This window comes from Variovorax sp. OV329, from assembly GCF_900114785.1.
Taxonomy (GTDB): domain Bacteria; phylum Pseudomonadota; class Gammaproteobacteria; order Burkholderiales; family Burkholderiaceae_C; genus Variovorax.
This window is the reverse complement of the sequence record NZ_FOUG01000010.1, coordinates 111,743-165,628: the sequence shown is the minus strand read 5'-3', so window position 1 is coordinate 165,628 and position 53,886 is coordinate 111,743. Positions and strand designations below refer to the sequence as shown.

At 68.2% G+C, this 53,886-nt stretch carries 56 protein-coding genes, 1 tRNA gene and 1 riboswitch (2 of these 58 only partly in view); of the genes, 40 read left to right on the top strand and 17 right to left on the bottom strand.

The annotated features are described in order from the left end of the window. Positions 1-210: the 5' end (the start) of a D-amino acid dehydrogenase gene (locus BM345_RS18115; protein WP_093381701.1), read on the bottom strand. It extends 1,065 nt beyond the left edge of the window; the window shows 210 of its 1,275 coding nt (coding positions 1-210); it begins with the start codon at positions 208-210; its stop codon lies beyond the left edge, outside the window. A gap of 114 nt (positions 211-324) precedes the next feature. After that, positions 325-433: riboswitch (glycine riboswitch) on the bottom strand. A gap of 152 nt (positions 434-585) precedes the next feature. Here BM345_RS18115 and greB point away from each other — a divergent pair. Beyond that, on the top strand, positions 586-1,143 hold the full coding sequence (gene greB, locus BM345_RS18110; protein WP_093381699.1) for a transcription elongation factor GreB: 558 nt from the start codon (positions 586-588) through the stop codon (positions 1,141-1,143). Between the two features lie 8 nt (positions 1,144-1,151). Here greB and BM345_RS18105 read toward each other — a convergent pair whose 3' ends face one another. The 4 genes from BM345_RS18105 to BM345_RS18090 form a co-directional block, all read right to left on the bottom strand. Next, positions 1,152-3,407, bottom strand: a complete 2,256-nt coding sequence (locus BM345_RS18105) for a RelA/SpoT family protein (protein ID WP_093381698.1) — start codon at positions 3,405-3,407, stop codon at positions 1,152-1,154. 95 nt (positions 3,408-3,502) lie between these two features. Beyond that, positions 3,503-3,706 (bottom strand): DNA-directed RNA polymerase subunit omega, encoded by a 204-nt coding sequence (rpoZ, locus tag BM345_RS18100; RefSeq protein ID WP_093381697.1) that lies wholly within the window; start codon positions 3,704-3,706, stop codon positions 3,503-3,505. Between the two features lie 25 nt (positions 3,707-3,731). Next, positions 3,732-4,352: a guanylate kinase gene (gene gmk / locus BM345_RS18095; protein WP_093381695.1), complete on the bottom strand. Its 621-nt coding sequence runs from the start codon at positions 4,350-4,352 to the stop codon at positions 3,732-3,734. Between the two features lie 8 nt (positions 4,353-4,360). Next, entirely contained in the window at positions 4,361-5,278 is a 918-nt protein-coding gene (locus tag BM345_RS18090; protein WP_093381694.1) for a YicC/YloC family endoribonuclease, read from the bottom strand. Between the two features lie 89 nt (positions 5,279-5,367). Here BM345_RS18090 and BM345_RS18085 point away from each other — a divergent pair, with 89 nt between their 5' ends. The 9 genes from BM345_RS18085 (at position 5,368) to BM345_RS18045 (ending at position 13,059) form a co-directional block, all read left to right on the top strand. After that, complete coding sequence (locus BM345_RS18085) at positions 5,368-6,375, top strand: serine/threonine protein kinase (protein ID WP_093381692.1); 1,008 nt, start codon at positions 5,368-5,370, stop codon at positions 6,373-6,375. Continuing rightward, positions 6,372-7,277, top strand: coding sequence for a PP2C family protein-serine/threonine phosphatase (locus tag BM345_RS18080; RefSeq protein ID WP_093381691.1), 906 nt, complete (start codon positions 6,372-6,374; stop codon positions 7,275-7,277). The genes BM345_RS18085 and BM345_RS18080 overlap by 4 nt, the downstream gene beginning before the upstream one ends. Before the next feature lie 29 nt (positions 7,278-7,306). Further along, entirely contained in the window at positions 7,307-8,047 is a 741-nt protein-coding gene (rph, locus tag BM345_RS18075) for a ribonuclease PH (RefSeq protein WP_093381690.1), read from the top strand. Beyond that, positions 8,044-8,676, top strand: coding sequence for an RdgB/HAM1 family non-canonical purine NTP pyrophosphatase (gene rdgB, locus BM345_RS18070; RefSeq protein WP_093381689.1), 633 nt, complete (start codon positions 8,044-8,046; stop codon positions 8,674-8,676). The genes rph and rdgB overlap by 4 nt, the downstream gene beginning before the upstream one ends. A 41-nt stretch (positions 8,677-8,717) precedes the next feature. Beyond that, the gene (gene hemW / locus BM345_RS18065) at positions 8,718-9,995 is read left to right on the top strand and encodes a radical SAM family heme chaperone HemW (protein ID WP_093381787.1); all 1,278 of its coding nucleotides are present in this window, start codon (positions 8,718-8,720) and stop codon (positions 9,993-9,995) included. Between the two features lie 120 nt (positions 9,996-10,115). Beyond that, positions 10,116-10,649 carry a hypothetical protein gene (locus BM345_RS18060; RefSeq protein WP_139237546.1) on the top strand — a complete coding sequence of 178 codons (534 nt, stop codon included), beginning with the start codon at positions 10,116-10,118 and terminating at the stop codon, positions 10,647-10,649. A gap of 180 nt (positions 10,650-10,829) precedes the next feature. Further along, a complete protein-coding gene (locus BM345_RS18055) occupies positions 10,830-12,524 on the top strand; it encodes a M30 family zinc metallopeptidase (protein WP_093381686.1) in 1,695 nt (564 codons plus the stop codon). A gap of 51 nt (positions 12,525-12,575) precedes the next feature. Further along, positions 12,576-12,665, top strand: a tRNA-Ser gene (locus tag BM345_RS18050). A gap of 124 nt (positions 12,666-12,789) precedes the next feature. After that, positions 12,790-13,059 (top strand): hypothetical protein, encoded by a 270-nt coding sequence (locus BM345_RS18045; RefSeq protein WP_093381684.1) that lies wholly within the window; start codon positions 12,790-12,792, stop codon positions 13,057-13,059. Positions 13,060-13,091: 32 nt separating this feature from the next. On the opposite strand, the gene BM345_RS18040 is transcribed toward BM345_RS18045, so the two are convergent. Beyond that, positions 13,092-14,063, bottom strand: a complete 972-nt coding sequence (locus BM345_RS18040; protein ID WP_093381682.1) for a Bug family tripartite tricarboxylate transporter substrate binding protein — start codon at positions 14,061-14,063, stop codon at positions 13,092-13,094. Positions 14,064-14,173: 110 nt separating this feature from the next. On the opposite strand from BM345_RS18040, the gene BM345_RS18035 reads away from it, so the two are divergent. Continuing rightward, positions 14,174-14,932, top strand: a complete 759-nt coding sequence (locus BM345_RS18035) for an IclR family transcriptional regulator (protein ID WP_093381680.1) — start codon at positions 14,174-14,176, stop codon at positions 14,930-14,932. 7 nt (positions 14,933-14,939) lie between these two features. Here the strand turns inward: BM345_RS18035 and BM345_RS18030 are convergent, their stop codons facing one another. The 4 genes from BM345_RS18030 to BM345_RS18015 all read right to left on the bottom strand — a co-directional run bounded on the left by BM345_RS18030 (position 14,940) and on the right by BM345_RS18015 (position 18,553). After that, entirely contained in the window at positions 14,940-15,854 is a 915-nt protein-coding gene (locus BM345_RS18030; RefSeq protein WP_093381679.1) for an SMP-30/gluconolactonase/LRE family protein, read from the bottom strand. Between the two features lie 19 nt (positions 15,855-15,873). Beyond that, positions 15,874-16,815 carry a Bug family tripartite tricarboxylate transporter substrate binding protein gene (locus BM345_RS18025; RefSeq protein ID WP_093381779.1) on the bottom strand — a complete coding sequence of 314 codons (942 nt, stop codon included), beginning with the start codon at positions 16,813-16,815 and terminating at the stop codon, positions 15,874-15,876. Between the two features lie 128 nt (positions 16,816-16,943). Next, entirely contained in the window at positions 16,944-17,870 is a 927-nt protein-coding gene (locus tag BM345_RS18020) for a hydroxyacid dehydrogenase (RefSeq protein WP_093381677.1), read from the bottom strand. Continuing rightward, the gene (locus tag BM345_RS18015) at positions 17,867-18,553 is read right to left on the bottom strand and encodes an RraA family protein (RefSeq protein WP_093381676.1); all 687 of its coding nucleotides are present in this window, start codon (positions 18,551-18,553) and stop codon (positions 17,867-17,869) included. The genes BM345_RS18020 and BM345_RS18015 overlap by 4 nt, the downstream gene beginning before the upstream one ends. A 404-nt stretch (positions 18,554-18,957) precedes the next feature. On the opposite strand from BM345_RS18015, the gene BM345_RS30565 reads away from it, so the two are divergent. Continuing rightward, positions 18,958-19,890, top strand: coding sequence for a hypothetical protein (locus BM345_RS30565; RefSeq protein ID WP_254789794.1), 933 nt, complete (start codon positions 18,958-18,960; stop codon positions 19,888-19,890). 46 nt (positions 19,891-19,936) lie between these two features. On the opposite strand, the gene BM345_RS18005 is transcribed toward BM345_RS30565, so the two are convergent. Next, on the bottom strand, positions 19,937-21,475 hold the full coding sequence (locus BM345_RS18005) for a DUF1254 domain-containing protein (protein WP_254789793.1): 1,539 nt from the start codon (positions 21,473-21,475) through the stop codon (positions 19,937-19,939). Between the two features lie 165 nt (positions 21,476-21,640). Between BM345_RS18005 and BM345_RS18000 the strand changes: the two genes are divergently transcribed. Then, positions 21,641-22,690, top strand: coding sequence for a DUF1214 domain-containing protein (locus BM345_RS18000; RefSeq protein WP_093381674.1), 1,050 nt, complete (start codon positions 21,641-21,643; stop codon positions 22,688-22,690). A gap of 4 nt (positions 22,691-22,694) precedes the next feature. Here BM345_RS18000 and BM345_RS17995 read toward each other — a convergent pair whose 3' ends face one another. Next, positions 22,695-24,395: a mechanosensitive ion channel family protein gene (locus BM345_RS17995; RefSeq protein ID WP_093381673.1), complete on the bottom strand. Its 1,701-nt coding sequence runs from the start codon at positions 24,393-24,395 to the stop codon at positions 22,695-22,697. Positions 24,396-24,496: 101 nt separating this feature from the next. Beyond that, positions 24,497-25,423 carry a carbohydrate kinase family protein gene (locus tag BM345_RS17990; protein WP_093381671.1) on the bottom strand — a complete coding sequence of 309 codons (927 nt, stop codon included), beginning with the start codon at positions 25,421-25,423 and terminating at the stop codon, positions 24,497-24,499. Positions 25,424-25,647: 224 nt separating this feature from the next. Between BM345_RS17990 and BM345_RS17985 the strand changes: the two genes are divergently transcribed. From BM345_RS17985 to BM345_RS17950, 8 genes are all read left to right on the top strand, one after another. Further along, positions 25,648-26,658, top strand: coding sequence for a sugar ABC transporter substrate-binding protein (locus BM345_RS17985; protein ID WP_093381670.1), 1,011 nt, complete (start codon positions 25,648-25,650; stop codon positions 26,656-26,658). A 35-nt stretch (positions 26,659-26,693) separates the two neighbouring features. Then, entirely contained in the window at positions 26,694-27,677 is a 984-nt protein-coding gene (locus BM345_RS17980; protein WP_093381668.1) for an ABC transporter permease, read from the top strand. 89 nt (positions 27,678-27,766) lie between these two features. After that, positions 27,767-28,570: an ATP-binding cassette domain-containing protein gene (locus BM345_RS17975; RefSeq protein WP_093381667.1), complete on the top strand. Its 804-nt coding sequence runs from the start codon at positions 27,767-27,769 to the stop codon at positions 28,568-28,570. A 91-nt stretch (positions 28,571-28,661) separates the two neighbouring features. After that, entirely contained in the window at positions 28,662-29,906 is a 1,245-nt protein-coding gene (locus tag BM345_RS17970; RefSeq protein ID WP_093381775.1) for an ROK family transcriptional regulator, read from the top strand. A 64-nt stretch (positions 29,907-29,970) separates the two neighbouring features. Next, positions 29,971-30,693: a glutathione S-transferase N-terminal domain-containing protein gene (locus tag BM345_RS17965; RefSeq protein WP_093381665.1), complete on the top strand. Its 723-nt coding sequence runs from the start codon at positions 29,971-29,973 to the stop codon at positions 30,691-30,693. Then, the gene (locus tag BM345_RS17960; RefSeq protein WP_093381664.1) at positions 30,693-31,337 is read left to right on the top strand and encodes a nucleoside/nucleotide kinase family protein; all 645 of its coding nucleotides are present in this window, start codon (positions 30,693-30,695) and stop codon (positions 31,335-31,337) included. The genes BM345_RS17965 and BM345_RS17960 overlap by 1 nt, the downstream gene beginning before the upstream one ends. Beyond that, positions 31,334-32,374 carry a nucleoside hydrolase gene (locus BM345_RS17955; RefSeq protein WP_175545043.1) on the top strand — a complete coding sequence of 347 codons (1,041 nt, stop codon included), beginning with the start codon at positions 31,334-31,336 and terminating at the stop codon, positions 32,372-32,374. The genes BM345_RS17960 and BM345_RS17955 overlap by 4 nt, the downstream gene beginning before the upstream one ends. 31 nt (positions 32,375-32,405) lie before the next feature. Further along, entirely contained in the window at positions 32,406-32,828 is a 423-nt protein-coding gene (locus BM345_RS17950; protein WP_093381661.1) for a hypothetical protein, read from the top strand. 16 nt (positions 32,829-32,844) lie between these two features. On the opposite strand, the gene BM345_RS17945 is transcribed toward BM345_RS17950, so the two are convergent. Both BM345_RS17945 and BM345_RS17940 read right to left on the bottom strand, forming a co-directional pair. Continuing rightward, complete coding sequence (locus BM345_RS17945) at positions 32,845-33,459, bottom strand: TetR/AcrR family transcriptional regulator (RefSeq protein ID WP_093381659.1); 615 nt, start codon at positions 33,457-33,459, stop codon at positions 32,845-32,847. Between the two features lie 53 nt (positions 33,460-33,512). Further along, positions 33,513-34,118 carry an acyltransferase gene (locus BM345_RS17940; protein WP_093381658.1) on the bottom strand — a complete coding sequence of 202 codons (606 nt, stop codon included), beginning with the start codon at positions 34,116-34,118 and terminating at the stop codon, positions 33,513-33,515. A 191-nt stretch (positions 34,119-34,309) separates the two neighbouring features. Between BM345_RS17940 and BM345_RS17935 the strand changes: the two genes are divergently transcribed. The 15 genes from BM345_RS17935 (at position 34,310) to BM345_RS17865 (ending at position 48,534) form a co-directional block, all read left to right on the top strand. Continuing rightward, entirely contained in the window at positions 34,310-35,095 is a 786-nt protein-coding gene (locus tag BM345_RS17935; RefSeq protein WP_093381656.1) for an enoyl-CoA hydratase-related protein, read from the top strand. 16 nt (positions 35,096-35,111) lie between these two features. Continuing rightward, positions 35,112-35,558, top strand: coding sequence for a hydroxyphenylacetyl-CoA thioesterase PaaI (gene paaI / locus BM345_RS17930; protein WP_175545042.1), 447 nt, complete (start codon positions 35,112-35,114; stop codon positions 35,556-35,558). 19 nt (positions 35,559-35,577) lie between these two features. Then, positions 35,578-36,894, top strand: coding sequence for a phenylacetate--CoA ligase PaaK (paaK, locus tag BM345_RS17925; RefSeq protein ID WP_093381655.1), 1,317 nt, complete (start codon positions 35,578-35,580; stop codon positions 36,892-36,894). A 26-nt stretch (positions 36,895-36,920) separates the two neighbouring features. Next, the gene (gene paaA, locus BM345_RS17920) at positions 36,921-37,937 is read left to right on the top strand and encodes a 1,2-phenylacetyl-CoA epoxidase subunit PaaA (protein ID WP_093381653.1); all 1,017 of its coding nucleotides are present in this window, start codon (positions 36,921-36,923) and stop codon (positions 37,935-37,937) included. Continuing rightward, on the top strand, positions 37,934-38,227 hold the full coding sequence (gene paaB, locus BM345_RS17915; protein ID WP_093381652.1) for a 1,2-phenylacetyl-CoA epoxidase subunit PaaB: 294 nt from the start codon (positions 37,934-37,936) through the stop codon (positions 38,225-38,227). The genes paaA and paaB overlap by 4 nt, the downstream gene beginning before the upstream one ends. 19 nt (positions 38,228-38,246) lie before the next feature. Continuing rightward, positions 38,247-39,026 (top strand): 1,2-phenylacetyl-CoA epoxidase subunit PaaC, encoded by a 780-nt coding sequence (gene paaC, locus BM345_RS17910; RefSeq protein ID WP_093381650.1) that lies wholly within the window; start codon positions 38,247-38,249, stop codon positions 39,024-39,026. Continuing rightward, a complete protein-coding gene (paaD, locus tag BM345_RS17905) occupies positions 39,026-39,565 on the top strand; it encodes a 1,2-phenylacetyl-CoA epoxidase subunit PaaD (RefSeq protein WP_093381771.1) in 540 nt (179 codons plus the stop codon). The genes paaC and paaD overlap by 1 nt, the downstream gene beginning before the upstream one ends. A 12-nt stretch (positions 39,566-39,577) precedes the next feature. Next, positions 39,578-40,672, top strand: coding sequence for a 1,2-phenylacetyl-CoA epoxidase subunit PaaE (gene paaE, locus BM345_RS17900; protein WP_093381649.1), 1,095 nt, complete (start codon positions 39,578-39,580; stop codon positions 40,670-40,672). Between the two features lie 106 nt (positions 40,673-40,778). Then, entirely contained in the window at positions 40,779-41,930 is a 1,152-nt protein-coding gene (locus tag BM345_RS17895) for an ABC transporter substrate-binding protein (protein WP_093381647.1), read from the top strand. A 68-nt stretch (positions 41,931-41,998) separates the two neighbouring features. Continuing rightward, a complete protein-coding gene (locus BM345_RS17890) occupies positions 41,999-43,027 on the top strand; it encodes a branched-chain amino acid ABC transporter permease (protein ID WP_093381646.1) in 1,029 nt (342 codons plus the stop codon). An 8-nt stretch (positions 43,028-43,035) separates the two neighbouring features. Further along, positions 43,036-44,916 (top strand): branched-chain amino acid ABC transporter ATP-binding protein/permease, encoded by a 1,881-nt coding sequence (locus tag BM345_RS17885; RefSeq protein ID WP_093381644.1) that lies wholly within the window; start codon positions 43,036-43,038, stop codon positions 44,914-44,916. Beyond that, on the top strand, positions 44,913-45,650 hold the full coding sequence (locus BM345_RS17880) for an ABC transporter ATP-binding protein (protein WP_093381643.1): 738 nt from the start codon (positions 44,913-44,915) through the stop codon (positions 45,648-45,650). Before BM345_RS17885 ends, BM345_RS17880 begins: the two co-directional genes overlap by 4 nt. 28 nt (positions 45,651-45,678) lie before the next feature. Further along, positions 45,679-47,751, top strand: coding sequence for a phenylacetic acid degradation bifunctional protein PaaZ (gene paaZ, locus BM345_RS17875; RefSeq protein WP_093381641.1), 2,073 nt, complete (start codon positions 45,679-45,681; stop codon positions 47,749-47,751). Next, on the top strand, positions 47,748-48,056 hold the full coding sequence (locus BM345_RS17870) for an EthD family reductase (protein WP_093381640.1): 309 nt from the start codon (positions 47,748-47,750) through the stop codon (positions 48,054-48,056). Before paaZ ends, BM345_RS17870 begins: the two co-directional genes overlap by 4 nt. A gap of 100 nt (positions 48,057-48,156) precedes the next feature. Continuing rightward, the gene (locus BM345_RS17865) at positions 48,157-48,534 is read left to right on the top strand and encodes a VOC family protein (protein WP_175545041.1); all 378 of its coding nucleotides are present in this window, start codon (positions 48,157-48,159) and stop codon (positions 48,532-48,534) included. 12 nt (positions 48,535-48,546) lie between these two features. On the opposite strand, the gene BM345_RS17860 is transcribed toward BM345_RS17865, so the two are convergent. After that, the gene (locus BM345_RS17860) at positions 48,547-49,374 is read right to left on the bottom strand and encodes a thioesterase family protein (RefSeq protein WP_093381637.1); all 828 of its coding nucleotides are present in this window, start codon (positions 49,372-49,374) and stop codon (positions 48,547-48,549) included. Between the two features lie 129 nt (positions 49,375-49,503). Here BM345_RS17860 and BM345_RS17855 point away from each other — a divergent pair, with 129 nt between their 5' ends. Together BM345_RS17855 and BM345_RS17850 are read left to right on the top strand one after the other, a co-directional pair. Beyond that, a complete protein-coding gene (locus BM345_RS17855; RefSeq protein WP_254789792.1) occupies positions 49,504-50,145 on the top strand; it encodes a TetR/AcrR family transcriptional regulator in 642 nt (213 codons plus the stop codon). A gap of 70 nt (positions 50,146-50,215) precedes the next feature. Continuing rightward, positions 50,216-50,650 (top strand): surface-adhesin E family protein, encoded by a 435-nt coding sequence (locus BM345_RS17850; RefSeq protein WP_139237545.1) that lies wholly within the window; start codon positions 50,216-50,218, stop codon positions 50,648-50,650. An 18-nt stretch (positions 50,651-50,668) separates the two neighbouring features. On the opposite strand, the gene BM345_RS17845 is transcribed toward BM345_RS17850, so the two are convergent. Beyond that, positions 50,669-51,760 (bottom strand): porin, encoded by a 1,092-nt coding sequence (locus BM345_RS17845; protein ID WP_093381632.1) that lies wholly within the window; start codon positions 51,758-51,760, stop codon positions 50,669-50,671. 175 nt (positions 51,761-51,935) lie between these two features. Here BM345_RS17845 and BM345_RS17840 point away from each other — a divergent pair, with 175 nt between their 5' ends. Together BM345_RS17840 and BM345_RS17835 are read left to right on the top strand one after the other, a co-directional pair. Further along, complete coding sequence (locus tag BM345_RS17840; RefSeq protein WP_093381631.1) at positions 51,936-53,639, top strand: efflux RND transporter periplasmic adaptor subunit; 1,704 nt, start codon at positions 51,936-51,938, stop codon at positions 53,637-53,639. Beyond that, positions 53,636-53,886, top strand: the beginning of a protein-coding gene (locus BM345_RS17835) for an efflux RND transporter permease subunit (RefSeq protein ID WP_093381629.1). It continues 2,944 nt past the right edge of the window; the window shows 251 of its 3,195 coding nt (coding positions 1-251); its start codon is at positions 53,636-53,638; its stop codon lies off the right edge, out of view. The genes BM345_RS17840 and BM345_RS17835 overlap by 4 nt, the downstream gene beginning before the upstream one ends.

Genomic DNA, 53,886 nt, shown 5'->3' with positions numbered 1-53,886 from the left:
CTTGCCCAGCCATTGCAGCAGCTTCAGCGGAGCACTGGGGTTGGCCCAGGGCTCGGCATGGCTCACCGAGATCTGGCCGCCATTGGCGAAGCTGGTTTCGGCGCCCGGGGTGGCTTGCCGGTCGATCACGGTCACCTGGTGACCGAGTTGCTGGAGGTAGTAGGCCGAGGTGGTGCCGAGCAGGCCGGCACCGAGGACGATCACGCGCATGGAGAACCCTTTCGAGGTTGCAGCGCTTGAACGGGCGGGGGATGCGCGACGACGAATGCCACCGGGGAAAATCGATGGGCAACCGGGCCGCGTGCATGCTCGCACGTCCAAGTTGCCGCTCCCCCTGTCCTTGGTACCTGAGAGATTCATCCGCTGCACCCGCAACGGACTTGCTCCTTCGGTGCATCGCAATGGCTTGCGATGGCTCTCCAGACGGCACTGACAGTATCTGCAGTACAGGCCCTGGCTGGGCCGACCTGAGCGTTTATGGGAGTTTGCGCCTTCGGTGGGGCAAATGGCTTTGCCCGCTCTCCTGCAGAGCCGCGATTGTAGTTCAGGCCTATCATTTCCTTGAAGAGAAAACACGCAAGGACGATGAGCAAGGCATTCACCAAGGAAAGCGACGCCGGCGACGACGAGGAAGACGGCGCGCTGCCTTCCATTCCCGCCGGTACCCGCAACTACATGACGCCGGGCGGCTTCGAGCGCCTGCGCGGCGAGCTGCTCCAGCTGATGGACGACGAGCGGCCCAAGGTGGTCGAGGCGGTGCACTGGGCCGCCAAGAACGGCGATCGCTCGGAGAACGGCGACTACCTCTACGGCAAGAAGCGCCTGCGCGAGATCGACCGGCGCATCCGCTTCCTCACCAAGCGGCTGGAGATCGCCGAAGTGACCGACCCCTCGGTGCACCACGGCAGCGACCAGGTCTACTTCGGCGCCACCGTCACCTACGCCGACGAAAGCGGCGAGGAGCGCAGCGTCACCATCCTGGGCATCGACGAGGCAGAAAGCAGCCAGCAGCAGGTGAGCTGGATCTCGCCCATCGCGCGGGCGCTGCTGAAGTCACGCGAAGGCGACGTGGTGAAGCTGGTCACGCCCGGCGGCGTGCACGAGGTCGAGGTGCTGGAGGTCCGCTACCCGACGCCCCACTGATCAAAGGGTCAGGGCGCAGGCACGGTGCGCACCGCGCTGAGCACGGAGGGCGTGCGGCGCACCGCGCGCAGCACGTGGTCCAGGTGCGTGCGGTCGCGCACGGCAATCACGAAGCGCAGGTCGGTGGAGTCCTGCGGCACTTCTTCCGACATTTCCACGTGTGTGATGTCGGCCTCGGCGGCCGACAGCGATGCGGCCACGCGGGCCAGCACGCCCTTGTCGTTGCGCACGGTGATGACGATGCCGGTCTCGAAGGTGCGGACCGGCTCGTCCGACCATTCCACCGCGAAGAATCGCTCGCTGTCGCGATAGCGCAGGCGCTGGCCCACGCCGCATTCGTCGGTATGCACCACCAGGCCTTCGCCATGGCCCAGGTAGCCGACGATCGCGTCGCCCGGAATGGGGCGGCAGCACAGGGCGAAGCGCACCGACGAGTTCTCGCTGCCGTCCAGCGTGACGGCGCCTTGCGAGACCGTCTCGTGCGCGGTGAAGCGCTCGCGGCTGAGCATGAGCGCGTCGGGCCGCTCGCCGCGCTCGGCCAGCAGGGCCATGAGCCGCTTGGCCACGATGGTGGCGATGCGCTTGCCCAGTCCGATGTCGGTGACCAGTTCGACGCGGGTGCGGTTGCCGGTGAAGCGCAGCAGCTTTTCCCACACGCCCTGGTGCTCGTCGTCGTCGGCCGGCAGGCTGCCCAGGCCCTCGGCGCGCAGTGCCTGGGCCAGCAGGCGCTCGCCCAGCTGTTCGGACTCGGCCTGCGCCAGGGTCTTGAGATAGTGGCGGATCTTGGAGCGCGCGCGGCCGGTGCGCACGAAGCCCAGCCAGGCCGGATTCGGGTTGGAGGTGGGCGCGGTGACCACCTCCACCACGTCGCCGTTCTTGAGCTCGGTGCGAAGCGGCACCTGGTCGCCGTTGATGCGCGCGGCCGAGGTGTGGTCGCCCACGTTGCTGTGGATGGCGTAGGCGAAGTCGATCACCGTGGCGCCGCGCGGCAGCGCCAGGATCTGGCTCTTGGGCGTGAACACGTAGACCGCGTCGGGGAACAGGTCCACCTTGACGTGGTCCCAGAACTCGGCCGCATCGCGGGTCTCGTCCTGGATGTCGAGCAGGGACTGCAGCCACTTGGTGCCCAGCCGCTCGTTGCTGGCCGGCGCCGGGTCGGAAGCCTTGTAGAGCCAGTGCGCCGCCACGCCCGATTCGGCCACCACGTGCATGGCCTCGGTGCGCAGCTGGAACTCGACGTTCACGCTCGAAGGGCCCACCAGCGTGGTGTGCAGCGACTGGTAGCCGTTGACCTTCGGGATGGCGATGTGATCCTTGAACTTGCCAGGCAGCGGCTTGTACATCTGGTGCAGGATGCCCAGGCCGGTGTAGCAGCTCACCACCGTCGGCATGATCAGCCGGAAGCCGTAGATGTCGGTCACCTGGGCAAAGCTCAGGTGCTTGTCCTGCATCTTGCAGTAAATGGAGTAGAGCGTCTTCTCGCGCCCGGCGATCCGCACTGGGATGCTGGCTGCGGCGAAGGCGCCCTCCAGCTCCTTCTGCACCTTCTGGATCAGGTCGCGGCGCCGGCTGCGGGCCTTGGTGACCGCCTTCGACAGCACGGTGTAGCGCCACGGCAACAGGTGCTTGAAGGACTCTTCCTGCAGCTCGCGGTAGGTCTGGTTCAGGCCCAGCCGGTGCGCGATGGGCGCGTAGATGTCCAGCGTTTCCTTGGAGATGCGGCCCCACTTCTCGCGCGGCGCATCGTCCAGCGTGCGCATGTTGTGGGTGCGGTCGGCCAGCTTGATGAGGATGACGCGCACGTCGCGCGCCATGGCCAGCAGCATCTTGCGGAAGGACTCGGCCTGGTTCTCTTCACGGGTGTTGAACTGCAGCTTGTCCAGCTTGGTCAGGCCGTCCACCAGTTCGGCGACCGGAGCGCCGAAGCGCTCGATCAGCTCGGCCTTGGTGACCCCGCAGTCCTCGATGGCGTCGTGCAGCAGGGCGGCCATCAGGGCCTGGGCGTCCAGCTTCCATTCGGCGCACTGGGCGGCGACGGCGATCGGGTGGGTGATGTAGGGCTCACCGCTGTTGCGCAGCTGGCCCAGGTGGGCCTCGTCCGCGAAGCGGTAGGCGCGGCGCACCATCTCGGTGTCTTCCGCGTCCAGGTAGTCGAGCTTGGCCGTCAGTGCGGCGAAGCTGGCGGCCGCGGCATTCAGCGACGCCGGCGTCGGGCGGTGGGCTCCGGCGGGGGCGTTCTGCTTGGGTTTGGCGACCGCACTCATACCCTCACTTTAGCGTGGCCGGTGCCCAAGCGTGCCCAGACGTAAAAAAAGGCACCACAAAGGGTGCCTTTCTCGGTGAAAGTGACTGGCCGCTATCAGCCCGGCACCTTCTTGAGCATCTCGATGCCGACCTTGCCTTCGGCCACTTCGCGCAGGGCGGTCACGCCCGGCTTGTTCTTGCTCTCGATCTTGGGCGCGTGGCCCTGGCTGAGCATGCGGGCACGGTAGGTGGCCACCAGCACGAGCTGAAAGCGGTTGGGAATCTGTTGCAGGCAATCTTCGACAGTGATGCGGGCCATCGTTGAGCTTTCGGGTGGTGGTCTGTCAGGAAATGTTCAGCGCGGCGAAGGTCTCGGCTCGCAGGCGGCGCTGGGCGGTGTAGCGCAGCCGCTGCGCATGCACGATCGCTTTGAGGTCGAAAAGCGCGCGTTCAAATATCTCGTTGATTATAACGAAATCGAACTCGCTGGCCTGGGCCATCTCCTCGGCGGCGTTCTTCAGCCGCAGTTCGATGACTTCGTCGCTGTCCTCGCCCCGGCGTTCCAGGCGCGAGCGCAGCTCTTCCCAGCTGGGCGGCAGGATGAAGATCAGCACCGCGTTGGCAAAGGCCTTGCGGATCTGCAGCGCGCCCTGGAAGTCGATTTCCAGCACCACGTCGGCGCCCTGGGCGATGCGCTCCTCGATGGCCCGCTTGGAGGTGCCGTAGCGCTGGCCATGCACGTGCGCCCATTCGACAAAGGCCTCGCCTTCGACCATGGCGTCGAACTCGGCATGCGAGGCGAAGAAGTATTCGCGGCCATGCTTTTCCTGCCCGCGCGGGGGGCGCGTGGTGTGCGAGACCGAGGGCTGGACGGCCGAGTCCAGTTCCATCAGGGCCTTGACCAGGCTCGACTTGCCGGCACCGCTGGGCGCCGCGACCACGAAGATGTTTCCGGGATAGTCCATGTCCGGTTCTACTCGATGTTCTGGACCTGCTCGCGCATCTGCTCGATCAGCACCTTCATGTCCACGCCGATGCGCGACAGTTCCAGGGTGGCCGACTTGGAGCCCAGCGTGTTGGCCTCGCGGTGCAACTCCTGAATCAGGAAATCGAGACGCTTGCCGATGTCGCCGCCCTTCTTGAGCAGGCGCTCGATTTCGTCCAGGTGCGAGGCCAGGCGGGTGAGCTCCTCGGCCACGTCGATGCGGATGGCGAAGGCGGTGGCTTCCGACAGGGCGCGGTCCTGGGCGGCTTCGGGCAGGGTGCTGCCGGCCGCCAGGCCCATGGCCTCCTGCCAGCGCTCGAGGAAGCGCTGGCGCTGCTGCTCGACCAGCTGAGGCACCAGGGGCGTGGCCTGCTCGGCCAGCTTGCGCAATTGCGAGACGCGGTCCTTGAGCATGGTGGCCAGGCGGGCGCCTTCGCGCTCGCGGGCACCCAGCAGGTCTTCCACCACGCGCGCCGCCAGCTCGGCCAGGGCCGGGCCCCAGTCGCCCTGCGCGGCGCTTTCGCCGCCGGCCAGGCGCAGCACGTCGGCCACGCTCAGTTCGCGCGCGCCGGGCAGCCAGGCTCGGATGCTGTCCTGCACGCCGTTGATGCGCTGCAGAAAGCGCGTCGAGGGCTCGGCCACGCCGCCGGGTGCGGTGCTTTCGATGCTGCCGCGCACCTCGACCTTGCCGCGTTTGAGGCGTTCTCCCAACAGTTCGCGCAGGGCCGCTTCATGCTGGCGGAGCTCTTCCGGCAGCTTGAAAGTGAGGTCCAGGAAGCGGCTGTTGACGGAGCGGATCTCGATGCCCAGACGGCCCGTTGCCGAGGGGCGGGCGTCGCTCTCCGAGGTACCGGCGGGGGCGCCGGTCTGGCCACTTGCGTAGCCGGTCATGCTGTAAACTGGCATTGCGCCTCGCTGTGTTCGATTGCTGCACGAGGGGCGCCGGCATGTTGTTCGCTTGCCGCACTGCCGCCTTCGGGCGAAACTCCCGGATTATGTCAAAGGTCAAACCTTCACCCCTGATGCCGGACACGGTCATCGGCGGTTACCGTGTCGTGCGCCGGCTTTCCGCGGGCGGTTTCGGCGTGGTGTACCTGGCCCTGGACAACGCGGGCCAGCAGGTGGCCATCAAGGAATACCTTCCTTCCTCGCTGGCCTCGCGCGGCGTGGGCGAACTGCTGCCGGTGGTGTCGCCGGAAAAGCTGTCGCTCTACCGCCTGGGCCTCAAGAGCTTCTTCGAAGAAGGCCGCTCCCTCGCGCAGATCTCGCATGCCTCCGTGGTAAGCGTGCTCAACTTCTTTCGCGAAAACGAGACGGTCTACATGGTGATGAACTACCTGGAGGGTGCGACCCTGCAGGACTTCATCGTCACCGCCCGCGATTTGAAGAAGCAGAAGGTGTTCCGCGAGTCCACCATCCGCTCTCTCTTCGACGAGATCTTGCGCGGCCTGCGCATCGTGCACCAGCACAAGATGCTGCACCTGGACATCAAGCCGGCCAACATCTTCGTCACCGACGACGACCGCGCGGTGATGATCGACTTCGGCGCCGCGCGCGAAGTGCTTTCCAAGGAAGGCAACTTCATCCGCCCCATGTACACCCCCGGCTTCGCCGCCCCCGAGATGTACAGGCGCGACTCCTCCATGGGCCCGTGGACCGACATCTACGCCATCGGCGCCTGCATCTATGCCTGCATGCAGGGCTACCCGCCGGCGGATGCGCCGCAGCGCATCGAGAAGGACCGCCTCTCGCTGTCGCTCTCGCGCCTGCGCGGCGTCTACTCCGACAACCTGATCGAGGTGGTCGAGTGGTGCATGTCGCTGGACCCGCTCTCGCGGCCGCAATCGGTGTTCGCGCTGCAGAAGGAGCTCAGCCGCGAGGGTGAGCGCCGCTACACCAAGCTGAGCGTGGGCGAGAAGGTGCGCCTGTCCATCGACAACATCCGTTCGCCAGAAAAGAAATCGCTGCCCAAGGCCGCTGCCCCCACCACAAGGCCTGCATGAAATTTTCCGTATTCCAGGTCAGCCGAAAAGGCGGCCGTCTCAAGAACGAAGACCGCATGGGCTACTGCTACACGCGGGAGTCCGGCCTGTTCGTGCTGGCCGATGGCATGGGCGGCCACCCCGAGGGCGAGGTGGCGGCGCAGATGGCGCTGCAGACCATCGCGGCGCTCTACCAGCGCGAGGCCCGCCCCCTGCTGAAGGACGTGAAGGCCTTCCTGACCTCGGCCGTGATGGCGGCCCACCAGCAGATCATGCGCTACGCCGGCAACAAGGGCATGCTCGATACGCCCCGCACCACCGTCGTGGCCGCGGTGCTGCAGGGCAGCACCGCGACCTGGGTGCACTGCGGCGATTCGCGCCTGTACGTGGTGCGCGACGGCGAACTGCTCACCCGCACGCTGGACCACTCGCATGCCGAGCGCCCGCGTCCCTCGTCCGGCCCCGAGATCACCAACCGCAACCTGCTGTTGACCTGCCTGGGCTCCCCAACGACGCCCATGTTCGACATCTCCGAGCCGGTGCCGCTGCAGCAGGGCGACCGCATCATGCTGTGCTCCGACGGCCTGTGGGGCGTCATGGACGAGATGCAGATCGTGCGCATCCTCGCCACCCGCCCGGTGGCCGATGCGGCGCCCGAGCTGGTCGAGATGGCGCTTCGCCGCGGCGGCGCCAACGGCGACAACGTGACCATGATCGCGCTCGAATGGCAGACCCCCGACGCGCCTGGCGCCGACCCCGGCGTGTCCACCGACAGCATCAGTGAAGGCGTTTTCGCCTCCACCATCCAGGCCGGCATGCCCTCGGAATCCGAGGCGGCCGATCTCGACGAGGACGCCATCGAGCGCTCCATCGCCGAGATCAACGAGGCCATCCGACGCTCGGCCGCCAAGACCAAGGCCTGAGCGCTTCCCCCTTTTTCCTTTTCACTGCAATGACCGATTTCATCCGCAGCGGCGGCCGTGCCGCCGACCAGCTTCGTCCCATCCGCATCACACGCGGCTTCACCATCCATGCCGAGGGCTCGGTGCTGATCGAGTTCGGCCAGACCCGCGTGCTGTGCACTGCCTCGGTGGAAGAGCGCGTGCCGCCGCACAAGCGCGGCAGCGGCGAGGGCTGGGTCACGGCCGAGTACGGCATGCTGCCGCGCTCCACCCACACCCGCAGCGACCGCGAGGCCGCACGCGGCAAGCAGAGTGGCCGCACGCAAGAAATCCAGCGCCTCATCGGCCGCTCGATGCGCGCGGTCTTCGACCTCAAGGCCCTGGGCGAGCGCACCATCCAGCTGGACTGCGACGTGCTGCAGGCCGACGGCGGCACGCGCACCGCGGCCATCACCGGCGCCTTCGTGGCCGCACAGGACGCCGTCAACAAGCTGCTGGCCAAGGGCACGCTGGCGGCCTCGCCGATCCGAGGCTCGGTCGCGGCCGTGTCGGTGGGCATCGTGGAAGGCACCCCGCTGCTGGACCTGGAATACGTGGAAGACTCGGCTTGCGACACCGACATGAACGTGGTCATGACCGGCGCGGGCCACTTCATCGAAGTGCAGGGCACCGCCGAAGGTGCTGCCTTCTCGCGCGACGAGATGAACAAGCTGCTGGCGCTGGCCGAGAAGGGCATCGCCGAGCTGGGCGCGCTGCAGCAGAAGGCCCTGGCCGAATCGACGCAGGCATGAAGCTGGTCCTGGCCTCCAACAACGCCGGCAAGCTGGCCGAGCTGCAGCAGCTCTTCGCACCGCTGGGCATTGCCCTGGTGCGCCAGTCCGAGCTGGGCGTCGGGGAGGCCGAGGAACCGCACCGCACCTTCGTCGAGAACGCGCTGGCCAAGGCGCGCCATGCCAGCGCTGCCACCGGCCTGCCCGCCATTGCCGACGACGCCGGCCTGTGCGTGGATGCCTTCGGCGGCCTGCCGGGCGTGGACACGGCCTTCTATGCCACGCAGTTCGGCTACCCCAAGGGCGACGCCAACAACGTGCGCGCACTGCTGGAGCAGATGCAGGGGCTGGCCAACCGCCGTGCCGCGCTGGTCAGCACGCTGGTCGCGCTGCGCAGCCATGACGACCCCGAGCCGCTCATCGCCGCCGGCCGCGCCGTGGGCGAGATCACCCGCGAGCCCATCGGCGAGAACGGCTTCGGCTTCGACCCGGTGATGTTCCTGCCGCAGTTCGGCAAGACCTTTGCCCAGCTGCCGCCCGAGGTCAAGAACGCCAACAGCCACCGCGGGCAGGCCGCCCGTGCCATGCTGGCGCTGATGCGCGAGCGCTGGCAGTCGCTGTGGCAGGCGGACGCACCCTCCGCATCCTGAAGAATTCCCCGCGGCGCCTCACTGGCCGCATCGTTTCCGCCATGAGCATTCCGATCGTTCCGCACGCAGCCGACCCCTCTTCCGAAGCGGGCGGCAGCGGCGCGCTGCACGCCAACGACGTCATGCACCACATGCGGCCCGGGCCGCTGCAGCTGGCTGCGCTGCCGCCCCTGTCGGTCTACGTGCACCTGCCCTGGTGCCTGCGCAAGTGCCCGTACTGCGACTTCAACTCGCACGAATGGCAGGCGCGGCAAGGCGAAGGCGATGCATTGCCGCAGGACCGCTACATCGACGCCGTGCTCGCCGACCTGGACGCGTCGCTGCCGCTGGTGTGGGGCCGCACGGTGCACAGCGTGTTCATCGGCGGCGGCACGCCCAGCCTGTTCTCGCCCGAAGGCATCGACCGGCTCATCGGCGAGATGCGCGCGCGCCTGAAGTTCACGCCCGACTGCGAGATCACGCTGGAGGCCAACCCCGGCACCTTCGAGCGCGAACGCTTCCGCGCCTTCCGCGGCGCGGGCGTCACGCGGCTGTCGGTGGGCGTGCAGAGCTTCAACGATGCGCACCTGAAGGCCCTGGGCCGGGTGCATGACCGGGCGCAGGCCATCGCCGCGGTGGAAGAAGCACAGGACGCCTTCGACACCTTCAACATCGACCTGATGTATGCGCTGCCCGGGCAGACGCCGGCGCAGCTGCAGGCCGACCTGGACCAGGCGCTGTCGCTTCGGCCGCCGCACCTGTCGGTCTACCACCTCACGCTGGAGCCCAACACCTACTTCGCCAAGTACCCGCCCAAGAACCTGCCGCCGGACGACGAGGCCTACGCCATGCTCGACGCGATCACCGCCGCCACCGGCGAGGCAGGGCTCGCGCGCTACGAGATATCGGCCTATGCGCGCGAAGGGCATCGCTGCTGGCACAACCTCAACTACTGGCAGTTCGGCGACTACCTGGGGCTGGGGGCGGGCGCGCACGGCAAGCTGAGCTTCGCGCACCGCGTCCTTCGGCAGGTGCGCTTCCGCGATCCGCGCATGTACATGGACAAGGCCCTGGCCGGACAGGCCGCGGCGCAGAGCGAGGACGTGGCTCTTTCGGACCTGCCCTTCGAATTCATGCTCAATGCGCTGCGGCTCAAGGAAGGCTTCTCCTTCGCCAACTTCGGCGAGCGCACCGGCCTGGCGATCACCGCCATCCAGCGCGCGATGGAAGAGGCCGAGTCCAAGGGCCTGCTGGCACGCGACCTCTGGCATGCCTGGCCCACCGAGAAGGGCTTCGACTTCCTGAGCAACCTGCAGGAACTCTTCCTGCCCGAAGGCTGAGCACGCGCGCCGCCCGTCGGCGGCCGACTACAGCGTGTCTGCGGCTTCGCTGACGAGGGCCCGCTGCTCGGCGCGCGGAGACTCGAAGCGAACTCCTCAAGAAGAGAAAAGGAGACGCCCATGCGCCGCCCTCGTACTTTTGTTCTAGCTTCCGCCATCCTGTTTGCCTGTTCCAGCCTCGTCGTCGTCTTCGCCACCGGCGTGCATGACGACGCCCATGAGGCCCGTGTCGTGCGCGCACAGGGGCTGCTGGTGGACCTGGCAGGCCAGGATGCCGATGGCAACGGCATCCGCGATGACGTCGACGCCTTCATCCTGCGCAGCTATGGCCAGAGCGGCGCGATGCGCGGCGCGGCCGAGATGATCGCGCGCTCCATCCAGCCCGCGCTCGCCGTGGACCTCGACCAGGTACAGGACACGGCCGCGCTCGCCGAGCGTGAGGTGGAGGTGATGTCCTGCGTGTCCGATGCACTGGGCCCCGACCGCCGGGGCGACTTCGAGCAGATGATCAATGTCATCACCGACAAGACCTACGACACCAGCGCCCGCTTCGAGAAGCGCGAGGCCTTCAGGCGCCACGCCAGCCGCGCCGACTTCAGCAAGCCCAGCCGCTGCGACGCCCAGCAGCAGCGCGTGTTGAGCGCTTCGCTCTAGGCGCGACAAGCGCCGCGCGACGCACCCGCTGCGTCGTCGCTCCAACTGCGCGCATCCCTAAAGATTCCGCCGATCCTGCCGATACCCGGGGGGAGCTTCCACAAGGTCAGTGCCACGGCGATTCGCCGGGGCCCTTTCCGGCCGGTTGCTCGACGTTCAGAACCCACCCGGATCGTTGGCATGGAATCGCATCTCTACCCGCACAAGAATCTCCTCCTGAAAGCGGCCGCCGCCCTGGCTGCAGCCCTGGCGCTATCGTCTTGCGGAGGAGGCGGCGGTGGCGGCGGCAACAGCGATGCCCAAGCGAGCGCCAAGCCCGACGTCGCGACGTCGCTTTCAGTGGCCTGCTCAGGCTGCTCCGCCGTCGACCCGAACACCTACGCCGGCAGCGGCACGGGTGTCTGGCAGGCCTCGAACAACGCCACGGAGGCGGCTGACCTGCCGGTCCAACTCAAGGGCCTGACGGGCCAATCGGTCACGCTGGTCTTCACGAATGAATCCGCCGCTCCGGTGGCGCTGCCGGCGTTGCGCATCGACACCCCACAGCAGTACGCTTCGGCGCAGTTGAGCAAGTCGGGCACCGAGACTGCCGTCGATGCGGCGGTTCATGACAACGCGGAAGTCTCCGAGTTCAACCGCTCCGGCTTCGCCAGGTTCCTTGGCTCGCAGGGCGAGCCTGCGGCTTCCCGGAAGTCGGTCGTTCCGGCCGCCCCGCTGGCCTCTAGCGTGGGCTACGCGGTGGGCGACCAGCGTTCCATCTACCTGACCGGTGGCCGACAGCGCACCGTTCAACTCCAGGCCACGAAGGCCACGGGCGACGGCAGGACGGTGAACCTGTGGGTCGAGCCGAGCGAAATGACACCGAGTCGCGTGACCGCCGACATGGTGGCCCGGCTGCGCGACGCATTCGCTGGTGCGGGTGGCGTCTACGACATGCTCGTGAAGGTCGGCGGCCCTCTGTGGGGACCGCACTCGGCGCCGAACTATCTCATCTCCGGCGCGGGACAGCCGATCGACATCTTCTTTGTCAACCTCGATCAGAACAGCACGCCCTACGGCGTGGTGGGCTACTTCTGGTCGTTGAACAACTTCAGGGCCGACGTGCTCCCGCAGAGCAACCAGTCGCTGAGCATGTACATGGACACCGAAACGCTTTACCTGGACGGCGAGCGCGGCTTCATGCAAATCGTCTCCACGCTGGCGCACGAGGGCATGCACATGCAGAACTTCTATCGCCGGGGCGTGCTGATGGGTGCGGCCTTCACCTTCGACACCTGGCTGGAAGAAATGTCGGCAATGATGATGGAAGACTGGGCCGGCAACTCGCTGAACCCAGGCTTCAACGCCATTCGCGACACACGCTTTCCTTCGTACCTTGGCTACGGCGGCAAGGGGAGCTACAACTGCAGCGTGACCGACTGGACGCCCATGGGAGCCAGTTGCGAGAGCTACGCCGTGAACGGGTCCTTCGGTGCGTACCTGAATCGGCAGTTCGGCCTGGACCTCTTCACATCTCTGCTCAACAGCAGCGGAATGGAAAACTCACAAGCGCTCTTGGATGCAGCCATCAAGTCCAGGCGGCCGGAGTCGAGCGTCGGCCATGAGCTGCGCTACTTTTCCGCCGCGGCGGCTGCACTGGTGCCCCTGGGCGCCGGCATTGCCGGATACAGCATGCCCGGTCGCACAGACAGCGGCCTGAGCCTGGCCGGCATCGACCCGGCAGCGTTCGGCGAATCGCGACGCCTGCCCACCGCGCTGCCTGCCATGCTGCAGCCCCTGGCAAGCTTCCCGGTGTCGCGCGCTCGCGTGCAAGGCACCTTCGACGAGACCATCCGCGTGCCTGCCGGCACCACCCTGACGGTGGTGGTCAACTAGGGCCCTGGCTTCGAAAAGGAAGTGGGGTCTCGCTTACACTCTCAGGCTGCAGGAAGGCTGGCCGAGCGGTTGAAGGCACCGGTCTTGAAAACCGGCGAGGGTGTGAGCCCTCCGTGGGTTCGAATCCCACGCCTTCCGCCAGCAACAGCACAACGGGCCTCTCGGCCCGTTGTTCGTTCTGGCCTCCACAGTGGGTATCGCTCACTGTCTAGTGCGGCAACTCCGGCCGCGCGGTGTGGCAGGGACGCCCGACAATTCCAGCGCCATGTCATTCGACCTCTTCCCCGATCCCGCCAACGATGACCTGCTGGACCCCGGCTTGTCTGCACGTGCGCAGCGCGTGGGCAAGGCACTGGCGAAGCTCGACGAAGTGGAGTTGCTGGCCGTGCTGGGCATCGAGTTGCAGCGGCGCGGGCTTCAGCAGCTCGGCGCGCTGCCCAAGCCCCGGGCGAGGAGCCCGCGGCGCAAGGCGCCGCCCGAGCGCGAGCAGATGCTGCTCGCGCTGCCCGTTCACGACGACATGGCCGACCGGTAGCGGGCCCGCGCGGAATCGCCGAGCGGCGCCGCTCAGTCGACCTTCGCGCCCGATTCCTTCACCAGCTTGCCCCAGCGCGGGATGTCGTCGCGGATCAGCGCGGCGAACTGCTCGGAGGTGCCGGTGGCCACGTCCGCGCCCTGGTCGCTCAGCTGCTTTTCCAGCTGCGGATCCTTCAGCGCCTTGTTGATGTCGGCGTTGAGCTTGGCCACGATCTCCTTGGGCAGCTTGGCCGGGCCCAGGATGCCGAACCAGGTGACCGATTCGAAGCCCTTGTAGCCGGACTCCGCGATGGTCGGCACGTCCTTGAGGTCGTCCACCCGCTTGAGCGAGGTGACGGCGATCGGGCGCATCTTGCCGGACTTGATGTGGCCCAGCAGCGTGGGAATGGTCGACACGTACAGCTGCACCTGCCCGCTCATCACGTCTGTGGCACCCTGGGCCGCACCCTTGTAGGGAATGTGCGTGAGGGTGATGCCGGCAGCGCGCTGGAAGGACTCGGCGGCCAGGTGCGACACGGTGCCGTTGCCCGAAGTCGCGTAGTTGATGCTGCCGGGCTTTTCCTTGGCGACCTTGACCACGTCGGCCAGCGTCTTGTAGGGGGATGCCGTGGCAGTCACGATGACCAGGGGCGAGTCGGCCACGCGTGCAACGGGCGTGAGGTCCTTGAGCGGGTCGTAGGGCAGCTTGGCGTACAGGGTCGGGTTGATGGCCAGGTTGCTGGTCTGGCCCATGACCAGCGTGTAGCCGTCCGCTGGCGCCTTGGCCACGGCGTCCACGCCCAGGTTGCCGCCCGAACCCGGCTTGTTCTCCACCACGAAGGTGTAGCCCGAGCTCACAAGCTTGTTGGTCAGCTCGCGCGTGATCATGTCCGTGCCGCCGCCGGCGGGGAAGGGAACGATCATGCGGATGGGCTTGCTGGGCCAGTTCTGCGCATGGGCCGTGGCCGCGAAGAAGGCGGCGCCGACGGCAAGCGCCACGGCGGCGTGACGGGAAATCTGCATGTCTTGTCTCCTTGGAATGATGACGGGCGCATTCGCGCCTCTGGAAACGGACTGTAGATTCGGGTTGCGTTGCGTACAATGGCGTTGCGTACAGTGAAAAGAGGTGCAGCATGCGCAACAAGCGGGAAGACGCTTCCGAGGAGGGCCAGGCCGGCGGCGTCATTGCCGTCACGCGCGCCCTGTCGCTGATGGAGGCATTCGAGGTAGGCGAGTCGTCGCTGTCGCTGGCCGAGCTCAGCCGGCGCAGCAGCATGCACAAGACCACGGTGCTGCGGCTTGCGCGCACGCTGGCGCTGTCCAGCTACATGGTGCAGATGGAAGACGGCCAGTGGCGCCTGGGCCCGGCGGCCGGCTGGCTGGGCGCCCGCTACCAGGCGGGCTTCGACGTCAACAACGTGGTCGAGCCTGCGCTGCACGAGCTGGTCAAGCTCAGCGGCGAAAGCGCCTCCTTCTACGTGCGCGAGGGCGACATCCGATCGTGCGTGGCGCGCGTGGAGGGTCCGCATTCGGTGCGGCACAACGTGCGCATCGGCGAGCGGCTGCCGCTGGACCGCGGCGCGCCGGGGCGGGTCATCCTGGCCTTCAGCGGTGCGAAGGGCGAGTTGTACGAAGGCATCCGCTCGCGCGGTTTCCACATCTCGACGGGCGAGCGGGAAGCCGAGGTGTCGAGCGTGGCGGCCCCGGTGTTCCGCACCAATTGGAGCCTGCTGGGCTCCATGTGCATCTCGGGGCCGAGTTCACGGCTGACCAAGGCCAAGCTGGAAAAGCTCGCCAAGACCGTGGTGCATGCGGCCAACCAGCTGTCGTATGCGCTGGCGGGCGGTCGCACTCAGGCGACACCGGCGGTGGTGTCGCGCTGGCATCCCTAAGGAGAATTCAGCGACTGGCCAGCGGCAGGCCGGGCTCGTTCATGTCGGCGCGCAGCACCTGGCCATGCGTGGAGTCGGTCACGTACAAGGTCCGCCGCTGCGCGCCGCCGAAGGCCAGGTTGGTGATCGATGCGCCGGCCGGACCGCGCAGAACCTCCACCGGCTCGGCCCGCGCGTTGAGCACCCACACATAGCCCAGGCCGGGGTTGGCCACCAGCAGCCGGCCCTGCGCATCCACGGCCAGGCCATCGGGGCCGCTGGGCCCATAGGACGTGAAGAACTGGCTCACCTTGGCCACGCTGCCGTCCGGCAGCAAGGGCACCCGCCACACGCAGTTGCCGCGGGTCACCGCCAGGTACAGCACCTTCTGGTCGGGCGAGAGCGCGACGCCGTTGGGGCTGGGGATGTTGTCCAGCAGCAGGTCCAGCCGGCCATCGCGGCCGAGGCGGTAGAGCCGGCCCGTGGGGTCGTGCAGGCCGGTCTGGCCCTGGTCGGTGAAGTAGATGTTGCCGGTGGCGTCAAAGACCAGGTCGTTCACGCCCTTGAAGCGCTCGCTGTTGCGCCGTTGCAGGAATGGGGCGACGCGGCCGGTGGCCATGTCCAGTTGCATCAGGCCGTTCTTGTAGTCGGTGATGAGCAGCGTATTCGCGTTCAGGAACTTCATGCCGTTGGGCTCGCCGTCGTACTCGGCGACCAGCGTCCACGCGCCCTGGGCATCGATGCGGAAGATGCGGCCCCACGGGATGTCGCTCACGTACAGGTTGCCGGCGCCGTCGAAGACCGGCCCTTCGAGGAAGGAGTCGGTGATGGCGCCGCCGCGGTTGGCGTCGGCCCAGGCGCTGCGCTCGGAGCGGCGCAGGGCATCGGGCATGGCGCTGAAGAGGGTGAGTTCGCGGACGGCGGGGGGCTGGAGCAGGAACATGGCGAGTCGAAGGATGCGCTCAGTCGGCCTTGATGTCACCCTTGCGCACCACCTCGCCCCACTTCGCGTCTTCCTTCTTCAGGAAGGCGGCGAATTCGGCGGGCGTGGAGCCCACGGGTTGAGCGCCCAGGTCCTTCAGGCGCTGCTGCACTTCGTCTTCCTTGAGCACTTCGACCACCGCGTTCTGCAGCTTGTCGGCGATGTCCTTGGGCGTCCTGGCCGGCAGCAGCATGCCGTTCCATTCGAAGGCCTCGTAGCCGGGGACCACGGTCTCGGCCACGGTGGGCACGTCCGGCAGGCGCGGCGAGCGCTGCGGCGAGGACACGGCCAGCGCGCGCAGCTTGCCGGAGGTGATCAGCGGGTAGGTCGCCGCCACCGTGCCGAACATGAAGTCGACCTGGCCGCCCATCACGTCGGAGATGGCCGGGCCGCCGCTCTTGTAGGGCACGTGCACCATGTCCAGCTGAAGGCGTTGGCGCATCAGTTCGGCCGCGAGGCGCTGCACTGTGCCGCTGCCGCCCGAGGCGAAGTTGATCTTGCCCGGCTGCGCCTTGGCCTTGGCCACCAGGTCGTTCACCGTCTTGAACGGCGAGTCGGCCTTGACGATGAGCGCGTTGGGCGCGAGCAGCACCAGCGACAGCGGTTGCAGCGCGTCGGCCGCGTAGGGCATCCTGGGAAAGAGGTGAGGGTTGATGGAATAGGGCGTGGCGTCGTAGAGCACCGTGTAGCCGTCTGGCGCGGCCTTGGCCACGTAGGCGGCGCCGATGGTGCCGCTGGCGCCGGCGCGGTTGTCCACGATCACGCTGGTGCCCAGCCTGGTGCCCATGCGGGCTGCCACGACGCGTGCCACGGCATCCGCCGCGCCGCCGGGCGCATAAGGCACGACGATGGTGATGGGCCGATCCGGCCAGGCGGCGTGCGCTGAGCCCATGGCCGTGAAGGCGCAGGCCGCGACGGCCATGCAGCGAGCGAGGAGCTTGGGAAGGAAGGTCATGATCGGTTTGCCTCGATGTCTTTTGGGTGTTCTGGATTGCGTGGCCGCGGCCGCGTGCGGCCGGGCGATATGCGGTGCGGTGTGGCGTCGCGCGATCAGGCCGCGACGGCGCGGCGATCGAGCACGGCCAGCAGGTTGCGTGCGGCCGCCGTGCCCATGTTCACGTAGGCATCGCTGGTGACGCCGCCGATGTGCGGGCTCAGCAGGATGCGCGGGTCCTGCTGGAAGGGATGGCCTGCGGTCATGGGCTCCACCGCGAAGCTGTCCAGGCCGGCGCTGCGCACCTGTCCCGATCGGACGGCCTCGAGCAGGGCCGCTTCGTCGATGAGGCCGCCGCGCGCGGTGTTGACCACGATCACGCCCGTCTTGCACTGCGCCAGGGTCTGCGCATTCAGCAGGTTGCGGTTCTCGTCGGTCAACGGGCAGTGCAGCGAGACCACGTCGGACTCGCGCCAGATGTCGTCCAGCGAGGCCGGTTGGATGAAGGCAGGCAGGTCCTTGGCGAAGGGGTCGAAGCCCAGCACGCGCATGCCCATCGCATCGGCCATCTTCGCGAAGCGCTGGCCGATGGCGCCCAGGCCGACCAGCCCGACCGTCCGGCCGTGCAGTTCCAGGCTCTTGTGCGTGGCCTTGTCCCAGTGGCCAGCGCGCATGCGCGCGTCCAGCTGCACCACCGACTTGGCGCAGGCCAGCATCAGGGCCAGCGCCTCTTCGGCCACCGCCGCGGCGTTGGCGCCGGCGGCAGCCACCACCTCGATGCCGCGCGCCTTGGCGGCGACCTTGTCGATGGTGTCGGTGCCGCTGCCGTGCTTGGAGATCACCTGCAGCGAAGGCGCTGCATCGATCATCGCCGCGTCGACCTTGCCGTAGCGCACGATGATGGCGACGGGGTCATGGGCGCGGCACAGGGCCAGCAGGTCGTCCTGCGTGGGCGTCTTGCCGGCGTAGATCATCTCGAAGCCCTGCAGCAGTGCCAGGGCCTGGGGCGCCAGGTCGGCGCCGGTGACGAGGATGGCGCTCACAGCGACTCCCCTTCCTTGAGCACGCCGGCGGCGCGCAGGGCCGCCGGCAGCCACTTGGAGGCGGTGTCGCCGCGCGAGATGGCGTCCATGCGCGCGCGCTCGTCGGCCACCTTCTTGTCGGCCAGGGCCAGCATCGCCGGCGCCTTGGCGCGCTCGATCACCACCACGCCATCGGCATCGCCCACCACCAGGTCGCCCGGGTTCACGATGGCGCCGCCGGCGGACACGGGGTGGTTGAGTCGCCCCGGCACGAACTTGGTCGGGCCGGCCGGATTGAAGCCGGCGCTGAAGACCGGAAAGCCCAGTTCCATCAGTTCGAGCTTGTCGCGGATCGCGCCGTCCACGATCACGCCGGCCAGGCCCTGCTTCTTGCAGGCGCTGAGCATCAGCGTGCCCATCAGCGCGGCGGTCTGGTCGCCCTTGCCGTCGATCACCAGCACGTCGCCCGGCTTGGCCAGCGCGATGGCCGCGTGGATCATCAGGTTGTCGCCGGGGCGAACCTCGACGGTGAAGGCCGGGCCGGCGACGGCCATGCCGTGGTGCACCGGGGCGATGCGGGCGTTCATGGTGCCACGGCGGCCGGCCACGTCGGCCAGGATGGCGGCCTGGTAGGTGGCGGCCTTGGCGACGACCTCGGCAGAGACGCGATCGAACTCGCGCACGATTTCAGGAAGCTGGCTCATGGATGGGTCTCTCGAATGAAGTTGCGGGGCAGAGAGCGCCTGCGCAACCGCTGATTCGAGGAAGCCATCGGGCGTTCGCATCGAGTCGGTAGTCATCAGCACGTCTCCATGGGTGCCGACGTCTTCGCGTCGGCTTGCAGCGGACTCTAGATGTGCGTTGCACTCTTCACAATGGCGGTGCATTTGATGAAACGCGTGGTGCCCAGTGCAACGTGCCGCTGCGCTAGCACTTTGGTTCATCCGCAGCACAGGGGATGTGCCGCCCTGCTGCGCGTGTACGATCCATCTCGTAACGGCTGTTACCAATGGGCGCGCAACGCGCCGGGTCAAGCCGTTGCCTACAAGGGCGGCTGCACGGGCCAGCCCACAGCAACCGCATCGCACTTTCCTTTGAAGAAGAACGAATGAAGGCATTCAATCTCTCCCTGACGGCTTCGCTGACGCTGGCCTTGCTGGCCACGGGTTGCAGCACGCTGCAGCAGAAGACTTCCTCCGACACCACCGAGGCCCCCAAGGCGGCAGCCGCGCCGGCCGAACCGCCTGCGCCCAAGCTGGTGCGCCGCAAGCAGGCCACCGGCCTCACGGCAGACCAGGTGAACCAGGCGCTGGCGACCAAGAACGCCGCGAAGATCCGCAGCGCCCTGGTCGGCAAGACCGTGACCGTGGAACTGGCCAAGGGCGACGGCAAGAGCTGGCAATCGGCCGCAGTGGAAGGCGTGAGCTTCGCCTGCCGTGCGAGCGAGGCCGGCTTCGACGGCGGCGAGGTCAGCGCGCGCGTGCGCAGCTACAAGGCCGCGACCAAGAGCCAGGACGCATCGCTGGAACTGGACAACTGCGCGAGCAACTTCGCGCTCGAGTCCACGCCCGCACCCGCAGCGGCTGCGTCTGCACCTGCGCCTGCAGCAACGACTGCACCCGCCAAGGCGGCAGCGCCCGCAGCGGCCGCCACCGGCGGCGTCAAGCCCGGCATGGACGCCCAGGGCAATGTCATCGATTCCTCCAAGGTCGAAGGCGGCAGCGGCCGCACCGTGAAGGGCATCAACGATTTCGAAGGAGAGATCACCGGCAACCCGGCGCGCAACTCGAAGTTCAGCGGCCTGCAGATCGGCATGTCGATGAAGCAGGTGACCGACATCGCCGGCCAGCCCACCGACTCGGGTGCCTACATGACCGGCAAGGCGTGGATCCCCTTCTACTTCGGCGGCGACCGCCATCGCATGGAACTGACCTACAAGGGCCAGGGCCGGCTGATCTTCGCCGGCGGGAGCCTGGGCAACTACACGGGCGGCAACCTGATCTGGATCATCCACAACCCGAACGAGAGCGGGTATCGCTGACCCGCTGATTCGGCACGGCCCGGCGCAGGCCGGGCAGCTTCCCTCTTCAGATCTGCTCGATGTCCGGCAGACGCCAGCTCTTGTCGAACCAGGGCTGCAGCGGACCGTAGAGGCGGAAGATGGTGAACCAGCTCTTGCCCGGCACCGTCTGCACCCAGTTCCCGGCGTGGGCGGGCCGCTTGGCCGAGAAGTAGATGTCCACGCTGCCGTCGGCGTTCACCTTGGGCCTGGAGTTGCTCGACAGGCTGGGAAAGCGCTGGTCGGTCTGCAGCAGCGAGCGGGTCTGCGTGTCGTAGATCACCACCGACCAGAAGTCCTTCACCGGCACGTTGGCCGGCACGCGCAGGCGATAGCTCTTGTTGCCGTCGAAGGGTTGGCCGTGCGAGTCGAAGTTGGCCGAGGCGTACTGTGAGCCCACGCCCGGCATGGCCACCGCCATGGCCGGCGTGTTCACCGTGGCGGCGTAGAAGAACATGGTGCGCGCATCGAAGTTGCGTGCGCCGCCGGGCGTCAGCCACTGGTAGCTGCCGCCGACGAAGGGCGTGTTCCACTGGCCGTCAGGGTAGATCTTCGCCGTGTCCTGCCGGTTGCGGAAGTCGATGGAGCGCGCCGCCGCGTTGCCCACTGCCACCGAGTCGCTCAGGATGCGCTTCATGCGTCCGTCGGGCTTGAAGGGCTTGCCCTTGACAAGGCCGATGGCGTTGAACTGGCCCATCATGTCCGGGCCGAACGAGTCCTCGGGCTCCTCCTGGATGATCTCGTCGAGCTCGGCGAAGAAGCTGAAGTCGTTGGCGTGGATGGTGTTGAAGGCACGTCCCGACAGGTTCACGAACTTCGGCGGATGCGGCTGCTGCGCCTGCGACAGCGGGTAGACGCGCGCCAGGCTGCGGATGGATTGCGCCGCCGGCTTCGGATCGCCGTTGACCGGGAAGCCGCGCCAGATGAGCCAGTTGCCGAAGGTGGCCGGGCGCGCGACGAAGTAGCCCGGCGGCACCTCCCCCTGCCAGCCCGGCGGCAGCACCAGGAACTTGCCGCCCTGGCCCTTGTCCGGGCCGGCGTTGCCCAGGTCGGCGACGTAGCGGAACCAGAAGTCGTCGAGCACGCCCAGCACGTCGGGCGGGCTCTCGATCACCACCGGGCCCTGGCGCAGGTCGATCCAGGTGGTGGCGTAAACGCTCTCGGTGTTGCCGGTGAGCAGCAGCGACTTGCTGTCCAGCAGTTCGTCCCAGATGCCGATGGTGCCGTCCACCGCGCCCACCTCGCGCAGGCCGCGCCGCATGGCCACCAGCGAGGCGCCCGGGATGCCGTTGAGGAAGACCTCGATTCCACGGCCGAAATCCAGCTGGTCGTAGGCCTTCTGCGCCGTGGCCTCCGTGGGGACGCCGTCGAAGAAGCGCAGCGTGCCCAGGCGCGTGTCGACGATGTCCTGCGTGAGGATTTCCTTGGGCACCTTGGTCGTCATGTCGTAGGACGAGGGACTGACCGTGGTGCAGCCCGCGAGCAGCGCGCCGGCCGCGAGGGCCATGGACGCGAGCGCGCCGCGAGGCGGGAGGGCAATGGGCTTGGAGTTCGGCGGCAACTGCATGGGCGGTGGATGTGCTGCGGTTGGAACAGGGCAAAGTCTAGTGAAGAAAGGCGACCGCGGCGTGCAAAAGCGTGTCCGCCGCGCGTCATTGCACTGGCATAGACTCGCGGCCTTCCTTGCCCGGGTGCACCGGGCGCTGCTCCATCTCCAACTGAAGGGACCGACATGAAGAAGACGCTGAAGTGGATCAACACCGCCCTGGGCCTGGTCGTGGCCGGTGCCGGGGCTGCGCAGGCGCAGGCGCCAGCCGCACCCGCAGACGCAAAGGCGGTGCCGGTGACGGTCGACAACTTCGTGCGTGCCGAGTCCGACATGTACATGTCGAACCTGGCCAAGGAGGCGGGCCTGGGCAAGCTGCAGCACCGCCGCACGCCGGCCTCGGTCGACAACCAGACTGTCATCCGCCTGAACCGCGACACGCTCTACACCTCTGCCGTGTTCGACCTGGACGCGGGCCCCGTCACCATCACCATGCCCGATGCGGGCCAGCGCTTCATGTCGATGCAGGTGGTCAGCGAGGACCACTACGTTCCCGACGTGTTCTACGGCGCGGGCGCGCACACGCTCACGCGCGAGAACGTGGGGACGCGCTACGTGCTGGTGGGCATCCGCACGCTGGTCGATCCCAACGATGCGCAGGACGTGAAGAAGGTTCATGCGCTGCAGGACGCCATCCAGGCCAGCCAGGCCGGCCCCGGCAACCTCGAGCTTCCAAACTGGGACATGGCCAGCCAGAAGAAGGTGCGCGATGCACTGCTGCAGCTGGCCGCCACCACGCCGGACTTCAAGGGCGCCTTCGGCAAGAAGGGCGAGGTGGACCCGGTGCGTCGCCTCATGGGCGCAGCGGCTGGCTGGGGCGGCAACCCGGACAAGGACGCAACCTATCTCGCCGTGACGCCGGCCAGGAACGACGGCAGGACGGTGTACAGCCTCCAGGTGAAGGACGTCCCGGTGGACGCCTTCTGGTCGGTGAGCGTCTACAACGCCAAGGGCTACTTCGAGAAGAACGCGGCGAACGCCTACACCCTGAACAACCTCACGGCGAAGAAGGACGCGGAGGGAAGCATCCGCATCCAGTTCGGCGGGTGCAAGCCGCAGATGGCCAACTGCCTGCCGATCGTGCAGGGCTGGAACTACACGGTGCGGCTGTACCGGCCGCGGGCCGAGATCCTGGACGGCAGCTGGCGCTTCCCCGAGCCGCAGCCGGTCAACTGAGGACTCAGGCCTTGCCCCCGGGCCCGTGCTCCTGCGCGGGCGAGGTCCACCACTGCCCGCGCGCCACCATCTTGGCCTGCGGCGGATCGCTGAAGTAGTGCGGCGACATGATCTGCACGCCATGCTCGTTGAAGACGTCGAGCACGTGCGAATGCAGCATCTGCAGCACCTCGGCGCGCGGCCGGGGCTGCTCGGGAATGGCCTGGCACACCAGCCGGTACTCCACGTAGAAATCCGACAGCCCGGTCTTGAACACCTGCGGCGCGGGTGAGCGCAGCACGCCCTCGGTGCGCTGCGCGGCTTCGACGAGCATGGCCTCCACCTGGCGCCAGGGTGTGTCGTAGCCGATGGTGACCGCGGTGTCCACGATGTAGCCCGGCCCGCTCACGGTGCGCGAATAGTTCTTGGTGACCGAGCCCATGATGAGCGAGTTGGGCACGCTGATCTCCTCGCCCAGCCCGGTGCGGATCTTGGTGGTGAAGGCGCCCAGTTCGGTCACCGTGCCTTCCTGGTCATTGATGCGCACGTACTCGCCCACGCGGATGGTGCGCGAGTAGATCAGGATCAGGCCGCTGGCGCCCTGGCCCACCAGGCTGGAGCCGCCCAGCGTGAGCATCAGGCCCACCAGCACCGAGATGCCCTTGAAGGCCTCGCTCTGCGCGCCCGGCAGGTAGGGGTAGGCCATGGCGAGCGCGAACAGCCACACCGCCGCGCCGTAGATGCGGCGGGTGGGCACCGCCAGGTCGCGGTCCAGCCATCCGATGGTGCCGGCGCCGTGCTCGACCCGGTCGAACATGGGCTTGGCCAGGGCGACGGCCGCGCGCGCCAGCAGGAAGATGAAGAGCGCCACCATCAGGTCGGGCAGCGCGCGCAGGATGCCCCCGCCCACGTGCCGCAGCACGCCCATGAGGAAGGCGCCCAGTTCCTCCCCCCAGGCCCGTGTGTAGGCGAACTGCGTGAGCACGTACACCAGCCATTCGTAGGCCAGCATGGCCAGCACCAGCCAGGCGGCCACGCGCACGATCCAGTGCACCGCCATGCGCAGGCGCGAGGGATGCACCAGCGGCAGGCCGCCCACGTGCACATCACCCGTCGTCGAGGCCAGCAGCCGCGCGGCACGGGCCATGAGGGCGAGGCGGATGCGCCAGGCCACCCACACGGCCAGCGCGAACACCAGCGTGGCGACTGCGCTGCGGCCTGCGGCATTCAGGAGCCGGCCCTTGTCGCGCGCCTCGCGGGTCTCGGTGATGGCGGCGGTGAGCGAGCGCGCCACGCCCTGGGTCATGCCCTCGAAGCTTTCGCCGCGGATCCTGTCCTCGTCGCCGGGCACCAGGATGAAGGCCAGCGCGCCGTCGATCATCAGCACGGCGCCCTGCGGCACCGGTTGCACGCTGACGGTGCCGGGGCCGCCCTTGTCGAGCAGCTCGGCGATGGTCTGCTCGCCGCGGCTGGCCCGCTCGGCGGGCGGCACGCCCAGGAAGGGCACGCGCATCACCGCGACCTTGCGATGTTGCACCGACACGGTGGCCGGTGGCAGCGCGGGCGCCGCTGCGGCAGGCGGCGCGGCGGCCGCAGCGCCTTCGGTGGCCGCCTGCGCGCGAACCGTGCCAGGCAGGAGCAAGGCCAGCGCTGCCACCCAGAGCGCCAGCCGGATGGGCTCGCGCCAGGTGAGGATGGATCGCAGGTCGGCGACGAAGCGCTGCATGAAGAACCCTCCGGCGGCCCGCGAAGTCCCCGTGACCCGCGAGCGACCGGGCGATGATGCCCGATTCCCATGAAGGCGCCGCGTGTCGCGCCGGTGAAGGCTCAGGGCAGTTCGGCGCGCCGCGGCAGGTCGGCGCCGCGCCGCGAGCAGGTGATGGCCGCAGCCCCCGCCGCGAAGCCCACGGCATCCTGCAGCTGGCCGGAAGACAGCGAGCCGATGCCCTCGATGCTGAGGCATCCGTGCTCGGCCAGCCAGGTGAGCAGCGCGGCCTGGAAGGTGTCGCCCGCGCCCACCGTGTCGACCACCGTGAGTGCCACGGCGGGCACCGAGGCCTCGCCCTGGCGGCTCCATGCCATGGCGCCTTCGGCGCCTCGCGTGACCACCACCAGGCCCACGCCAGCGGCCAGCGCCTCGGCCGCGAACTTCGCCGGCGCGAGGCCCGGGCGCAGCAGGTGCAGGTCCTCGTCGCTGATCTTGAGCAGGTGCGTGCGGGGCAGCATCCACAGCAGCATCTCGCACCAAGGTGCAAGGTCAGGCTGCACGTTCAGGCGCACGTTGGGGTCGTAGCAGATGGGGGTGCGGCGATGCTCGCGGTCGACCAGCGCGCGCAGCGTGTCGGCAATGGGCGGCACCACGGTCGCATAGGAGCCGACCTGCACCGCGCCGATCCGCTTGGGCAGCAGGGCGATGGCGTCCGGGCCCAGCAGGCGGTCGGCGCAGCCTTCGCCGTAGAAGCTGTACGAGGCCACGCCCTTGGCGTCCAGCCCCACCAGGCCCAGGGTGGTTGGCGCGTCGAGGCGGGACACGGTCGAGCAGTCCACCCCTTCGGCGCGCAGTGTCTGCATGAGGCGTTCGCCCACGAAGCCGGTGGAGACCGCGCTGAACAAGGCCACCGGCTGCGCGAGCCGCGCCAGCCCAACGGCCACGTTGAAGGGCGAGCCGCCCACGCGCGCATCCAGTGCCATGCCGGTGGGGGTGTCACCGGCGGCAAATACGTCCATCAAGGCTTCGCCACAGACGACAAACATGCTTCTCTCCCAATGGCCCGGACACGGCATTGCGCCGGGCAGCGCCGCGAGCATCGCGCAGGCGCGAGCGCTCCGCCACCCGGGAAAACACTTAATAAATCTAATTGATTTATCTAAGATCGGCGCCCAGAATTCGGGGCATGCGACGGTTCGACGGCGCACCGGCCCCGCCCGGCAGCACCGCCCACCGCCAACTACTCATGTCACACATCAAGGAGACGCTCATGTCGAAGAAAAGCTGGATCCGCGTTGCTTCCGTCCTGGCCGGCGGCCTGGCTGCCGCGGGCTGCGCCCTGGCGGCCGATGCGCCGGTCATTGGCCTCATCACCAAGACCGACACCAACCCCTTCTTCGTGAAGATGAAGGAAGGCGCGCAGTCGGCGGCCAAGGAGCAGGGCGCCAAGCTGCTGAGCGCGGCGGGCAAGGCCGACGGCGACAACGCCGGCCAGGTCACGGCCATCGAAAACATGATCGCGGGCGGCGCCAAGACCATCCTGATCACGCCCAACGATTCCAAGGCCATCGTGCCGGCCATCAAGAAGGCGCAGGAAAAAGGCGTGATGTTCATCGCGCTGGACAGCCCGGCCGACCCGGCCGACGCCACCGACGCGCTCTTCGCCACCGACAACTACAAGGCCGGCGAGCTGATCGGCCAGTACGCCAAGGCGGCCGCCGCCGGCAAGGCGCCAAAGATCGCCACGCTGGACCTCTTCCCCGGCCACCCGGTGGGCGCGCAGCGCCACAACGGCTTCATGAAGGGCTTCGGCCTCGCGGCGGCCGATGCCAAGAGCAACGAGCTGTCCAAGAGCGCCGAGATCGTCTGCAGCGCCGACAGCTTCGGCGACCAGGCCAAGGGCCAGACCGCCATGGAGAACTGCCTGCAGAAGAACCCCGACATCAACATCGTCTACACCATCAACGAGCCCGCGGCGGCCGGTGCCTACCAGGCGCTGAAGGCGGCCGGCAAGGAGAAGGGCGTGATCATCGTGTCGGTGGACGGCGGCTGCGCCGGCGTGCGCAACGTCAAGAACGGCGTGATCGCCGCGACCTCGCAGCAGTATCCGCTGAAGATGGCCGCCATGGGCGTGGCCGCGGGCGTGCAGTACGCCAAGGACGGCAAGAAGGTCAAGGGCTACACCGACACGGGCGTGACGCTCATCACCGACAAGCCCATGGGCGGCGTCGAGAGCAAGGACACCAAGTTCGGCACCGACATGTGCTGGGGCAACAAGTAGGGCGGCCAGCGCCTGAAAGACCAGGGCAAGACGCCATGTCCACCGCCACCACTCCTGCCACGTCCGCCGGCGGCTTCAAGCTGCCGCCGGTGGCCACGCTCGGGCCGCTGATCGCCCTTTTGCTGGCCGTGATCTTCTTCGCCACGCAGAGCGACCGCTTCCTGTCGGTGCAGAACTTCTCGCTGATCCTGCAGCAGGTGATGGTGGTGGGCACCATCGCCATCGGCCAGACGCTCATCATCCTCACCGCCGGCATCGACCTGAGCTGCGGCATGGTGATGGCGCTGGGCGGCATCGTCATGACCAAGCTGGCGGTGAGCAGCGGGCTCAATCCTTACCTGGCCATCCTGTGCGGCTTCCTGGTGACCATGGCTTTCGGGCTGGTCAACGGCCTGCTGGTCACGCGCATCCGCCTGCCCCCCTTCATCGTGACGCTGGGCACGATGAACATCGCCTTCGCCATCACGCAGCTGTACTCGAACGCGCAGACCATCACCGACCTGCCGCCGGAGATGACCTTCTTCGGCAACACGCTGGCCATCGGGGGCGCCGCCATCAACTACGGCACCCTCTTCATGGTCGCGCTCTACATCTTCATGTGGTGGGGCCTGCGCGATACGCAGCCCGGGCGCCACGTGTACGCCGTGGGCAACAACCCCGAGGCCACGCGCCTCACCGGCATTGCCACCGACAAGGTGCTGCTGGCGGTGTACGTCACCGCGGGCCTGTTCTACGGCATCGCCTCGCTGCTGTCGGTGGCACGCACCGCGGTGGGCGACCCCAACGCCGGCCAGACCGAGAACCTCGATGCGATCACGGCCGTGGTCCTGGGCGGCACCAGCCTCTTCGGCGGGCGCGGGATCATCCTGGGCACGCTGCTGGGCGCGGTCATCGTGGGCGTGTTCCGCAATGGCCTGACCCTGATGGGCGTGCCCTCGGTCTACCAGGTGCTCATCACGGGCGTGCTGGTGATCCTGGCGGTGGCGACCGACCAGCTTTCTCGCAAGGGAGTCCGCTGAAATGTTTACCCCCACGCTTCTCACTTCGTGTAGTGCGCTGCCCCCCGAGGGGGCTTCAGCCTCCTTCGGGCGGCCGTACGGAGGCTGATATGACCACCCCCGCACATTCCCACGCCCCGCTGGTCATGGAGGCCCGCGGCCTGGTCAAGCGCTACGGCAGCGTCACCGCGCTGGATGGCGCCGACTTCGAGCTGCGCGCCGGCGAGATCATGGCCGTCATCGGCGACAACGGCGCCGGCAAGTCCTCGCTCATCAAGGCGCTGTCGGGCGCCACCATTCCGGACGAAGGCGAGATCAAGCTGGACGGCAAGCCCATCCACTTCAAGTCGCCCATCGACGCGCGCCGCGAAGGCATCGAGACGGTGTATCAAGACCTGGCGGTGGCGCCGGCCATGACCATCGCCGAGAACCTGTTCCTGGGCCGCGAGATCATCCGGCCGGGCTTGCTCTCGCGTTTGTTCCGCTGCATCGACAAGAAGCGGATGCTGGAAGAAAGCGTGGCCCGCATGAACGACCTGAAGGTGGGCATCCGCTCGATGACGCAGGCGGTGGAAACGCTCTCGGGCGGCCAGCGCCAGTGCGTGGCGGTGGCGCGCAGCGCGGCTTTCGCGCGGCACGTGGTCATCCTCGACGAGCCCACCGCGGCGCTGGGCGTGAAGGAAGGCAACATGGTGCTGGAGCTGATCCGGCGCGTGCGCGACAAGGGGCTGCCGGTCATCCTCATCAGCCACAATATGCCGCATGTCTTCGAGATCGCCGACCGCATCCACATCGCCCGCCTCGGCAAGCGCGCCTGCATCGTCAATCCCAAGAACATCAGCATGAGCGACACCGTCGCCGTGATGACCGGCGCCATGCGCCCGGAAGAGCTGCCCCACCAGGCATTTGCATGAAGAGCCGCGGCGCGGCGCGCCTTGGCGAAAGGACCCGCGGCGCGCGGCGCCCGGGCCCGGATCGATGAACGCAGGCAGGGAGGATTCGGACATGCGCGACGCAGCAGCAGCGTCCGGCGCCGTTGTGGAGGAGGGCGGGCAGCGCCTTCGTCCGCGCGGCTCCAACCAGGTGGGCATGCGCCAGTTCAACGAGCGGGTGGTGCTGCAGGCCATCCGCCTGCATGGCCCGCTGCCCAAGGCCGAGATCGCACGCCTGACCAACCTCACCGCGCAGACGGTGCAGATCATCATCGCGCGGCTGGAGGCCGAGGGCCTGGTGCTCAAGCACGCACCGCTGCGCGGGCGCGTCGGCCAGCCCTCGGTGCCGATGGCGCTGAACCCCGACGGCGCCTTCTCCATCGGCATCAAGATCGGCCGCCGCAGCCTGGACGTCCTGCTGCTGGATTTCGCGGCGCAGGTGCGCGAGCGCCTCACGCTGGACTACGACTTTCCCGATCCCGACACGCTCTTCGACGAGATCCGCGCGCGGCTCAAGCTGCTGCGCAAGTCGCTGGGCCCCAAGCGTGCGCCGCTGCTGCGCGGCGTGGGCATCGCGGCGCCACTGTCGCTGGGCGGCTGGCAGCAGCTGCTGGGTGTGCCTGCGGACCAGGCGGCGCGCTGGAACGAGATCGACATCGAGGCCGAGGTGCAGGACATGACGCCGCTGCCCGTGGCCCTGTGCAAGGACACGGCGGCCGCCTGCGTGGCCGAGCTGGTGGCCGGCCGCGGGCGCGACGTGCGCAGTTTTCTCTACGTGTTCGTCGACACCTTCATCGGCGGCGGCCTGGTGCTGGACAGCCACCTGCGCAGTGGCGGCACCGGCAACGCGGGCGCCATCGGCTCCATGTCGTTGGGGCTGGGCGTGGCGCATGGCGAGCCGCCCCGGCAGCTGCTGAGCGTGGCCTCGCTCTTCACCCTGGAGATGATGTATGCCGACGCCGGCCTGGATGCCGGCGCGGTGGCCGATGCGCGCGCCATGCAGGCGCCCTGGGTGGCGGTCACGCAGGCCTGGCTGGCGAAGACCGCACCCGGCATCGCGCTGGCGGCGCACAACGCGGCCGCGCTCCTGGACCTGGAGAGCGTGATCATCGACGGCTCCTTCAGCCGCGAGCTGCTGGCCGCCACGCTGGCGCAGGTCGATGCGGCGCTGGACCGCTACGACTGGGAGGGCCTAACCCGCCCCAGCCTCATGGCCGGTGCCATCGGCGCCGATGCGCGCGCGGTGGGCGGTGCGCTGCTGCCGCTGTACGGCAGCTTCGCGCCGGACCGCGACCTCTTCCTCAAGGACGACGCCTGAGCGCGGCGCGGGGCATCCCGACCCTCGGGCGCGCTGGCGCGGCAGGCTGCGCCAGAATGTGCGGATGACCACCCCATCCCTCGACCTCCAGAGCTTTCCCATCACCCACAAGTGGCCCGCCGCCCACGCGGACCGGCTGCAGCTTTATTCGCTGCCCACGCCTAACGGCGTGAAGGTGTCGATCATGCTGGAGGAGACGGGCCTGCCCTACGAGGTGCACCTGGTGGACTTCGGCAAGAACGACCAGACCTCGCCCGAGTTCCTCTCGCTCAACCCCAACAACAAGATCCCGGCCATCATCGACCCCAACGGTCCCGGCGGAAAGCCGCTGGCGCTGTTCGAGTCGGGCGCCATCCTGGTCTACCTGGCCGACAAGACCGGCCAATTGATGCCCAAGGACGCCGCCGCACGCTACGAGACCCTGCAGTGGCTCATGTTCCAGATGGGCGGCATCGGCCCCATGTTCGGCCAGCTGGGCTTCTTCAACAAGTTCGCCGGCAAGGACTACGAGGACAAGCGCCCGCGCGACCGCTACGTGGCCGAGTCGCGCCGCCTGCTGTCGGTGCTGGACCAGCGCCTGCAGGGCCGCGCCTGGCTGATGGGCGACGACTACAGCATCGCCGACATCGCGACCTTCCCGTGGGTGCGCAACCTGGTGGGCTTCTACGAGGCCGGCGAGCTGGTGGGCTTCGACGACTTCGCCAACGTGAAGCGCACGCTCGATGCCTTCGTGGCGCGTCCGGCCGTCGCGCGCGGGCTGAACATTCCGGCGCGTCCGAAGGCCTGATGCCGTCGAACCCGGTGCTGCCGCAAGCCTGCCGTTCCCACGTGCAGGCGCTGCTGGACCGCGGGACCGCGCGCGTCGTGCTGGGCCTTGTGGGGCCGCCGGGCGCCGGCAAGTCCACGCTGGCCTCGGCGCTGCAATCGGCCTTTGCGGACATCTCGGTGGTGCTGCCGATGGACGGCTACCACCTGGCCAACAGCGAACTCAAGCGCCTGGGCCGCGCGGGACGCAAGGGCGCGCCCGACACCTTCGATTCGGCGGGCTACCTGGCGCTGCTGCGCAGGCTTCGCGAACCGGCGACCCGTGTGGTCTACGCCCCCGAGTTCCGCCGCGAGATCGAGGAAGCGATTGCCGGTGCCATCGCCATCGAGCCGCAGCACCGGCTGGTCATCACCGAGGGCAACTACCTGTTGGTCGACCAGGGCGCCTGGGCCGGCGTGCGCTCGCTGCTGGACGAGGCCTGGTATGTCGAGGTCGACGACCACTTGCGCAACGAGCGCCTCACCAGTCGCCACGAGGTCTTTGGCCGCAGCGCAGAGGATGCCCGCCAATGGGTGGCGCAGACCGACGAACCCAACGCCCGGCTGGTGGCATCGACCCGAGCCCGTGCGCACCACGTGTTCAGTTGGGACGAGGGTCTCGCATGAGCGCGCAGCGGCGCAAGCTCATCATCGACCAGGACACCCACGGCCCGGCCTCCACCAACCTGCAGTCGGTCTGGATGCTGCTGCAGGCGCCGGAGGTGGACGTGCTGGGCATCTGCGTGGTCAGCGGCGACGGCTGGTGCGACGAGAGCGTCTTGCACCTGCTGCGCATGCTGGAGATCTGCGGCCGCACGGACGTGCCGGTGTATGGCGGCGCCACGCATCCCCTGCTCAACAGCGCGCAGCGCATGAAGCGCTGGGAGAGCCTTCACGGCCGTCTGTACTGGAAGGGCGCGTGGACGGAGCATCTGCACGATGGCAGCCACCGCGCCGGCGAGCACCACGACCAGCCGCACCTCGTGCCCGAGTTGGCCGAAGGCATGCCGACCGTGGCCAAGGCGCAGGACGAAAGCGCGGCTGAATTCATGGTGCGCACGGTGCGCGCGCACCCGGGTGAAGTCTCGATCTGGGCTGCCGGCCCACTCACCAACCTGGCATTGGCCTGCCGGCTCGACCCGCAGTTCGCCTCGCTGGCCGGGGAGCTGATGTTCATGGGCGGAAGCTTCCGTCCCGTGCTGGCGGACCATCGATTCGCTCTCGAGTACCGCTACACCCCGCGCCACGAGTTCAACATGCGCTGGGACCCGGAGGCCGCTTCGCTGGTGCTGAAGGAAGACTGGCGCCGCATCGTCCAGCTGCCGGTGGATGCCACGACGCGCACCCTCTGGACGCCGCAATTGCAGCAGCAGGTGGCCGGATGCGGGCAGCCCTGGGCCGGCTACTTCGGCCGCTTCGGCATCCAGTTGCCCATGTGGGACGAGGTGGCCGCCTGCGCCTGGCTCGATCCTTCCGTGGTCACGCGAAGGGAAGAGATGCTGGTGGACATCGACACCTCCTTCACCGCCAACTACGGCGGCACGCTGAGCTGGGCGCCGGGCGGCGGCCCGGGCCTGGGTGAGCGGCTGGTCGATGTGGTGATGGAGGTCGACGTGCAGCGCATCGAGCGCATGACCGTCGACCTGATGACGCGCGCCGGCTAGGCGGCTTTTTGCTTTTGGCGAGCAGCCCGCAATGGTGATCAGTCGAACCAGGACAATCGTTCTTCTGCTCGTGCTGCTTTCAGCGGGGCACAGCCACGCCAGGACGGTGAAGAGCATTGAAATCGACGCCGTCGGCATGGACAACAGTCACGATGCGGCCGCCGCGCGCGCCTGCGCCAAGTTCAGGCCTAACAAGGCCCAGGTCACCCGATTCTTCAATCGTGCTTCTCCCGTCGAGACCCGCTTCGTCGTGCACGAGCGCTACAGCTCCTGCTATGCGGAGGGCTCAGTGAGATTCAGCGACGGCAATGAGGGGAAATGGATCCTCTACTCGAGCGGCGTCGCAGTGCTGACGCCGATGAAGGGTGGGGTCTTCAACATTTTCTACAAGCACAACCGATGGCACGACCCTTATGCGTGCACCTACGGGATGAGCGACAAGCCAGAGTGCTGAATCCAGTGCCCTTGCCTTAGTCGACCCGCCTGGCCGGCAAGCTGACCTGCCCCACACCCCCCAGGAACAGATCCGCCACGATCGGCCCCATGGCGTCGTAGTCCAGCGCGCCTTCGGGCTTCATCCAGGTGAACATCCAGTTGATCATGCCGAAGAGCAGCATGGTCAGCGGCTTGGCCATCTGGGCTGACGCATCGCCCTGGCCCGTCTCCGCCAACGCGCGTGCAAAGCCGGCCACCACCAGGCGCTCCTTGTCGAGCACGCGCTGGCGGTCCTCGTCGCTGAGGAACTTCACGTCCTCCGTCAGCACGCGGTGGGCGTCCTGCGCGTCGGCATATTCCTCGACGATGCGGCGGATCAGGTGGCGCAGCCTCGCCTCGCCCTTGAGCTGCAGCGCCTGCTCGTCATCGATGAGCCCGGCCAGGCGCGACACGTGGTCGTCGGCGATGCTCAGCAGAAGGGCGTACTTGTCCTTGTAGTAGTGGTAGAGCGTCGCCTTCGACAGGCCGCAGGCCTCGGCCACCTGGTTCATCGAGGTGGCGGAGTAGCCGCGTTTGGCAAAGAGCTGCGCCGCTTGCGCGAGGATCATCTCGCGCTGGTCTTCGTAGCTGGCTGATCGTCCGCGTGGCATGCCGGTTCTTCCTCGGTGTTGTGCGTTCTTCTTCTGGCGCTGAAGGCTTGATGCTAGCCGCCGCGCTTGGTCTCGATCAGCGACTTGACTTCCACGCTCTTGACCTTGGGGCGATCCGCTTCGATGGCCTGCAGCGGCGCCACTTCCACCAGCGAAGCCAGGCTGCGCCGGGTCAGGTCCTGGTAGGTGAGGGTGCCTTCCAGCTTCCAGGCCACCTCCTCGTCGCTGAGCTCGCGCTTGACCTTGGCGGGCATGCCGGCGACCAGGCTTTTCGGAGGCACCTTCATGCCCGCGGGCACGAAGGCACAGGCGGCCACGATGGTGGCGGCGCCGATCTCGGCCTCGTCCATCACCACCGCGTTCATGCCCACCAGCGCATCGCGCCGCACCACGCAGCTGTGCAGCACGGCGCCGTGGCCGATGTGGCCGTTCTCTTCCACCACCGTGTCCTGCTCCGGAAAGCCATGGATGACGCAGGTGTCTTGGACATTCGCCCCCCGGTGCAGCACGATGCGCCCGAAGTCGCCGCGCAGGCAGGCGCAGGGGCCGACGTAGCAGTCGGGGCCCACGATGACGTCGCCGATCAGCACGGCACTGGGGTGCACGTAGGCGCTGGGGTCGATCACCGGGATCACCCCTTCGATGGAATAGCAGGGCATTGGAATGTCTCCTTGTCTCGCGTTCATGGACCGGCAAATCGGGCAGCTCGGCTGGCCGCCTAGGGTTTGCCCTGAGCCTCAGGACTTGAAGCTTTGATGCGCCTCATCTTAAAATCTACCGAACGGTCGGTCAATAGTGTTTGATCTACCTCATGGTCCCGGCAGAACCCTCTCCTGAAGGAAACCCCACGATGACGACGGAGCCATTGGTCCTGGTGGCCGATGCGGGCGCCACCCGCACCATCACCCTGAATCGCCCGGCGGCGATGAACAGCTTCACCACCGCCATGCATGCCGAACTGCTGGCCGCGCTGGACAACACCGCCGGCAGCACCGAGCTGCGCTGCGTGGTCATCACCGGCGCCGGACGGGGCTTCTGCGCCGGCCAGGACCTGGGCGACCCGCAGGCCGCGCCGGGCAAGGACCTGGGCGCACTCATCGAGGCGTACTACCTGCCGCTGGTGGAGCGCATCCGCTCCATGCCCGTGCCGGTGATCGCCGCCGTGAACGGCGTGGCCGCCGGCGCCGGCGCCAACCTGGCGCTGTGTTGCGACGTGGTGCTGGCCGCGCGCTCGGCCAGCTTCATCCAGGCCTTCTCCAAGATCGGCCTGGTGCCCGACACCGGCGGCACCTGGCTGCTGCCGCGCCTGGTGGGCCATGCGCGAGCGCTGGCCATCGCGATGACGGGCGACAAGATCCCCGCCGAGCAGGCCGCCGCCATGGGAATGATCTGGCAGTGCGTGGACGACGCGCAGCTGCAAGATGCCGCCAATGCCCTGGCCACGCGCCTGGCCGCCATGCCCACCAAGGCGCTCGCCGTCACCCGCAAGGCGCTGGCCGATGCGCAGCACCTGGACCTGCGCGCCGCGCTGCAGATGGAAGCGCAACTGCAGACCGAACTGGGCGGCGCGCACGACTACCTCGAAGGCGTGGACGCCTTCCGCAACAAGCGCGCCCCGAAGTTCACCGACCGCTGATCCATCCTCCATTTCCATGAGCGCACTCACGCCCCAACAGATCGCCGACCGCGTGCGCGACGGCATGCTTCTCAACGACCGCGCCACCCGTGCCATGGGCATGGAGGTGACCGACATCGCCCCGGGCACCGCCACGCTGACCATGCGCGTGCGCGAAGACATGCTCAACGGCCACGACACCTGCCACGGCGGCCTCATCACCACGCTGGCCGACTCGGCCTTCGCCTTTGCCTGCAACTCGCATGGCGAGCTGACGGTGGCGGCCTCCATCGCCGTCGACTTCCTCGCGCCTGGCCGCAAGGACGACCTGCTCACCGCGCGGGCCTTCGAGGTGTCGAAGTCCGGCCGCACGGGGCTGTACGACTGCGAAGTGAGCAACCAGCGCGGCGAACGCGTCGCGGTGTTCCGCGGCCGCTCGCACACCATGAAGGGCAAGCCGGCCGCCGGCAACCTGGCCGCCTGAAGACGACGGAGACAAAGACATGACCGTGAAGACCCCCGCCCCCGGCGACCTGGCCCCCATCGAGAAGGCCAGCCGCGACGAGATCGCCGCCCTGCAACTGCAGCGCCTGAAAGCCACGCTGCAGCGCGCCTACGAGAACGTGCCCCACTACCGCAAGGCCTTCGATGCCAAGGGCGTGCACCCCGAAGACCTGAAGCACCTGTCGGACCTCGCCAGGTTCCCCTTCACCGTGAAGACGGACCTGCGCGACAACTATCCCTTCGGCCTCTTCGCCGTGCCGCGCGAGCAGGTGGCGCGCATCCATGCCTCCAGCGGCACCACCGGCAAGCCGACCGTGGTGGGCTACACGAAGAACGACATCGACACCTGGGCCGACCTGGTGGCGCGCTCCATCCGCGCCGCCGGCGGGCGGCCCGGCGACATGGTGCACGTGGCCTACGGCTACGGCCTGTTCACCGGCGGCCTGGGCGCGCACTACGGCGCGGAGCGCGCCGGCTGCACCGTCATCCCCATGTCGGGCGGGCAGACCGAGAAGCAGGTGCAGCTCATCACCGACTTCAAGCCCGACATCATCATGGTCACGCCCAGCTACATGCAGGTACTGATCGAGGAATTCCAGCGCCAGGGCCTGGACGCTGCCGCCAGCTCGCTGAAGGTCGGCATCTTCGGCGCCGAGCCTTGGACGGAAGCGATGCGCCACGACATCGAGAAGAAGGCCGGCATCGACGCGGTCGACATCTACGGTCTGTCGGAGGTGATGGGCCCGGGCGTGGCCAGCGAATGCATCGAGAGCAAGGACGGCCCGGTGATCTGGGAAGACCACTTCTACCCCGAGATCATCAACCCCGAGACCGGCGAACCGGTGGCCGACGGAGAAGAGGGCGAACTGGTCTTCACCTCGCTCACCAAGGAAGCCATGCCGGTGATCCGCTACCGCACGCGCGACCTCACGCGCCTGATGCCGCCCACCTCGCGCTCCTTCCGCCGCATGGGCAAGATCGTCGGCCGCAGCGACGACATGATGATCATTCGCGGCGTCAACGTCTTCCCCACGCAGGTGGAAGAGATCGTGCTGGCGCACCAGAAGCTCACCGGCCTGTACCAACTGCACGTGAGCCGCGAAGGCCTGCTCGACACGGTCGAGGTGCACTGCGAGCTGCAGCCCGCCATGCGCGGCATCGCCGATGGCGAGCGCAGCGAGATTGCCCAGTGGGTGCAGCACCGCATCAAGACGCTGGTGGGCATCTCCACCGCCGTGCGCGTGTTCGACCCCGACACCATCGAGCGCACGCAGACCGGCAAGGCCAGGCGCGTCTACGACAAGCGCCCCCGCTGAACCTCCACATTCTGAAAGGACACGCCATGTACACCCAAGCCATGGACACCATGGGCAAGGAAGCCGGCGACGGCACCAAGCCGGTCCGCTCGGCCGACGAGATGCGCCTGCAGGAGCGCTTCGACGAGCGCATCGACGCCGGCGACTTCATCGAGGCCAAGGACTGGATGCCCGACCACTACCGCAAGACCCTCTTGCGCCAGATTAGCCAGCACGCGCACTCGGAAATCGTCGGCATGCTGCCCGAGGGCAACTGGATCAGCCGCGCGCCCACGCTCAAGCGCAAGGCCATCCTGCTGGCCAAGGTGCAGGACGAGGGCGGCCACGGCCTGTACCTGTATGCCGCAGCCGAGACGCTGGGCACCTCGCGTGACCAGATGGTCGATGCGCTGCACACCGGCAAGGCCAAGTACAGCTCCATCTTCAACTACCCCACGCTGAGCTGGGCCGACATGGGCACCATCGGCTGGCTGGTGGACGGCGCGGCCATCATGAACCAGGTGCCGATCTGCCGCTGCTCCTACGCGCCCTATGCACGCGCCATGATCCGCATCTGCCGCGAGGAGAGCTTCCACCAGCGCCAGGGCTACGAGGCCCTGCTGACCATGATGCAGAACGGCACGCAGGCGCAGAAGGACATGGTGCAGGACGCCGTCAACCGCTGGTGGTGGCCCTCGATCATGATGTTCGGCCCGCCGGACGACCAGTCGCCCAACAGCGCGCAGTCCATGCGCTGGGGCATCAAGCGCGTGAGCAACGACGAGTTGCGCCAGAAATTCATCGACGCGACGGTGGAGCAGGCCAGGATCCTGGGCGTGACGCTGCCCGATCCGGACCTCAAGTGGAACGAGGAGCGCCAGGCCCATGACCACGGTCCCATCGACTGGTCGGAGTTCTGGCGCGTCATCGCCGGCGACGGCCCCTGCAACCGCGAGCGCCTGGGCGCCCGCGTCAAGGCCTGGGACGACGGCGCCTGGGTGCGCGAGGCCGCGCTGGCCCACGCCCGCAAGCAACAGCAGCAAGACATCAAGGAGGCAGCATGAGCGAGATCGACAAGGAATGGCCGTTGTGGGAAGTGTTCGTCCGCAGCAAGGCAGGGTTGGACCACAAGCATTGCGGCAGCCTGCATGCGGCCGACGCGCAGATGGCCATCCAGATGGCACGTGACGTCTACACCCGCCGCCAGGAAGGCTGCAGCGTGTGGGTGGTGCGTTCCGAGCAGATCGTGGCCAGCGATCCGGGCGACAAGGACATGTACTTCGACCCGGCCGAAGACAAGGTGTACCGCCACCCCACCTTCTATCAGCTGCCCAAGGCGGTCGATCACATGTGAGAAGCGGGAGCGCAAGAGCATGACCACCGCATCGATCGAACTCGAACTCACGCCCGCCACGCAGTACCTGCTGCGCGTCGGCGACAGCTGCCTCATCCTCGCGCAGCGCATCAGCGAATGGTGCGGTCACGCACCCGTGCTGGAAGAGGACATCGCCATGTCCAACATCGCGCTGGACCTGATCGGCCAGGCGCGCGCCGTGCTCACGCGCGCCGGCGAAGTCGAAGGCCGCTCGCATGACGAGGACCAGCTCGCTTTCCTGCGCAACGAGCGCGACTACTTCAACGTGACGCTGGCCGAGCTGCCGCGCGGCGACTTCGCCAATGCGGTGCTGCGCAACACCATGGCCGCCACCTGGCTCAAGCTCCTGTGGGAACGCCTGGCCGTCGAGAGCAGCGACGCCGAGCTGCGCGCCATCGCCGCCAAGGCGCTGAAGGAAGCGCGCTACCACCAGCAGCACTCGGGCGACTGGGTGGTGCGCCTGGGCGACGGCACCGACGAATCGCGCCAGCGCATGGAAGCCGCGCTGGACCACCTGTGGCGCTACGCGGCCGAGCTCTTCGACACCGACGCCGCCGACGAGGCCGCGGCCGATGCCGGATGGGGTCCGCGCTGGTCCCAACTGAAGGCACCCTGGCTGGCCGAGATGCAGCAGATCCTCTCGGAAGCCGGCCTGGCAGTGCCGGCCGAGAGCAAGTTCCAGAGCGACGGCAAGCGCGGCCGCCACAGCGAGCACATGGGCTTCATCCTGGCCGACATGCAGTATCTGCAGCGCGCCTTCCCCGGCGGGGTGTGGTGATGGGATTGGCAGCCGTGGCACCCGCACCGCACAGCGAACGCATCCGGTCCGCATGGGCGGTCCTGGACAAGGTGCTCGACCCCGAGGTGCCGGCCCTGTCGGTGTGCGACCTGGGCATCGTGCGCGAGGTGATCGAGCATGAAGACGGCCTGGAAGTCGTGCTCACGCCGACCTATTCCGGCTGCCCGGCCACCGAGGTCATCGAGCACGACGTGCTGCAGGCCATCGAATCCGCCGGACTGGGCCCCGCCCGCGCCACGCTGCGCCGCGCGCCCGCGTGGACCACCGACTGGATCAGCGCCGAGGGCCGCCGCAGGCTGTCCGACTACGGCATCGCGCCGCCCGGCGCCGTGGCGCGCGCCGACGGCGCCGTGCCCATCCGCTTCTTCGGCCGCCGCATCGATGCCAACACGCCGAGCTGCCCACGTTGCGGCAGCGGCGAGACCGAGCGCCTGTCGGCCTTCGGCGCCACCGCCTGCAAGGCGCTGTATCGCTGCCTCGCCTGCCGCGAACCTTTCGAACACTTCAAACCCATCTGAGCGACGGCTGCCATGAGCGTCATGTTCCATCCCCTTCGCGTCCGCGCGATCGAGCCCGATACGCAGGAAGCGGTCGTCGTCTCCTTCGACGTGCCCGCCGACCTGCGCGAAGTCTTCGGCTTCACCCAGGGCCAGTACCTCACCCTGCGCACCGACATCGACGGCCAGGACCTGCGCCGTTCCTACTCCATCTGCGCCGGCGTCGACGACGGCGAGCTGCGCGTGGGCGTGCGCAAGGTACGCGGCGGCGTGTTCTCCAACTGGATCAACGAGCACCTGAAGCCTGGCGACACCGTCAGCGTGATGGCGCCGCAGGGCCGCTTCTTCGTGCCGCTGGACCCCCAGGCGAAACGCCATCACGTCGGCATCGCCGGCGGCAGCGGCATCACGCCCATCCTGTCGATCATGAAGACGGTGCTGGCGCGCGAGCCGAACAGCCGCTTCACCCTGATCTACGGCAACCGGCTGCTGCAGTCCACGATGTTCAAGGAAGAGATCGAGGACCTGAAGAACCGCTACATGACGCGCTTGGTGCTGCAGCACGTGTTCTCCGACGAGCACACCGACGCGCCCCTCAACCACGGCGTGATGAACCGCGAGAAGATCGGCGAGTTCCTGAAAAGCGTGGTGCCGGCAGGCGAGATCGACCATGTCTACGTCTGCGGCCCCTTCCAGATGAATGACGAGGCCGAGGCGGCGCTGCTGGCGGCCGGCGTGCCGGAAGAGCGCATCCACATCGAGCGCTTCGGCGTTGCCCTGCCGGCGGCCGGCGCTGGCGAGGCCGTCGGCGCCGTGGTGCACGAGGCCAAGCCCGGCGATGCGGAGACGGCGCGCATTGTCATCATCCGCGACGGCCTGTCGCGCGAGATCTCCTTCACCAAGCAGCAGCCCAGCATCCTGGATGCGGCATCGGCCGCCGGCATGGAGGTGCCGTACTCCTGCACCTCCGGTGTCTGCGGCACCTGCCGCGCCAAGGTGGTGGAGGGCGAGGTGCGCATGGAGCGCAACTTCGCGCTCGACAAGAAGGAAGTGGCAGCCGGCTTCGTGCTGACCTGCCAGGCCCACCCGCTCACCGAGCGCGTGGTGCTTTCTTTCGACGAGCGCTAGGCGTTTTCCCGCGATGGAGCGTGCGTGGGGAACATCCCGATGACGGCGCCGCTCCGAAGACAGTCCACTAACAACCCGAATTTCCTTTCAACCTGGAGACAAGAGAATGAAGTCGTTCAAGAAGAAGATCCTGGCGCTGGCCAGCCTGCTGTCGCTCGCCGTCGCGGCACAGGCGGACATCAACGTCGGTGTCACGCTCTCGGCCACCGGCCCGGCCGCCTCGCTGGGCATTCCCGAGAAGAACACCATCGCGCTGATGCCCAAGACCATCGCGGGCCAGAAGATCAACTACGTGGTGCTCGATGATGCGTCGGACACCACGGCGGCCGTCTCCAATACCCGCAAGCTGATTGCCGACAGCAAGGTCGACGTGGTGCTGGGCTCCACCGTCACGCCAGCATCGCTGGCCATGATCGACGTGGCGTCCGAAGCCAAGGTGCCGATGATCTCGATGGCCGCCTCGGCGCGCATCGTCGAACCCATGGACGACAAGCGCAAGTGGATCTTCAAGACGCCGCAGAACGACATCATGATGTCGCTGGCCATTGCCGAGCACATGGGCAAGACGGGCGTGAAGACGGTCGGCTTCATCGGCTTCTCCGACGCCTATGGCGAAGGCTGGTTCCAGGAATTCACCAAGGCCGCCGAGCTCAAGGGCCTGAAGATCATCGCCAACGAGCGCTTCGGCCGCACCGACACCTCGGTCACCGGCCAGGTGCTCAAGCTGATGTCGGCCAAGCCCGACGCGATCCTGGTGGCCGGCTCGGGCACCCCGGCCGCGCTGCCCCAGAAGACGCTCAAGGAGCGCGGCTACGCCGGCAAGATGTACCAGACCCACGGCGTGGCCAATGCCGACTTCCTGCGCGTGGGCGGCAAGGACGTGGAAGGCACCTTCCTGCCCGCCGGCCCGGTGCTGGTGGCCGAGCAGCTGCCCACCTCCAACCCGGTGCGCAAGAGCGCCCAGGCCTACATCGCGGCGTATGAAGCGGCGCATGGCAAGAACAGCGTCTCCACCTTCGGCGCCCACGCCTGGGATGCGGGCCTGCTGATGGCCGCCGCCGTGCCCGTCGCGCTGAAGACCGCGCAGCCGGGCACGCCCGAGTTCCGCGCAGCGCTGCGCGATGCGCTGGAGAAGATCCACGAGCTGCCCGGCGCCCACGGCATCTTCACCATGTCGCCGACCGACCACCTGGGCCTGGACCAGCGCGGCCGCGTGATGGTCAAGATCGAGAACGGCACCTGGAAATACCAGCCCTGAGCCATCGCGGCTCGCGCCCGTCGATTCGGGCGTGAGCCGGGCATTTCAACTTTTCGACTGGAAGCTTCATGGACGGACAGATCGCCCTGCTGCTCGCGCAGGACGGCCTCGTGAATGGCGCCGTGTATGCGCTGATGGCGCTGGCCCTGGTGCTGGTGTTCTCGGTCACCCGCGTCATCTTCATCCCGCAGGGCGAATTCGTGGCCTTCGGCGCGCTCTCGATGGCGATGATGCAGGCCGGCAAGACGCCCGCCACGCTGTGGCTGCTGCTGGCGCTGGCCGCCGCGGTGCTCGTGGTCGAGGCCTGGCGCTACAAGCGCGGCGCGCCGGTGGACTGGAACTCCGCCTTGCTGTGGTGCGTGGCCATGCCGCTGGCGGCCTGCGCGCTGGTGCTGCTGTGGAAGCCCACGGGCCTGGCGGCGCAGGCGGTCAGCACGCTGGTGCTCATCACGCCCCTGGGTCCCTTGCTCTATCGATTGGCGTACCGGCCGATGGCGCAGGCCACGGTGCTGTCGCTCCTGATCGTGTCGGTGGCGCTGCATGGCGTGCTGGTGGGCCTGGGCCTTCTGTTCTTCGGTGCCGAGGGCTCGCGCACGCCGGCCTTCTCCGAAGCGCGCTTCGACATCGGCGGGCTGCAGATCACCGGCCAGTCGGTCGTGGTGATTGTGGTCACGCTGGTGCTGGTGATCGCCATGTTCCAGTTCTTCGGCCGTTCAATGGTGGGCAAGGCGCTTCGCGCCACCGCCATGAACCGGGTCGGCGCCCGCCTGATGGGCGTGCCCACCGAACTCTCGGGTGACGTGAGCTTCGCGCTCGCGGCGCTCATCGGCGCGGTGTCGGGCCTGCTCATCGCGCCCCTCACCACCATCTACTACGACACCGGCTTCCTGATCGGCCTCAAGGGCTTCGTCGCCGCCATCGTCGGCGGGCTGGCGAGCTACCCGCTCGCCTTGGGCGGTGCGCTGCTCGTGGGCCAGCTCGAATCCTTCTCGTCCTTCTGGGCCAGTGCCTACAAGGAAGTGCTCGTCTTCACGTTGATCATTCCGGTCCTCTGGTGGCGATCCCTGAATAGCCGCCATGTGGAGGACGAGGAGTGAGCGCGACCATGGACAACAAAGCATCCGCCGCCATCGACACCGCACCCGCATCGCGGGGATTCCTCACGCGCCGCGGCCTCACGCTGGCGGCGGTGCTGGCGCTGGCGGTCTCCTGGGGCTTCCTGCCCGAGTTCACCGTGGTGGTCATCAGCTACATCGGCCTGTACGCCCTGGTGGCGGTGGGCCTGGCCATGCTCACCGGCGTGGGCGGCATGACCTCCTTCGGCCAGGCCGCCTTCGTCGGCATGGGCGCCTATGCCACCGCCTGGGTGGGCACCTCGCCGACGGCGGCCGGCTGGCTCGGTCCGCTCGCGGGCAGCGCCATCGTGCCGTGGATCGGGCTGGCGCTGGGCCTGGCGGTGACCTTCGCCTTCGCCTGGGCGCTGGGCGCCATCACGGTGAAGCTGTCGGGCCACTACCTGCCGCTGTGCACCATCGCCTGGGGCCTGGGCCTTTACTACCTGTTCGGCAACATGGACTTCCTGGGCGGGCAGACCGGCATCACCGGCGTGCCGGCGCTGGTCATCGGCGGCGTGTCGCTGGCCTCGCCGCGCGCGCTGGGCATCCTGATCTGGACGGCGCTGCTGGCCAGCATGTGGCTGCTGCACAACCTGCTCGATTCGCGCGAAGGCCGTGCCATCCGTGCGCTCAAGAGCGGCCGGCTGATGGCCGAGTCGATGGGCGTGGACACCGCGCGCCACCGCACCAAGCTCTTCGTGCTGGCCGCGCTGATGGCGGCGCTGTCGGGCTGGCTCTATGCGCACATGCAGCGCTTCGTGAACCCCACGCCCTTCAACCTCAACATCGGCATCGAGTACCTCTTCATGGCGGTGGTGGGTGGCGCCGGCCACCTGTGGGGCGCGGTGCTGGGCGCGGCGCTCATCACGCTGCTCAAGGAAAAGCTGCAGGACGTGCTGCCCAGCCTGCTGGGCACCAGCGGCAACTTCGAGGTGATCGTCTTCGGCCTCCTGATGCTGCTGGTGCTGCAGCGCTTCGCCGACGGCATCTGGCCGGCGCTGGAGCGCATCGGCCAGCGCCTGCTGCGGCCCGAGAAGGCCAAGGCGCCCAGCCGCGTGGCCGAACTGGCGCATCGCCAGCTGCCGGCCAAGGGCACCGTGCTGCTGCAGGCCAAGGACGTGACCAAGCGCTTCGGCGGCCTGGTGGCCAACAACGTGGTGAGCATGACGGTGAAGGCCGGCGAGATCCATGCGCTCATCGGCCCCAACGGGGCAGGCAAGAGCACCTTCTTCAACATGATCTCGGGCGTGGACGATCCCACCGAAGGCGAAGTGCGCCTGATGGACCAGCCCATGCAGACCAGGCCCGCGCGCGACTTCGCCGCGCTGGGCCTGGGCCGCACTTTCCAGCACGTGCGCCTGCTGGGCACGCGCAGCGTGGTCGACAACGTGGCGCTGGGCGCGCACCTGCGTGCCAAGCGCGGGTGGATCGCCTCGATGCTGCGCCTGGACCGCGCGGAAGAAGCCGCGCTGCAGGCCGAGGCCCGCAAGCAGATCGAGCGCTGCGGCCTGGGTGCGCATGCCGATTCGCCGTCCGCATCGCTGGCCCTGGGCCAGCAGCGCATCGTCGAGATCGCGCGCGCCCTGGCCAGCCAGCCGGCGGTGCTGCTGCTGGACGAACCGGCCGCGGGCCTGCGCCACCTGGAGAAGCGCGCGCTGGCCGAGCTGCTGTCGCAACTGCGGGCCGAGGGCCTGGGCATCCTGGTGGTGGAACACGACATGGAATTCGTCATGAACCTGGCCGACCGCATCACCGTGCTCGAATTCGGCACCGTGATCGCCGAGGGCAAGCCCGCCGAGGTGCAGGCCAATCCGAAGGTGCTGGACGCCTACCTGGGCGGCGTCGATGAGCCGCTGGAGGTCGCGGCATGACGGCTCCTCTTCTTGAACTGAAGGACTTCTGCGTTTCCTATCGTGCGGTGGAGGCCCTGCACGGCGTTGCGCTGCAGGTGCGCGAAGGCGAGATCGTCACCGTCATCGGCCCCAACGGCGCCGGCAAGACCACGCTGCTGTGCGCGGCGATGGGCTTGCTGCCATCAGGCGGACAGTTGCTGCTCGACGGCGAGCGCGTGGCGCGCCCCAGCGTCGAGGCCATGGTGGCGCGCGGCGTCTCGCTGGTGCCCGAGCGGCGCGAGCTGTTCGGCGAGATGTCGGTGGAAGACAACCTGCTGCTGGGCGGCTTCTACCGCTGGCGCAAGGGCAAGCGCGACCAGCGCGAGCGCATGGAGGAAGTCTTCCAGATCTTCCCGCGCCTGCGCGAGCGCCATGCGCAGCTGGCCTCCACGCTTTCGGGCGGCGAGCGCCAGATGCTGGCCATCGGCCGTGCGCTCATGGCACGGCCGCGCCTGCTCATGCTCGACGAGCCCTCGCTGGGCCTGGCGCCGCTGATCGTGCGCGAGGTGCTGCAGGTGGTTTCCTCGCTGCGCAAGCACGGCGTGTCGGTGCTGCTGGTGGAGCAGAACGCCCGCGCCGCGCTGCAGGTGGCCGACCGCGGCTACGTGCTGGAGATGGGGCAGGTGGCCCTGACCGGCGCCGCACGCGATCTGTTGCACGACCGCCGGATCATCGACACCTACCTCGGGATCGGCAGCCAGAAGGCCGCCTGATCCATCACTACTTCTTCCAGGGATTGCTATGACGACGACGCTCCAGAGTTACATCGGAGGCCGCTGGATCGGCCAGGAGGCCGCGCAGGAACTGCGCAGCGCCATCAACGGCCAGGTGGTGGCCCGCACGCATGCGGAAGCCATCGACTTCGGCGAGGCCGTGGCCCATGCGCGCGACAAGGGCCTGCCGGCCCTGCTGGCGCTGGACTTCCAGCAGCGCGCCGAGCGCCTGAAGGCCATGGCCAAGTACCTGGCGCAGAACAAGGAAAAGCTCTACGCCATCTCGGCCCACACCGGCGCCACGCGAGCCGACAGCTGGGTCGACATCGAGGGCGGTGCCGGCACCCTGGTCGCCTATGCGGGCATGGGCAGCAACGAACTGCCCTCGGGCAACGTGGTGCACGAAGGCCCGGCCATCCCGCTGGGCAAGAAGGGCGGCTTTGCCGGCACGCACATCCTGGTGCCGCGCCAGGGCCTGGCGGTGCACATCAATGCCTTCAACTTCCCGGTGTGGGGCCTCCTGGAGAAGTTCGCGCCCTGCTTCCTCGCGGGCATGCCCTGCATCGGCAAGCCGGCCACTGCCACCAGCTACCTCACCGAGGCGCTGGTGCGCCTGATGAACGAGTCGGGCATCCTGCCCGAGGGCAGCCTGCAACTGGTTGTCGGCAGCACCGGCGACCTGCTGGACCGCCTGGACGGGCGCGACATCGTCACCTTCACCGGCTCGGCCGACACCGCGGCGAAGCTGCGCGTGAACCCCAACATCGTGCGCAACTCGGTCGGCTTCAATGCCGAGGCCGACTCGCTCAACTGCGCCATCCTCGCGCCCGACGTCACGCCGGACGACGAGGAGTTCGATCTCTTCGTGAAGGAAGTGGCGCGCGAGATGACCGTGAAGGCCGGCCAGAAGTGCACCGCCATCCGCCGCGCCATCGTGCCGCGCCAACATCTGGATGCCGTGGCCGAACGCCTGCGCGCCCGCCTGGCCAAGACCGTGATCGGCGACCCCTCGCGCGAGGAAGTGCGCATGGGCGCGCTGGCCTCGCATGCGCAGCGCAGCGACGTGGCCGAGCGGGTGGCCGAGCTGATGAAGGTGGCAGAGCTGGTCTACGGCGAGCGCGACGGCTTCGCACCGGTGGGTGAGGGCGTGGGCGAGGGCGCCTTCTTCGCGCCCACACTGCTGCTCTCGCGCGACCCGCTCACGCATGACGCGGTGCATGACGTGGAAGCCTTCGGCCCGGTGAGCACGCTGATGCCCTACGACGGCATCGAGGAGGCCGTGGCGCTGGCGGCGCGGGGCCGCGGCAGCCTGGTGGGCACGCTGGTCACGCGCGACGCCGCCACCGCCGCCAAGGTGGTGCCGCAGGTGGCGGCGCTGCACGGCCGCATCCTGGTGCTGGACCGCGAGGCCGCGGGCGAATCCACCGGCCACGGCTCGCCCTTGCCGCAGCTCAAGCACGGCGGCCCGGGCCGCGCCGGCGGCGGCGAGGAACTGGGCGGCGTGCGCGCAGTCAAGCACTACCTGCAGCGCACGGCGGTGCAGGGCTCGCCCAGCATGATCGCGGCCATCACCGGCGAGTACATGCGCGGTGCCAAGCTCAACGAGAGCGAGCTGCATCCCTTCCGCAAGCACTTCGAAGACCTGCAGATCGGCGACTCGCTGCTCACGCATCGCCGCACCGTCGGCGAGGCTGACATCGTCGCCTTCGGCGGCATCTCGGGCGACTACTTCTACATGCACTTCGACGAGATCGCGGCCGCCGAGTCGCCCTTCGGCAAGCGCATCGCGCACGGCTACTTCGTGCTGTCGGCGGCGGCGGGCCTGTTCGTGTCGCCGGCGCCGGGCCCGGTGCTGGCCAACTACGGGCTGGACACGCTGCGCTTCGTCAAGCCGGTGGGCATCGGCGACACGATCCGTGCGCGCCTGACCTGCAAGCGCAAGATCGACCGCAACCGCAAGGACGCCAACGGCGTGGGCCAGGGCGTGGTCGCCTGGGACGTGGAAGTGACCAACCAGCACGGCGAACTGGTGGCCAGCTACGACATCCTCACGCTGGTGGCCAAGCGCGGCTCGACCGACAACGCAGGAGCATCGCAATGATCAAGGTCTCGGTGATCTATCCCAACGACGAAGGCAGCACCTTCGACATGGACTACTACCTCGACAAGCACATCCCGCTGTGCCAGCAGCTGCTGGGTGCGGCGCTGCTGAAGGCGGAGGTGGACGAGGGCCTGAGCGGCGCGGCGCCCGACAGCCGCGCGCCCTTCGTGGCGGCGGTGCACATGTATTTCGAGTCGACGACCGCCTTCTACGAGGCCTTCGGCCCGAACGCCAAGGCAATCCGCAGCGACGTGCCCAACTACACCAGCATCAAGCCGCTGACGCAGGTCGCCAAGGTGCGCTGAGCAGGGCAGGGCGCGCAAGACCCTCGTCGCCGAGCGGTCTGCACGCCGCGGCGTGGCCGCGGGGAGAATGTCCGGTTCACTGGAACGAGCTGGAGATGCCATGTTGCAAGACGCTCTGATGTACTCCTACATCCCTGCCAGGGACGTGAACCGCGCGCGCAGCTTCTACGAAGAGAAGCTGGGGTTCAGGCCCTCGCGCGAGATCGGCGGCGGCGTGACCTACGTGTGCGCCGGCGGTACCGCCTGCTTCCTCTACCCCACCCCCAACGCCGGCACCTCGGCCGCCAGCCAGGCTTTCTGGGAAGTGGCCGACATCGAGCGCGAGGTGTCGGCGCTGAAAGACAAGGGCGTCGCTTTCGAGGAATACGACATGCCCGGCCGCGCGCCCGACCTGCCCATCTACACCGCCGGCGGTGCCAGGGCCGCCTGGTTCAAGGACACCGAGGGCAACATCATGGCGATCATCCAGACGATGTAGCCGGCGCGCGCGTCAGCGCTCGCGCAGCACCAGGGTCTGGACAGCGATGCCGATGCTTCCCTGCTGGTCGAAGAGCAGCGACTGGGTGACGCCCGCGCCGCCCGCATCGGCCTGCGTCTGCGATTGCAGGCCGATCCATTCGCCCACCGGCTGGCGATGCAGGTGCAGGCTGAGGTCGGCATTGGCGAATACGTAACGTTCAGCAGGCAGCACCCAGCTCAGGCCATTGCCGAAGTCGGCCGCTGCCGCCGTGCGCATCGCGGGCGAGGCGGGGAGCGCGTCGACGAAGGGAACCGCCAACCGGAACCAGGCCGCGCCGCCGCCGGGCTGCGAGGGGTCGCCCTGGGCATTGCGCGTCTCGACGGCGCTGCTGTAGAAGGACGCGCCCTCGGGCAGTCCTGGAATGCGCAGGCGTTCGGCGCAGTCGGCCGGCAGCGGGCGCAGCTGCGCCGGCGTCCAGCCCGGCATGCCTTCGGGCAACTGCAGCGACTGGTGGCGCAGCATGAGCACCTGCGCGCGGGCCACCAGGGTGCTGCCGTCGAAGAGCTCGATAGAGATGCGGGTGGTGGCACGCGAAGCCTGCTTGTGCACCTGCGTGCGCAGCGGGCTCACCGGCACGGGGCGCACCAGCTCGACCGTCATGCGCCCCAGCTGCCAGCCGGGCTCGCCCACGGCCTGCTCGGCCACGTGCACGAACAGGCCGCAGGGCGCGCCGCCGTGCTGGGCGCGCGGGTCCCAGGGGCCGCGGGACAGCACGGTGGGATGCCAGCTGTCCTCGCCCTGGCGCGTGAACACGGATCCGGGCAGCGGGGCTTGTTCGGGGGATATGCGATCGGTCATGCGCTCTGTCCTGTTGGCGCCGCGGCGGCGCGCTCCTGGGGCCACCGGCCACAATGCGGCCATGCGTGCAGTTGCAGGAACGGATTCTAGGAACAAGGCCGGACGGGGTCGTCCTCCATGCGGGGTGCGGTGAAGGCACGGCCCGCTCGCAGCGCCGCTGCGCGCCGCAGGCCGCAGCAGCCGCGCGCGCAGCAGACCGCACGTGCCCTGCAGGAGGCGCTGGTGCAACTGCTGGCGGGGCGCGACTATGCCGGCATCTCGATTCGCGAGATCGTCTCGGTGGCGGGCACGGGCCTGGGCAGCTTCTACGAATACTTCGCCAGCAAGGACGACCTGGCGCGTGTGTGCCTGCACCTGCGCAGCAAGGCGCTGCTGGCGGCCCTGCAGGCAGCCGGCGAGCGCTGCGCAGGGCAGCCGCTGGCAGACGTCGCGGCGGCCGTGGTCGATGCGCTGGCCGACGCGCATCGCGGACCTGCCAGCGAATGGGATGCGCACTACCTGCTGGAGCGCCATCTCTCGGGTGCCGAGGCCTATCGCAAGATGTACGAGCGCTTCGTCGACGGCTGGGCGCAGGCCTTTGCCGGTGCTGCCGATCCGCTGCCTGCCGGACGCCTGCGCGAGGCGGCCCTGCTGAGCCACACGCTGGCCTACGGCCTTTTCTCCAACGCTTTCATCGGCAGCCGGGGCCAGGGCGTCGATGTCGCCCGCCTGGGGTGTTGCGCGCGCGACGCGGTGCTGGCCTGCGTGGCCGCCGCTGCGCAAGGAAGATGAGGCCTGAGCCGCGTGGCGCCCCCTAGAATTGCTGGCTTCTGGATGTAGAGGTCGAAGGATGAACGAGCGGGTGGGAGCTGCGGTCTTGCTGTGGGCGCTGGTGGCGCTCGGCGCTGGCCCGGCCTGGGCGGGTCATGGCGATCGCGACTGGTTCACGGTCAGCGGCGATCCGACGCTGGCCAACGGGGACACGGTGCAGGTCGATCCGGTGGCCACGCGCACCGAGGGCGACATGCGCACCATGCGCGTGCGGGTGAGCCGTTCGCAGGAACGCCGCAATTGGGATGACGTGCCCTACCGCTCCTACGAGGCGCGCGTGGCCATCAATTGCCGCAGCCGGCGGGCCCACTACCTTGATGCGGTGTTCTACCTGCAGCCGCAGTGGGAAGGCCCCGCCCACCTGTCGGCCAACTATCAGAAGAACCCGCAGCCCATGCTCTTCAAGGGCATGAACCCCAACCCCACCGAGCGCATCATCCGCGCGGCCTGCCGCCCGCCGGGCTGATCCAGCGCGCGGCGACGCCTAGAAGGTGAAGCGCATGCCGCCGATCCACTGCGTGAGGTCGTTCTCGGTGGTGCTGGTGATGCCGCTGGGAATCGAGAAGGACGCGCGGCCGAGGCCCGCCCCCTCCTGGTTGCGGAAGTAGGTCAGGCCCGTGTAGAGCGTGGTGCGCTTGGACAGCGAGTACTCATAGCCCACGCCCAGGCCTTCGGTTCTCGCGTTGTCGATGTACTTCGGCCGGTTCACCACGTACTGGATCTTGACCAGGCTGGTGCCCAGGCGATAGTCGGCGCCCACCCACCAGCCGTTGCCGTCCTGGTTGGCGGGGCTGCGGTCGTCCACTTGGAGGTAGCCGCCGCGCAGGCGCAGGCTGCCGTAGCTGTAGGCGCCGCCCACGATGTAGCTGCGGCGGTGCGCATCGGGCGTGACACTGCCGCCGCGGTCGTCGACCATGGCGGCCGAGATGGCCACCGGACCCTGGGCATAGCGCGCATAGGCGTCGTAGACGCGGTTGCCGCCGGCGTCGTTCACCACTTCGCCGAAGCCGCCCTGCACGCCAAAGCGGAAACCGCCCCAGGTGGGTGATTCGTAGCGCGCCGAGTTGTTCAGCCGCGCCGGGCCGCCGTTGCCGGTGGCGCTGTCGGCGGAGCCGCGCACCGGCTCGTAGCCGCCGAAGCCCCCGATCACCGACGTGCTGGGACCGTTGGACAGGTTGGAGAAGGTGCTGAACTCGTCCGAGATGCGATACAGGCTGGAGTACTGCCGGCCCAGCATCACCCGGCCGAAGGGCTCGTAGCCGAAGCCGACATAGGACTGGCGGCCGAAGATGGCGTTCTGGCCATAGGTGCCCTCGTCCATGTTCAGGCCGGTCTCGAGCACGAAGTCGGCATCCAGGCCGCCGCCCAGGTTCTCCCGCCCGCGAAAGCCGAGCCGAGAGCCCGACAGGCCGCCCGACTGCAGACGCTGCACGCGTCCGTTGCCGCCCCACAGGCCCTCGCCATACATGTCGGCCACGCCATAGACCGTGAGGGTGTCCTGCGCCTGGGCAAAGCCCGCCAGCGCGAAGATTCCCAGACCCGTCAGAGGCTTGCGCCAGGAAAGCAAATGGAGCATCTGAAGCACTTCTTATGGTTTGCTTGGGAATCGATTACACGCGGACAGCCCGGCTGTTGCAAGTCCTCGCAAGGAGTGTTGCAGGGCCGCCAATCACTGTTGCCAGACCTCAACGCTTCCGGCTTACATTAGCCATTCCATCAATTGAGCGCTGTCGACTCAAGGAGGGATTCGCATGAATATCCGCGGCAAAGCGGCATGGGATGAGTGGTGGGTCTTGCCGGCGTCGTTGTCGCTGGCAGCATCGGTGTTCCTCGTGGGCTGCGGCAAGAAGGAAGCGGCCGCTCCGGCCGCGCAGGCGCCCGAGGTCTCCGTCCTCACGGTCAAGGCACAGACGGTGCCGGTCACCTTCCAGTTCGTCGGCCAGACCGAGAGCTCTCAGCAGGTGGAGATTCGGGCACGGGTCAATGGCTTCCTCGAAAAGCGCGTCTACACCGAGGGCAGCTTCGTGCAGCCCGGCCAGGTGCTCTTCCGCATGGACAGGAAGCCCTTCGAAGCCGACCTGCAGGCGGCCAAGGGCGAACTTGCGCAGCAGCAGGCGCGCCTGACCACCGCGCGCGCCAACCTCAATCGCGTCAAGCCGCTGGTGGCCGACAACGCCCTGGCCGCCAAGGACCTGGACGATGCCACCGGCCAGGAGCAGGCCGCCGCCGCCGCGGTCGAGGCCGCCAAGGCCAAGGTGGCCGAGTCCACGCTCAACCTGGGCTACACCACCATCGAATCGCCCCTGGCAGGGCTGAGTTCCTTTGCCAAGGTGCAGGACGGCGCCTATGTCAGCGCCGCCAACAGCCTGCTGACCTATGTCGCACGGCTGGACCCGATGCGGGTGAACTTCAGCCTCAGCGAAAACGAGAGCCTGCGCCTGCGCGAGGAGATCGCCAAGGGGCAACTGCATGCAGCGCCGCGCGACGACTACGAGGTCGAACTGGTGCTGGCCGACGGCTCGGTCTTCCCGGCGCATGGCCGCATCACCTTCGCCGACGCCTCCTTCAGCCAGGAAACCGGCACCTTTCTTCTGCGTGCCGAGCTGCCCAATCCCAAGGGCACGCTGCGCCCCGGTCAGTTCGTGCGCGTGAACGTGCTGGGCTTCGCTCGACCCAACTCCATCGTCGTGCCGCAGCGTGCCGTGCAGCAGGGCCCGCGCGGCGCGTTCGTCTGGATCATCGACAAGGACAACAAGGCGCAGTTGCGGCCGGTCGAGGCCGGCGACTGGATGGGTGACCAGTGGCTGGTGGGCGGTGGCCTGAAGGACGGCGACCGGGTGGTGGTCGACGGCTTCCTGCGCCTGGCGCCGGGCGTGCCGGCCAAGACGAAGGACGTGCCCGCCGAGCCGCTGCCGCAACGCGCGGCGGCGGGCACCAGTGCAGCGGGCGCCGGCGTGCCGGGCACGCCGGCCGGAACGGTGGGCGCGGCTGCACCGGCAGCCACTGCGCAGGCGTCGGGTGCGCCGGCGGCCGGCGCGCAGGCAAGTGCGGTCGGGGGCGGCACCACCGTTGCCGCAGCACCCGGTGCAGCGACGGCTGCACCAGCCAGCGCACCGCCGGCGGGCGCCGCGGCGGGCGCCAGGAACGCGGTGTACTTCGAGCCCAACCGCGCCAAGGTCGATGCCACCGGCCAGGCCCGCCTGACGGAGATTGCAGCCGAGATCAGGAAGCAGCCCACCGCGCGCGCCGCGGTACAAGGCTATGTCGACGCCAGCGGCAGCGCCGCGCGCAACAAGACCCTGGCCAGGCAGCGGGCGGAGGCGGTGCGCGACGTGCTGGTCGCCGCCGGCGTCCCGGCCGCGAACATCACGCTCGAGAAGCCGTCCAACATCGTGGGCGGCGAATCGGCAGCGATGGCGCGCCGGGTCGATGTCGTGCTGGCGGGGGCCCGATGAAGCTGGCGCATTTCTTCATCGACCGTCCGATCTTCGCGAGCGTCATCTCCATCATCCTGGTCATCGCCGGGGCGGTGGCGATGCTGAACCTGCCCATCGCGCAGTTCCCCGAGATCACGCCGCCGCAGATCTCCGTCACGGCCACCTACCCCGGCGCCAGTGCCGAAGTGGTGGCGCAGAACGTGGCCGCGCCCATCGAGCAGCAGGTCAACGGCGCCGACTACATGATGTACATGAACTCGACCTC

What these genes read in the sequence shown, in the direction of transcription:
- greB (WP_093381699.1), top strand. Translation starts at nt 586, where the DNA reads ATGAGCAAGGCATTCACCAAGGAAAGCGACGCCGGCGACGACGAGGAA.
- BM345_RS18105 (WP_093381698.1), bottom strand. Translation starts at nt 3,407, where the DNA reads ATGAGTGCGGTCGCCAAACCCAAGCAGAACGCCCCCGCCGGAGCCCAC.
- rpoZ (WP_093381697.1), bottom strand. Translation starts at nt 3,706, where the DNA reads ATGGCCCGCATCACTGTCGAAGATTGCCTGCAACAGATTCCCAACCGC.
- gmk (WP_093381695.1), bottom strand. Translation starts at nt 4,352, where the DNA reads ATGGACTATCCCGGAAACATCTTCGTGGTCGCGGCGCCCAGCGGTGCC.
- BM345_RS18090 (WP_093381694.1), bottom strand. Translation starts at nt 5,278, where the DNA reads ATGCCAGTTTACAGCATGACCGGCTACGCAAGTGGCCAGACCGGCGCC.
- BM345_RS18085 (WP_093381692.1), top strand. Translation starts at nt 5,368, where the DNA reads ATGTCAAAGGTCAAACCTTCACCCCTGATGCCGGACACGGTCATCGGC.
- BM345_RS18080 (WP_093381691.1), top strand. Translation starts at nt 6,372, where the DNA reads ATGAAATTTTCCGTATTCCAGGTCAGCCGAAAAGGCGGCCGTCTCAAG.
- rph (WP_093381690.1), top strand. Translation starts at nt 7,307, where the DNA reads ATGACCGATTTCATCCGCAGCGGCGGCCGTGCCGCCGACCAGCTTCGT.
- rdgB (WP_093381689.1), top strand. Translation starts at nt 8,044, where the DNA reads ATGAAGCTGGTCCTGGCCTCCAACAACGCCGGCAAGCTGGCCGAGCTG.
- hemW (WP_093381787.1), top strand. Translation starts at nt 8,718, where the DNA reads ATGAGCATTCCGATCGTTCCGCACGCAGCCGACCCCTCTTCCGAAGCG.
- BM345_RS18060 (WP_139237546.1), top strand. Translation starts at nt 10,116, where the DNA reads ATGCGCCGCCCTCGTACTTTTGTTCTAGCTTCCGCCATCCTGTTTGCC.
- BM345_RS18055 (WP_093381686.1), top strand. Translation starts at nt 10,830, where the DNA reads ATGGAATCGCATCTCTACCCGCACAAGAATCTCCTCCTGAAAGCGGCC.
- BM345_RS18045 (WP_093381684.1), top strand. Translation starts at nt 12,790, where the DNA reads ATGTCATTCGACCTCTTCCCCGATCCCGCCAACGATGACCTGCTGGAC.
- BM345_RS18040 (WP_093381682.1), bottom strand. Translation starts at nt 14,063, where the DNA reads ATGCAGATTTCCCGTCACGCCGCCGTGGCGCTTGCCGTCGGCGCCGCC.
- BM345_RS18035 (WP_093381680.1), top strand. Translation starts at nt 14,174, where the DNA reads ATGCGCAACAAGCGGGAAGACGCTTCCGAGGAGGGCCAGGCCGGCGGC.
- BM345_RS18030 (WP_093381679.1), bottom strand. Translation starts at nt 15,854, where the DNA reads ATGTTCCTGCTCCAGCCCCCCGCCGTCCGCGAACTCACCCTCTTCAGC.
- BM345_RS18025 (WP_093381779.1), bottom strand. Translation starts at nt 16,815, where the DNA reads ATGGCCGTCGCGGCCTGCGCCTTCACGGCCATGGGCTCAGCGCACGCC.
- BM345_RS18015 (WP_093381676.1), bottom strand. Translation starts at nt 18,553, where the DNA reads ATGAGCCAGCTTCCTGAAATCGTGCGCGAGTTCGATCGCGTCTCTGCC.
- BM345_RS30565 (WP_254789794.1), top strand. Translation starts at nt 18,958, where the DNA reads ATGAAGGCATTCAATCTCTCCCTGACGGCTTCGCTGACGCTGGCCTTG.
- BM345_RS18005 (WP_254789793.1), bottom strand. Translation starts at nt 21,475, where the DNA reads ATGCAGTTGCCGCCGAACTCCAAGCCCATTGCCCTCCCGCCTCGCGGC.
- BM345_RS18000 (WP_093381674.1), top strand. Translation starts at nt 21,641, where the DNA reads ATGAAGAAGACGCTGAAGTGGATCAACACCGCCCTGGGCCTGGTCGTG.
- BM345_RS17995 (WP_093381673.1), bottom strand. Translation starts at nt 24,395, where the DNA reads ATGCAGCGCTTCGTCGCCGACCTGCGATCCATCCTCACCTGGCGCGAG.
- BM345_RS17990 (WP_093381671.1), bottom strand. Translation starts at nt 25,423, where the DNA reads ATGTTTGTCGTCTGTGGCGAAGCCTTGATGGACGTATTTGCCGCCGGT.
- BM345_RS17985 (WP_093381670.1), top strand. Translation starts at nt 25,648, where the DNA reads ATGTCGAAGAAAAGCTGGATCCGCGTTGCTTCCGTCCTGGCCGGCGGC.
- BM345_RS17980 (WP_093381668.1), top strand. Translation starts at nt 26,694, where the DNA reads ATGTCCACCGCCACCACTCCTGCCACGTCCGCCGGCGGCTTCAAGCTG.
- BM345_RS17975 (WP_093381667.1), top strand. Translation starts at nt 27,767, where the DNA reads ATGACCACCCCCGCACATTCCCACGCCCCGCTGGTCATGGAGGCCCGC.
- BM345_RS17970 (WP_093381775.1), top strand. Translation starts at nt 28,662, where the DNA reads ATGCGCGACGCAGCAGCAGCGTCCGGCGCCGTTGTGGAGGAGGGCGGG.
- BM345_RS17965 (WP_093381665.1), top strand. Translation starts at nt 29,971, where the DNA reads ATGACCACCCCATCCCTCGACCTCCAGAGCTTTCCCATCACCCACAAG.
- BM345_RS17960 (WP_093381664.1), top strand. Translation starts at nt 30,693, where the DNA reads ATGCCGTCGAACCCGGTGCTGCCGCAAGCCTGCCGTTCCCACGTGCAG.
- BM345_RS17955 (WP_175545043.1), top strand. Translation starts at nt 31,334, where the DNA reads ATGAGCGCGCAGCGGCGCAAGCTCATCATCGACCAGGACACCCACGGC.
- BM345_RS17950 (WP_093381661.1), top strand. Translation starts at nt 32,406, where the DNA reads ATGGTGATCAGTCGAACCAGGACAATCGTTCTTCTGCTCGTGCTGCTT.
- BM345_RS17945 (WP_093381659.1), bottom strand. Translation starts at nt 33,459, where the DNA reads ATGCCACGCGGACGATCAGCCAGCTACGAAGACCAGCGCGAGATGATC.
- BM345_RS17940 (WP_093381658.1), bottom strand. Translation starts at nt 34,118, where the DNA reads ATGCCCTGCTATTCCATCGAAGGGGTGATCCCGGTGATCGACCCCAGC.
- BM345_RS17935 (WP_093381656.1), top strand. Translation starts at nt 34,310, where the DNA reads ATGACGACGGAGCCATTGGTCCTGGTGGCCGATGCGGGCGCCACCCGC.
- paaI (WP_175545042.1), top strand. Translation starts at nt 35,112, where the DNA reads ATGAGCGCACTCACGCCCCAACAGATCGCCGACCGCGTGCGCGACGGC.
- paaK (WP_093381655.1), top strand. Translation starts at nt 35,578, where the DNA reads ATGACCGTGAAGACCCCCGCCCCCGGCGACCTGGCCCCCATCGAGAAG.
- paaA (WP_093381653.1), top strand. Translation starts at nt 36,921, where the DNA reads ATGTACACCCAAGCCATGGACACCATGGGCAAGGAAGCCGGCGACGGC.
- paaB (WP_093381652.1), top strand. Translation starts at nt 37,934, where the DNA reads ATGAGCGAGATCGACAAGGAATGGCCGTTGTGGGAAGTGTTCGTCCGC.
- paaC (WP_093381650.1), top strand. Translation starts at nt 38,247, where the DNA reads ATGACCACCGCATCGATCGAACTCGAACTCACGCCCGCCACGCAGTAC.
- paaD (WP_093381771.1), top strand. Translation starts at nt 39,026, where the DNA reads ATGGGATTGGCAGCCGTGGCACCCGCACCGCACAGCGAACGCATCCGG.
- paaE (WP_093381649.1), top strand. Translation starts at nt 39,578, where the DNA reads ATGAGCGTCATGTTCCATCCCCTTCGCGTCCGCGCGATCGAGCCCGAT.
- BM345_RS17895 (WP_093381647.1), top strand. Translation starts at nt 40,779, where the DNA reads ATGAAGTCGTTCAAGAAGAAGATCCTGGCGCTGGCCAGCCTGCTGTCG.
- BM345_RS17890 (WP_093381646.1), top strand. Translation starts at nt 41,999, where the DNA reads ATGGACGGACAGATCGCCCTGCTGCTCGCGCAGGACGGCCTCGTGAAT.
- BM345_RS17885 (WP_093381644.1), top strand. Translation starts at nt 43,036, where the DNA reads ATGGACAACAAAGCATCCGCCGCCATCGACACCGCACCCGCATCGCGG.
- BM345_RS17880 (WP_093381643.1), top strand. Translation starts at nt 44,913, where the DNA reads ATGACGGCTCCTCTTCTTGAACTGAAGGACTTCTGCGTTTCCTATCGT.
- paaZ (WP_093381641.1), top strand. Translation starts at nt 45,679, where the DNA reads ATGACGACGACGCTCCAGAGTTACATCGGAGGCCGCTGGATCGGCCAG.
- BM345_RS17870 (WP_093381640.1), top strand. Translation starts at nt 47,748, where the DNA reads ATGATCAAGGTCTCGGTGATCTATCCCAACGACGAAGGCAGCACCTTC.
- BM345_RS17865 (WP_175545041.1), top strand. Translation starts at nt 48,157, where the DNA reads ATGTTGCAAGACGCTCTGATGTACTCCTACATCCCTGCCAGGGACGTG.
- BM345_RS17860 (WP_093381637.1), bottom strand. Translation starts at nt 49,374, where the DNA reads ATGACCGATCGCATATCCCCCGAACAAGCCCCGCTGCCCGGATCCGTG.
- BM345_RS17845 (WP_093381632.1), bottom strand. Translation starts at nt 51,760, where the DNA reads ATGCTCCATTTGCTTTCCTGGCGCAAGCCTCTGACGGGTCTGGGAATC.
- BM345_RS17840 (WP_093381631.1), top strand. Translation starts at nt 51,936, where the DNA reads ATGAATATCCGCGGCAAAGCGGCATGGGATGAGTGGTGGGTCTTGCCG.